This is a genomic window from Sporosarcina cyprini (assembly GCF_022048975.1).
Classification (GTDB): domain Bacteria; phylum Bacillota; class Bacilli; order Bacillales_A; family Planococcaceae; genus Sporosarcina; species Sporosarcina cyprini.
In genome coordinates this window covers 1-57,395 of record NZ_JAKMHX010000021.1, presented here as the reverse complement: position 1 = coordinate 57,395, position 57,395 = coordinate 1, and the positions used below count along the sequence as shown (strand labels likewise).

General features: G+C 44.3%; 62 protein-coding genes (1 of these 62 running past the window's edge). 38 read left to right on the top strand and 24 right to left on the bottom strand.

Going from position 1 to position 57,395, the window contains the following annotated elements; genetic code table 11:
- From L7D49_RS07595 to rlmN, 10 genes are all read left to right on the top strand, one after another.
- A protein-coding gene (locus L7D49_RS07595) for an ATP phosphoribosyltransferase regulatory subunit (RefSeq protein WP_238080247.1) crosses the window boundary here: on the top strand, window positions 1–1,005 show its 3' portion. It extends 198 nt beyond the left edge of the window; 1,005 of the gene's 1,203 nt are visible here — the last part of the coding sequence; its start codon lies beyond the left edge, outside the window; the stop codon is at window positions 1,003–1,005.
- A 4-nt stretch (window positions 1,006–1,009) separates the two neighbouring features.
- Entirely contained in the window at window positions 1,010–1,645 is a 636-nt protein-coding gene (gene hisG, locus L7D49_RS07590) for an ATP phosphoribosyltransferase (protein ID WP_238080246.1), read from the top strand.
- Window positions 1,642–2,940 carry a histidinol dehydrogenase gene (gene hisD, locus L7D49_RS07585; protein ID WP_238080245.1) on the top strand — a complete coding sequence of 433 codons (1,299 nt, stop codon included), beginning with the start codon at window positions 1,642–1,644 and terminating at the stop codon, window positions 2,938–2,940. The genes hisG and hisD overlap by 4 nt, the downstream gene beginning before the upstream one ends.
- Complete coding sequence (gene hisB, locus L7D49_RS07580; protein ID WP_238080244.1) at window positions 2,918–3,502, top strand: imidazoleglycerol-phosphate dehydratase HisB; 585 nt, start codon at window positions 2,918–2,920, stop codon at window positions 3,500–3,502. The genes hisD and hisB overlap by 23 nt, the downstream gene beginning before the upstream one ends.
- Window positions 3,503–3,513: 11 nt before the next feature.
- Entirely contained in the window at window positions 3,514–4,230 is a 717-nt protein-coding gene (hisA, locus tag L7D49_RS07575) for a 1-(5-phosphoribosyl)-5-[(5-phosphoribosylamino)methylideneamino]imidazole-4-carboxamide isomerase (RefSeq protein WP_238080243.1), read from the top strand.
- Window positions 4,227–5,000 (top strand): imidazole glycerol phosphate synthase subunit HisF, encoded by a 774-nt coding sequence (gene hisF, locus L7D49_RS07570; RefSeq protein ID WP_238080242.1) that lies wholly within the window; start codon window positions 4,227–4,229, stop codon window positions 4,998–5,000. Before hisA ends, hisF begins: the two co-directional genes overlap by 4 nt.
- Window positions 4,990–5,628 carry a bifunctional phosphoribosyl-AMP cyclohydrolase/phosphoribosyl-ATP diphosphatase HisIE gene (hisIE, locus tag L7D49_RS07565; protein ID WP_418895860.1) on the top strand — a complete coding sequence of 213 codons (639 nt, stop codon included), beginning with the start codon at window positions 4,990–4,992 and terminating at the stop codon, window positions 5,626–5,628. The genes hisF and hisIE overlap by 11 nt, the downstream gene beginning before the upstream one ends.
- Window positions 5,621–6,700, top strand: a complete 1,080-nt coding sequence (gene hisC, locus L7D49_RS07560; protein ID WP_238080240.1) for a histidinol-phosphate transaminase — start codon at window positions 5,621–5,623, stop codon at window positions 6,698–6,700. Before hisIE ends, hisC begins: the two co-directional genes overlap by 8 nt.
- Window positions 6,701–6,748: 48 nt before the next feature.
- Window positions 6,749–6,931 carry a hypothetical protein gene (locus L7D49_RS07555; RefSeq protein WP_238080239.1) on the top strand — a complete coding sequence of 61 codons (183 nt, stop codon included), beginning with the start codon at window positions 6,749–6,751 and terminating at the stop codon, window positions 6,929–6,931.
- 96 nt (window positions 6,932–7,027) lie between these two features.
- Window positions 7,028–8,095, top strand: a complete 1,068-nt coding sequence (rlmN, locus tag L7D49_RS07550; protein ID WP_238080238.1) for a dual-specificity RNA methyltransferase RlmN — start codon at window positions 7,028–7,030, stop codon at window positions 8,093–8,095.
- Window positions 8,096–8,175: 80 nt separating this feature from the next.
- Here the strand turns inward: rlmN and L7D49_RS07545 are convergent, their stop codons facing one another.
- From L7D49_RS07545 to L7D49_RS07515, 7 genes are all read right to left on the bottom strand, one after another.
- Entirely contained in the window at window positions 8,176–9,576 is a 1,401-nt protein-coding gene (locus tag L7D49_RS07545) for a tyrosine phenol-lyase (RefSeq protein ID WP_238080237.1), read from the bottom strand.
- 844 nt (window positions 9,577–10,420) lie between these two features.
- A complete protein-coding gene (locus L7D49_RS07540) occupies window positions 10,421–10,807 on the bottom strand; it encodes a hypothetical protein (protein ID WP_238080236.1) in 387 nt (128 codons plus the stop codon).
- A gap of 98 nt (window positions 10,808–10,905) precedes the next feature.
- Window positions 10,906–11,226, bottom strand: coding sequence for a YflT domain-containing protein (locus L7D49_RS07535; RefSeq protein ID WP_238080235.1), 321 nt, complete (start codon window positions 11,224–11,226; stop codon window positions 10,906–10,908).
- 81 nt (window positions 11,227–11,307) lie between these two features.
- Window positions 11,308–11,619 (bottom strand): hypothetical protein, encoded by a 312-nt coding sequence (locus tag L7D49_RS07530; RefSeq protein WP_238080234.1) that lies wholly within the window; start codon window positions 11,617–11,619, stop codon window positions 11,308–11,310.
- A 79-nt stretch (window positions 11,620–11,698) separates the two neighbouring features.
- A complete protein-coding gene (locus tag L7D49_RS07525; protein WP_238080233.1) occupies window positions 11,699–12,259 on the bottom strand; it encodes an SCO family protein in 561 nt (186 codons plus the stop codon).
- Window positions 12,252–13,673 (bottom strand): sensor histidine kinase, encoded by a 1,422-nt coding sequence (locus tag L7D49_RS07520; protein WP_238080232.1) that lies wholly within the window; start codon window positions 13,671–13,673, stop codon window positions 12,252–12,254. The genes L7D49_RS07525 and L7D49_RS07520 overlap by 8 nt, the downstream gene beginning before the upstream one ends.
- 1 nt (window position 13,674) lies before the next feature.
- Entirely contained in the window at window positions 13,675–14,352 is a 678-nt protein-coding gene (locus L7D49_RS07515; RefSeq protein WP_238080231.1) for a response regulator transcription factor, read from the bottom strand.
- Window positions 14,353–14,515: 163 nt separating this feature from the next.
- Between L7D49_RS07515 and L7D49_RS07510 the strand changes: the two genes are divergently transcribed.
- The gene (locus L7D49_RS07510) at window positions 14,516–15,277 is read left to right on the top strand and encodes a FixH family protein (RefSeq protein ID WP_238080230.1); all 762 of its coding nucleotides are present in this window, start codon (window positions 14,516–14,518) and stop codon (window positions 15,275–15,277) included.
- Between the two features lie 81 nt (window positions 15,278–15,358).
- On the opposite strand, the gene L7D49_RS07505 is transcribed toward L7D49_RS07510, so the two are convergent.
- Entirely contained in the window at window positions 15,359–15,904 is a 546-nt protein-coding gene (locus L7D49_RS07505) for a manganese efflux pump MntP (protein ID WP_238080229.1), read from the bottom strand.
- A 140-nt stretch (window positions 15,905–16,044) separates the two neighbouring features.
- Between L7D49_RS07505 and L7D49_RS07500 the strand changes: the two genes are divergently transcribed.
- From L7D49_RS07500 to L7D49_RS07485, 4 genes are all read left to right on the top strand, one after another.
- A complete protein-coding gene (locus tag L7D49_RS07500) occupies window positions 16,045–16,485 on the top strand; it encodes an OsmC family protein (protein WP_238080228.1) in 441 nt (146 codons plus the stop codon).
- Between the two features lie 165 nt (window positions 16,486–16,650).
- Window positions 16,651–16,983 (top strand): ASCH domain-containing protein, encoded by a 333-nt coding sequence (locus tag L7D49_RS07495; RefSeq protein WP_238080227.1) that lies wholly within the window; start codon window positions 16,651–16,653, stop codon window positions 16,981–16,983.
- Between the two features lie 13 nt (window positions 16,984–16,996).
- Entirely contained in the window at window positions 16,997–17,437 is a 441-nt protein-coding gene (locus tag L7D49_RS07490; protein ID WP_238080226.1) for a DUF2269 family protein, read from the top strand.
- 202 nt (window positions 17,438–17,639) lie between these two features.
- Complete coding sequence (locus L7D49_RS07485) at window positions 17,640–18,485, top strand: GNAT family N-acetyltransferase (RefSeq protein WP_238080225.1); 846 nt, start codon at window positions 17,640–17,642, stop codon at window positions 18,483–18,485.
- A 65-nt stretch (window positions 18,486–18,550) separates the two neighbouring features.
- On the opposite strand, the gene L7D49_RS07480 is transcribed toward L7D49_RS07485, so the two are convergent.
- From L7D49_RS07480 to L7D49_RS07465, 4 genes are all read right to left on the bottom strand, one after another.
- The gene (locus L7D49_RS07480; RefSeq protein WP_238080224.1) at window positions 18,551–19,729 is read right to left on the bottom strand and encodes a pyridoxal phosphate-dependent aminotransferase; all 1,179 of its coding nucleotides are present in this window, start codon (window positions 19,727–19,729) and stop codon (window positions 18,551–18,553) included.
- Between the two features lie 1,272 nt (window positions 19,730–21,001).
- Window positions 21,002–21,739: a hypothetical protein gene (locus L7D49_RS07475; RefSeq protein ID WP_238080223.1), complete on the bottom strand. Its 738-nt coding sequence runs from the start codon at window positions 21,737–21,739 to the stop codon at window positions 21,002–21,004.
- Between the two features lie 152 nt (window positions 21,740–21,891).
- Window positions 21,892–23,709 (bottom strand): oligoendopeptidase F, encoded by a 1,818-nt coding sequence (gene pepF / locus L7D49_RS07470; RefSeq protein WP_238080222.1) that lies wholly within the window; start codon window positions 23,707–23,709, stop codon window positions 21,892–21,894.
- A 139-nt stretch (window positions 23,710–23,848) separates the two neighbouring features.
- Entirely contained in the window at window positions 23,849–24,145 is a 297-nt protein-coding gene (locus L7D49_RS07465) for a hypothetical protein (RefSeq protein WP_238080221.1), read from the bottom strand.
- Window positions 24,146–24,212: 67 nt separating this feature from the next.
- On the opposite strand from L7D49_RS07465, the gene L7D49_RS07460 reads away from it, so the two are divergent.
- From L7D49_RS07460 to L7D49_RS07445, 4 genes are read left to right on the top strand one after another with little or no spacing between them, the layout of a single operon-like run.
- Window positions 24,213–24,629 (top strand): NUDIX hydrolase, encoded by a 417-nt coding sequence (locus L7D49_RS07460; protein ID WP_238080220.1) that lies wholly within the window; start codon window positions 24,213–24,215, stop codon window positions 24,627–24,629.
- Window positions 24,626–25,090 carry an NUDIX hydrolase gene (locus L7D49_RS07455; RefSeq protein WP_238080219.1) on the top strand — a complete coding sequence of 155 codons (465 nt, stop codon included), beginning with the start codon at window positions 24,626–24,628 and terminating at the stop codon, window positions 25,088–25,090. The genes L7D49_RS07460 and L7D49_RS07455 overlap by 4 nt, the downstream gene beginning before the upstream one ends.
- Entirely contained in the window at window positions 25,075–25,893 is an 819-nt protein-coding gene (locus L7D49_RS07450; protein WP_238080218.1) for a class I SAM-dependent methyltransferase, read from the top strand. The genes L7D49_RS07455 and L7D49_RS07450 overlap by 16 nt, the downstream gene beginning before the upstream one ends.
- 1 nt (window position 25,894) lies before the next feature.
- Window positions 25,895–26,353 (top strand): NUDIX hydrolase, encoded by a 459-nt coding sequence (locus L7D49_RS07445; RefSeq protein ID WP_238080217.1) that lies wholly within the window; start codon window positions 25,895–25,897, stop codon window positions 26,351–26,353.
- 61 nt (window positions 26,354–26,414) lie between these two features.
- Here L7D49_RS07445 and L7D49_RS07440 read toward each other — a convergent pair whose 3' ends face one another.
- Window positions 26,415–26,858 carry a hypothetical protein gene (locus L7D49_RS07440; RefSeq protein WP_238080216.1) on the bottom strand — a complete coding sequence of 148 codons (444 nt, stop codon included), beginning with the start codon at window positions 26,856–26,858 and terminating at the stop codon, window positions 26,415–26,417.
- Window positions 26,859–27,095: 237 nt separating this feature from the next.
- Here L7D49_RS07440 and L7D49_RS07435 point away from each other — a divergent pair, with 237 nt between their 5' ends.
- From L7D49_RS07435 to L7D49_RS07410, 6 genes are all read left to right on the top strand, one after another.
- The gene (locus tag L7D49_RS07435) at window positions 27,096–27,581 is read left to right on the top strand and encodes a PaaI family thioesterase (protein WP_238080215.1); all 486 of its coding nucleotides are present in this window, start codon (window positions 27,096–27,098) and stop codon (window positions 27,579–27,581) included.
- A 152-nt stretch (window positions 27,582–27,733) separates the two neighbouring features.
- A complete protein-coding gene (locus tag L7D49_RS07430) occupies window positions 27,734–27,970 on the top strand; it encodes a hypothetical protein (protein ID WP_238080214.1) in 237 nt (78 codons plus the stop codon).
- Between the two features lie 14 nt (window positions 27,971–27,984).
- Window positions 27,985–28,374, top strand: coding sequence for a DnaJ family domain-containing protein (locus L7D49_RS07425; RefSeq protein ID WP_238080213.1), 390 nt, complete (start codon window positions 27,985–27,987; stop codon window positions 28,372–28,374).
- A gap of 3 nt (window positions 28,375–28,377) precedes the next feature.
- Complete coding sequence (gene nagZ, locus L7D49_RS07420) at window positions 28,378–29,619, top strand: beta-N-acetylhexosaminidase (RefSeq protein ID WP_238080212.1); 1,242 nt, start codon at window positions 28,378–28,380, stop codon at window positions 29,617–29,619.
- A gap of 67 nt (window positions 29,620–29,686) precedes the next feature.
- Entirely contained in the window at window positions 29,687–29,992 is a 306-nt protein-coding gene (locus tag L7D49_RS07415) for a DUF4870 domain-containing protein (RefSeq protein ID WP_238080211.1), read from the top strand.
- A gap of 157 nt (window positions 29,993–30,149) precedes the next feature.
- Window positions 30,150–31,361: a dicarboxylate/amino acid:cation symporter gene (locus tag L7D49_RS07410; protein WP_418895861.1), complete on the top strand. Its 1,212-nt coding sequence runs from the start codon at window positions 30,150–30,152 to the stop codon at window positions 31,359–31,361.
- A 101-nt stretch (window positions 31,362–31,462) separates the two neighbouring features.
- Here the strand turns inward: L7D49_RS07410 and L7D49_RS07405 are convergent, their stop codons facing one another.
- A complete protein-coding gene (locus L7D49_RS07405) occupies window positions 31,463–31,696 on the bottom strand; it encodes a YkuS family protein (RefSeq protein WP_238080209.1) in 234 nt (77 codons plus the stop codon).
- Between the two features lie 262 nt (window positions 31,697–31,958).
- Here L7D49_RS07405 and L7D49_RS07400 point away from each other — a divergent pair, with 262 nt between their 5' ends.
- Entirely contained in the window at window positions 31,959–32,543 is a 585-nt protein-coding gene (locus L7D49_RS07400; protein WP_238080208.1) for a YitT family protein, read from the top strand.
- Between the two features lie 3 nt (window positions 32,544–32,546).
- Here L7D49_RS07400 and L7D49_RS07395 read toward each other — a convergent pair whose 3' ends face one another.
- Complete coding sequence (locus L7D49_RS07395; RefSeq protein ID WP_238080207.1) at window positions 32,547–32,912, bottom strand: hypothetical protein; 366 nt, start codon at window positions 32,910–32,912, stop codon at window positions 32,547–32,549.
- Between the two features lie 144 nt (window positions 32,913–33,056).
- Here L7D49_RS07395 and L7D49_RS07390 point away from each other — a divergent pair, with 144 nt between their 5' ends.
- On the top strand, window positions 33,057–34,280 hold the full coding sequence (locus L7D49_RS07390; RefSeq protein ID WP_238080206.1) for an MFS transporter: 1,224 nt from the start codon (window positions 33,057–33,059) through the stop codon (window positions 34,278–34,280).
- Between the two features lie 111 nt (window positions 34,281–34,391).
- Window positions 34,392–35,972, top strand: a complete 1,581-nt coding sequence (locus L7D49_RS07385) for a BCCT family transporter (protein WP_238080205.1) — start codon at window positions 34,392–34,394, stop codon at window positions 35,970–35,972.
- A 50-nt stretch (window positions 35,973–36,022) separates the two neighbouring features.
- Here L7D49_RS07385 and L7D49_RS07380 read toward each other — a convergent pair whose 3' ends face one another.
- Complete coding sequence (locus L7D49_RS07380) at window positions 36,023–36,754, bottom strand: metallophosphoesterase family protein (RefSeq protein ID WP_238080204.1); 732 nt, start codon at window positions 36,752–36,754, stop codon at window positions 36,023–36,025.
- Between the two features lie 189 nt (window positions 36,755–36,943).
- On the opposite strand from L7D49_RS07380, the gene L7D49_RS07375 reads away from it, so the two are divergent.
- A complete protein-coding gene (locus tag L7D49_RS07375; RefSeq protein ID WP_238080203.1) occupies window positions 36,944–37,165 on the top strand; it encodes a hypothetical protein in 222 nt (73 codons plus the stop codon).
- A 260-nt stretch (window positions 37,166–37,425) separates the two neighbouring features.
- On the opposite strand, the gene L7D49_RS07370 is transcribed toward L7D49_RS07375, so the two are convergent.
- The 3 genes from L7D49_RS07370 to L7D49_RS07360 form a co-directional block, all read right to left on the bottom strand.
- Window positions 37,426–37,986, bottom strand: coding sequence for a SurA N-terminal domain-containing protein (locus tag L7D49_RS07370; protein ID WP_238080202.1), 561 nt, complete (start codon window positions 37,984–37,986; stop codon window positions 37,426–37,428).
- A 240-nt stretch (window positions 37,987–38,226) separates the two neighbouring features.
- Entirely contained in the window at window positions 38,227–39,381 is a 1,155-nt protein-coding gene (locus L7D49_RS07365) for a M20 metallopeptidase family protein (RefSeq protein ID WP_238080201.1), read from the bottom strand.
- An 83-nt stretch (window positions 39,382–39,464) separates the two neighbouring features.
- Window positions 39,465–40,889 carry a YfcC family protein gene (locus L7D49_RS07360; RefSeq protein ID WP_238080200.1) on the bottom strand — a complete coding sequence of 475 codons (1,425 nt, stop codon included), beginning with the start codon at window positions 40,887–40,889 and terminating at the stop codon, window positions 39,465–39,467.
- A 261-nt stretch (window positions 40,890–41,150) separates the two neighbouring features.
- Between L7D49_RS07360 and L7D49_RS07355 the strand changes: the two genes are divergently transcribed.
- Together L7D49_RS07355 and L7D49_RS07350 are read left to right on the top strand one after the other, a co-directional pair.
- Window positions 41,151–41,873, top strand: a complete 723-nt coding sequence (locus L7D49_RS07355; RefSeq protein WP_238080199.1) for an NAD-dependent deacylase — start codon at window positions 41,151–41,153, stop codon at window positions 41,871–41,873.
- A gap of 61 nt (window positions 41,874–41,934) precedes the next feature.
- A complete protein-coding gene (locus L7D49_RS07350; protein ID WP_238080198.1) occupies window positions 41,935–42,486 on the top strand; it encodes a hypothetical protein in 552 nt (183 codons plus the stop codon).
- 62 nt (window positions 42,487–42,548) lie between these two features.
- Here L7D49_RS07350 and L7D49_RS07345 read toward each other — a convergent pair whose 3' ends face one another.
- The gene (locus L7D49_RS07345; protein ID WP_238080197.1) at window positions 42,549–43,163 is read right to left on the bottom strand and encodes a DUF3298 and DUF4163 domain-containing protein; all 615 of its coding nucleotides are present in this window, start codon (window positions 43,161–43,163) and stop codon (window positions 42,549–42,551) included.
- 153 nt (window positions 43,164–43,316) lie between these two features.
- Window positions 43,317–46,427 (bottom strand): efflux RND transporter permease subunit, encoded by a 3,111-nt coding sequence (locus tag L7D49_RS07340; RefSeq protein WP_238080196.1) that lies wholly within the window; start codon window positions 46,425–46,427, stop codon window positions 43,317–43,319.
- 118 nt (window positions 46,428–46,545) lie between these two features.
- On the opposite strand from L7D49_RS07340, the gene L7D49_RS07335 reads away from it, so the two are divergent.
- Together L7D49_RS07335 and L7D49_RS07330 are read left to right on the top strand one after the other, a co-directional pair.
- The gene (locus L7D49_RS07335; RefSeq protein WP_238080195.1) at window positions 46,546–47,382 is read left to right on the top strand and encodes a TetR/AcrR family transcriptional regulator; all 837 of its coding nucleotides are present in this window, start codon (window positions 46,546–46,548) and stop codon (window positions 47,380–47,382) included.
- Window positions 47,383–47,452: 70 nt separating this feature from the next.
- Window positions 47,453–47,818 carry a nucleotide excision repair endonuclease gene (locus L7D49_RS07330; RefSeq protein ID WP_238080194.1) on the top strand — a complete coding sequence of 122 codons (366 nt, stop codon included), beginning with the start codon at window positions 47,453–47,455 and terminating at the stop codon, window positions 47,816–47,818.
- Window positions 47,819–47,870: 52 nt separating this feature from the next.
- Here the strand turns inward: L7D49_RS07330 and L7D49_RS07325 are convergent, their stop codons facing one another.
- Genes L7D49_RS07325 through L7D49_RS07315 form a run of 3 tightly spaced genes read right to left on the bottom strand, consistent with a single transcriptional unit; the run spans window position 47,871 to window position 50,436 of the window.
- A complete protein-coding gene (locus tag L7D49_RS07325) occupies window positions 47,871–48,809 on the bottom strand; it encodes a metal ABC transporter solute-binding protein, Zn/Mn family (RefSeq protein ID WP_238080193.1) in 939 nt (312 codons plus the stop codon).
- 29 nt (window positions 48,810–48,838) lie between these two features.
- Window positions 48,839–49,693: a metal ABC transporter permease gene (locus L7D49_RS07320; RefSeq protein ID WP_238080255.1), complete on the bottom strand. Its 855-nt coding sequence runs from the start codon at window positions 49,691–49,693 to the stop codon at window positions 48,839–48,841.
- Entirely contained in the window at window positions 49,693–50,436 is a 744-nt protein-coding gene (locus L7D49_RS07315; protein WP_238080192.1) for a metal ABC transporter ATP-binding protein, read from the bottom strand. Before L7D49_RS07315 ends, L7D49_RS07320 begins: the two co-directional genes overlap by 1 nt.
- Window positions 50,437–50,731: 295 nt before the next feature.
- On the opposite strand from L7D49_RS07315, the gene L7D49_RS07310 reads away from it, so the two are divergent.
- From L7D49_RS07310 to L7D49_RS07290, 5 genes are all read left to right on the top strand, one after another.
- Window positions 50,732–51,877, top strand: a complete 1,146-nt coding sequence (locus L7D49_RS07310) for an exonuclease SbcCD subunit D (RefSeq protein WP_238080191.1) — start codon at window positions 50,732–50,734, stop codon at window positions 51,875–51,877.
- A gap of 1 nt (window position 51,878) precedes the next feature.
- Window positions 51,879–54,956, top strand: a complete 3,078-nt coding sequence (locus L7D49_RS07305; RefSeq protein WP_238080190.1) for an AAA family ATPase — start codon at window positions 51,879–51,881, stop codon at window positions 54,954–54,956.
- 209 nt (window positions 54,957–55,165) lie between these two features.
- Window positions 55,166–56,512 (top strand): branched-chain amino acid transport system II carrier protein, encoded by a 1,347-nt coding sequence (brnQ, locus tag L7D49_RS07300; RefSeq protein ID WP_238080189.1) that lies wholly within the window; start codon window positions 55,166–55,168, stop codon window positions 56,510–56,512.
- Window positions 56,513–56,783: 271 nt separating this feature from the next.
- Entirely contained in the window at window positions 56,784–57,074 is a 291-nt protein-coding gene (locus tag L7D49_RS07295) for a helix-turn-helix domain-containing protein (RefSeq protein WP_238080188.1), read from the top strand.
- 11 nt (window positions 57,075–57,085) lie between these two features.
- Window positions 57,086–57,395 (top strand): IS3 family transposase (locus tag L7D49_RS07290; protein WP_238080187.1); only part of this gene is annotated, 310 nt, incomplete at its 3' end.

Here is a 57,395-nt window from a genome sequence, read left to right as displayed (position 1 = left end):
CCGGACGTGACGATACCGATTACTAAGGAATTGTCTCATGTGTACGGACGGCTGACAAGCGAGCGGCGTTATTATTACATACAAGAAGTGTTTCGCCAGACAGGTACCGATTTGAGCCCGATCGAGCATACGCAAGCAGGCATCGAATTCTTTGGTTGCCGTTCACCTGAGGCAGATGCAGAGACGATTGCCTTAGCAGTCCGGACGCTGAAAGATCTTCAATTCGAGGAAATCAAAATTGAAATAGGGTATCCCGCCTTGCTCGATAGCATGATTCAGCAGATGAACATGGATAAGCGGCAAAACATGCAGCTACGGCAACTGATCCTTTCAAAGAATTTAGCAGAGCTGCAAGGGCTGCTCCGTGAAGCAAAGATTGATAGACAGTTGGCGGCGGCTGTAGAAACGATCACGCAAGTATACGGAAGACCGGATCTGGTAGCTGCTGAGATGGCTAGCTTAGGAGTAAACTCCTTCATGGACGGCATTGTAGAGTATATCCTAGAAGTTTGCCGTCTGTTGGAGATTTACGACTGCAAGGAGGAAATCATCCTGGATTTCAGCTTGCTGAACAACATGGATTATTATTCGGGCCTCATTTTTCAAGGTTATGTAGAAGGACTTGGAAGGCCGGTCGTGATGGGCGGCCGGTATGACAAGCTTAGTGAAGCATTTGCAGCTGATCTTCCCGCAATCGGTTTCGCGATTGAAATCGAGCCAATTGTCGAGTCAATAGCAAGCACGATGACTGCCGTCCCGGACAGTCGAAGTATTTGTATATTTTACAGCGATGCCGAGTTAGAAGAGGCGATCGTCCTAGCTGAACAATTCAGGGAGCAGCATTACCGGGTTGTGACCAGCCCGCTGCAAAATCAAGAAAAGAATGACTCTTACGCTTACACAGTACTATTGCAACAAGAGGGAAATGTGATTCTTACAAATGAAGAGAGTCATCGATATCTTACAGTTGCAGAAGTCGGAATGTTCTTTGAAAGGGAGGCGTGATCGTTTGGAAACAGTAACAATCGCCATGGCGAAAGGAAGAACGACCAAGCGAGCATTGAGGATTTTAGAGCAGATGGGCATCCGGTTCTCCATCCAGCCAGAAGATAGCAGAAAACTTGTGTTTACCGATGATACAGAGACGATTAAGCTGCTGCAAGTCAAAGCGGTGGATGTGCCGACATATGTGGAGAAAGGTGCTGCCGATATTGGAATCGTCGGCAAGGACATTATTATGGAGGACGCTCCGAATGTCTATGAATTGGCTGATCTAGATATCGGAAAATGCAAAATTGTTGTGGCAGGATTTCCGCAGACGGTATTGCGAAATAATTCCACTTTGACAGTAGCTACAAAGTATCCGAATGTGGCAAAAACCTATTTTGATCAAAAGGGTTTTCGTACAGACATCATTAAACTGAATGGATCAATTGAATTGGCCCCGTTGATCGGCTTGGCAGATGTCATTGTCGATATTGTGGAAACTGGCACGACGCTCAAGGAGAATGGACTGGTCATCTTGGAGGAAATCTCCGACATTAGTGCCCGGCTGATTGTGAATAAAGCGAGTTATGCCATTAAAACGGCTAGCATACGGCAATTTATCGATTCTATGAATGCCGAGGTGAGATTACAATCATGAGGATTATAGAGGAACAACGGTTTTGGAAGGAACGCGAACAGCGGCAGACATTGAACTTGAACAGCTCTATTGACGAGACGGTCCTCGGAATCATCCAAGATGTCAGGCGCAGAGGGGATGATGCACTCCGTGAGATGACAAAAAAGTTCGATGGGGCTGAGATTCAAGAGTTGGTCGTGACTCCGGAGGAATTCGAGGAGGCGAGGACTCTTATCCCTCAAGAAGTGTACACCAGTTTAGAAAAGGCAAAACAGCGAATCGAGGCATTTCACGCCGAGCAAAAAGAACGTTCTTGGTTCATCCAGCAGCAGGACGGTGTGCTGCTTGGCCAGATGGTGACACCGATTGAACGGGTCGGAATCTATATACCGGGTGGAAAAGCCGCGTATCCATCCACAGTTTTAATGAATACAATTCCTGCAAAGCTGGCGGGGGTCCAGCATCTGGCGATGGCGACGCCTCCGCGGCAGGATGGCAAAGTAGAACCGGCAGTTCTGGCAGCAGCCGAGATTGCCGGAGTCGATAAAGTTTATAAAGTGGGAGGAGCCCAAGCAATCGCCGCATTCGCTTATGGGACAGAAACAGTACAGAAGGTATCCAAAATTACTGGACCTGGTAACAGCTATGTCGCCCGTGCTAAGAAATGGGTGTTCGGTGATGTCGCGATCGACATGATAGCCGGGCCGAGCGAATTATGCATCGTGGCGGATGAAGCTGCCAATCCGGTTTTTGCAGCTTCCGATCTGCTCGCCCAGGCGGAGCATGATGAACAGGCAGCAGTTGTTTGTGTGACGACTAGCCGTTCTTTTGCCGAACAGTTATCCGTGCAAGTGACGGAACTGCTTGGCCAGATGGAGAGAGGCGAAATCGCCCAAAAGTCTATCGAGGGGCAGGGGCGGATTATTGTCGTGGATACGCTGACGGCCGCCTGGGAGATCGTCAACCATATAGCGCCGGAACATTTACAGCTGTTGGTGGAACACCCGATGGAGCAACTTCCCAATATCCGGAATGCTGGAGCGGTTTTCATCGGTCCATATTCGCCAGAAGCGCTTGGCGATTATATGGCGGGCCCGAATCATACATTGCCGACGAACGGCACCGCAGCCTTTTCATCGCCGCTTGGTGTGTATGATTTTATGAAGAAATCAAGTCTCATCCAATATACAGAGAAAGCGTTGGACGCTGTGGCGGAGGATATCATCCGATTGGCAGAAGTCGAGGGATTGACTGGCCACGCCAAATCGATACGAGTACGGGAGGGATCAACAAATGCGATTGGAACGATTGACTAGACGAACGACAGAGACAGCTGTAGAGCTGGAATTCAACTTGGATGGCACCGGGCAAACTGAAATTCGAACGGGTGTCGGTTTCCTCGATCATATGCTCACATTATTCACAAAGCATGGCCGTTTTGATCTAAAGGTGGAATGTAATGGCGATTTGGAAGTCGACCAGCACCATTCGGCTGAGGATGTCGGCATAGTGCTTGGGCAGGCGTTTGCAAAGTGTATTGGAACAAAGGAAGGCATTGAACGGTATGCCACTGTGTCGACGCCGATGGACGAAGCCTTGTCGACTGTCTCAATCGATATTAGCGGGCGTTCCTTCCTCGTGTATCGCGTGGAAGGATTGAAAGACAAGGTAGGCAATTTTGATACCGAACTGGTGGAGGAGTTTTTCCTCGCATTTACCCGGCATGCCGGTATTACGTTGCATATCCAGTTGGATTACGGAAAAAACAGTCACCATATAATCGAGTCTATTTTCAAAAGCTTTGGCAGGGCGCTTCGCATGGCAAGTGCTGTTAATCCAGATATTAGTGGGGTGCCTTCTACAAAAGGCGCATTATGAGGGGGATTTCCATGATTTTATTTCCGGCAATTGATATCCGCGGGGGCAACTGTGTTCGTTTACTACAAGGAAATTATGAGGACGAAGTGATTTATCATCATTCGCCTGTTGAGATGGCGAAGGCATTTGAAAAGCAAGGCGCTGAATTTATTCATATTGTTGATTTGGATGGGGCCAGGTCAGGGGAAACCATCAACCGGCAAGTGATTCAAGATATTGCAGCTGCTGTGCGTGTCCCTGTACAGGTAGGAGGCGGCATCAGATCGCTCGAAGTAGTGGAATCCTATTTGAATGGTGGCGTTAACCGAGTCATTATCGGAACCGCCGCCATAGAGAACCGGACATTTTTGCGGGAGGCAGCCGCTTTGTATAAAGGTAGGATTGCCGTTTCAATTGACGCCCGCAATGGATTCGTTGCAACGGATGGTTGGACGGAAACGAGCGGAGTGAAGGCTGTGGATTTACTTGAGGAGCTTCAGCAGGCTGGTGTGTCCACTGTTGTTTACACAGATATTTTAAAAGATGGCATGCTGCAAGGGCCGAATTTTGAGGAACTGGAACAAGTCAATCAAATGGCCGCTTTGGATATCATCGCATCAGGCGGTGTCTCAACAGAAGAAGATGTTCGAAAATTAGCAGACATGGGGTTATACGGGGCAATCGTTGGAAAAGCGTTATACGAAGGCAAGGTATCCATGAACTCATTACAGGAGGCGATTATCAGATGAAGCCGAAACGAATCATACCTTGTATGGACATTGATAATAGAAAAGTCGTGAAGGGACGAAAGTTTCTCGATGTGCAAGAGGTGGCAGACCCTTTAGAACGCGCAAAAAAATATGTGGCGGACGGAGCAGATGAACTCGTATTTTATGATATTTCCGCGTCTGTCGACGGACGGGAAATGTTCTTGGATTTAATTCAGGAAATTGCGGCTGTCGTGCCGATTCCTTTCATTGTAGGTGGCGGCATAAAATCGTTAAAGGATATCGAAAATGTGCTGGCAGCGGGCGGCGATAAAGTTTCCATTAACAGCGCGGCATTAACGAATCCGGATTTAATACCGGAAGCAGTGAAGCGCTTTGGCTCGGAACGGATCATGCTATCGATGGATGTGAAACGGGCGGGCGAAGGCAAATGGAAAGTATTTGCTAAAGCGGGAAAAGAAGAGAGCGACATTGATGCCATCGAATGGGCAAAGACAGGCGAGCGTTGGGGAGCAGGCGAGCTCGTCGTAAACAGTATTGACGAGGATGGGGTAAAAGCCGGCTACGATATTGAATTATACAAGGCGCTGGATGAAGCCGTTAGCATTCCGGTTGTGGCGAGTGGTGGAGCAGGGACAAAAGAGGATTTCTTAGAAGTCTTGACAACCGGCCGCACAGAATCGGCCCTCGCTGCATCGGTATTCCACTATGACGAAATCGGTATCAAGGAAATAAAACAATTTCTGCTAGAACGCGGCGTTGACGTAAAGGATGATTGCTATGCTGAGTAAGTTGGAAGGATTGCGATTCAATGAAGAAGGTTTGATTCCTGCGATTGTACAGGATCAAAAGACAGGCGACGTGTTAATGCTTGCTTATATGAACGAGGAATCGATCCGGCAAACAGTGGAGACGGGGGAAACATGGTTTTATAGCCGATCGCGGCAGGAATTATGGAATAAAGGAGCTACTTCGGGCAATAAGCAGCTTGTGAAGAACCTTTCCGTCGACTGCGATAAAGATACCGTTCTTATCCAAGTCGATGCATTGGGTCCTGCTTGCCATACAGGTGAAGAAACATGTTTTTTCACCCCTGTATCCGGGGAACCAAAGGCTCGGAATATCTTGCTTGAGCTGTCGGAAGAGATTCAAGGCAGACGCAACAATCCGATAGAAGGTTCTTATACTTCTTATCTTTTCCGAGAAGGGATCGATAAAGTTTGCAAAAAGATTGGGGAAGAAGCGACGGAAGTCGTCATCGCTGCTAAAAATGAGGATCCAACAGAGCTGAAAAACGAACTGGCTGATTTGGTTTACCATGCACTGGTCCTAATGGAACTAGCGGAAGTATCAACGGACGATGTAATTGGCGTTTTGCGCGAGCGCCGTTTGAAAAAGGAAGTGCCTGCCAATGACTGAACTGTGGAGTTCTATGGTGCGGCGCACGGATCCTTACATACCAGGTGAACAGCTGGAGCTGGAAGGTCTGATTAAGCTGAATACGAATGAAAATCCGTATCCCCCAAGTCCAGCCGTCATTCAAGCGATCCAGGAGGAAATGCAACGGAATTTGCAGCGCTACCCTTCGCCCAGTGCGGATGAATTGCGGGATACGATTGCCGAGTCGTTTGGCTTTTCGAAAAAAAATATTTTCGTCGGCAATGGCTCCGATGAAGTGCTTGCTTTCTCATTTATGGCCTTTTTCGAACCAGGCAAACCGATTCTTTTTCCGGATGTAACATATAGTTTCTATCCGGTTTATGCCAAACTCTTTGATATTTCCTATGAACAAATTAGCTTGAAAGATGATTTTACACTGCCGGCGGAACAGTTTTTTCAATCAGCAGGAGGCGTGATTTTGCCGAACCCGAATGCACCTACCGGTTTATATAAGGAACTGGATGAGATCGAACGGATTGTGAAGGAGAATGAAGGGCGAGTCGTCATCATCGACGAGGCGTATATTGACTTTGCCCCGAAATCTGCTGCCCGGCTTGTTCAAACCTATGATAACTTGCTCGTCGTTCAAACGATGTCAAAATCAAGATCTCTTGCAGGTCTGCGGGTCGGTTATGCGATCGGGAACGAAAAGTTGATTGAAGGATTGATTCGCATCAAAGATTCGTTTAACTCCTATCCGATCGACCGATTGGCACTGGCAGGAGCGAAGGCGGCTATGGAAGACGTGGAGTATTTCCGGAAGACGACAGCGGCAATTCTTAGAACGCGCGAGCGAGTGATTAAGCAACTACAAAAAATGAATTTTAAAGTGCTTCCGTCTGCCGCTAACTTCGTTTTTATCCAGCATGATGAATGGGAAGGCCATGCCATTTACGAACAATTAAAGGCTTGTGGCATCCTTGTCCGGCATTTCAATGCCGAAAGAATTTCCGATTTTATTCGCATCACGATCGGGACTGATGAACAGATGGATTTATTTTTGAATGAATTGTCTTCCATATTGGCATCCGCGTCACCCGTCCATCCGTAAAGCTGTTATACTAGACCCTAAGAGATAAAAGAAGGGGAGGGGATGACAATGATGACACCCAAATACATTGATGTTGCACTAATCATTTTTCTAACCTATTTCACAATCGATCGCTTTATGAAAGGGCATACGTGGATCGGCGTAATGCTTACTGTATTGACGCTCATGAATGTGCTCGTACTATTCATGAAAATTAAACAGGATAAAGTTCAAAGAAAAGACGCAAAATAACCGTAAAATGAGGATGTTTTTCAACGGCTGTGAGTTAACTTCCTGTCAGATTTGTGGTATACTGACTGAATGCAAAACGAGAAGCGAGGAATTGCAATGAAAAAATCAATTTACGGTTTGACTTTGGAGCAGCTGACAGATTGGTTAGTGGAACAGGGACAAAAGAAATTCCGTGCCGCACAGGTTTGGGATTGGCTCTATAAAAAACGAGTAGTCCGCTTTGAGGACATGAAGAATATAAATAAAGAATGCCTTCAATTGTTGGAGGATAACTTCCAAATCCAAACATTGGAACAGGAAGTCAAACAAGTTTCGGCAGACGGCACGATCAAGTTTTTATTCAAAATGCAGGACGGCAATTTGATTGAAACGGTATTGATGAAGTTTCCTTACGGCCAATCGGTCTGCGTAACGACTCAAGTCGGCTGCAACATCGGCTGTAGTTTCTGCGCCAGCGGCTTGCTGCGGAAAAATCGAGATTTGGATGCAGGAGAAATTGTCGGTCAGATCATGAAGGTCCAACAGCATTTGGACGAGCTTGGGGAAGAGGAACGGGTCAGCCATATCGTCGTCATGGGAATTGGTGAGCCGTTCGACAATTATACCAATTTGATGAATTTCCTTCGTGTCGTAAACGACCAAAAAGGGTTATCGATTGGAGCTCGTCATATTACTGTATCGACAAGTGGATTGACGCCGAAGATCCGCGAATTCGCGGAAGAGAATATCCAAATTAATCTAGCAGTGTCGCTTCACGCACCGAACAATGAACTGCGCACGCAAATTATGAAAATTAACAAAGCGTATCCAATCGAGAAATTGATGGAAGCGATCGATTACTACTTGGAAACGACCAATCGCCGGATTACGTTTGAATATATCTTGCTCAACGATGTCAACGATCATGCTGCGGAAGCGGAACAACTGGCGAAGTTGCTTTATAATAAGCGGCACTTATCGTATGTCAACCTGATTCCATACAATCCGGTTGATGAACATAGCCAGTACCAGCGCAGTGAACCGGCATCCATTAAGACGTTTTATGAGACGCTGAAAAAGCGCGGAATTAATTGCGGCGTCCGTTTGGAGCATGGAACGGATATTGACGCGGCATGCGGTCAGCTTCGCAGTAAACAAATTAAGAAAAATAAAGTGAATGCGTAAGAGCACTCCACCAAAATAAAAGACTGCCATCTGCCCGAACTGATTCGGCTGGATGGCAGTCTATTTTATTTCAAGGGAATTCAGTTCCCGCTCATCAGATCGCCGCTTTCAGCCAGCGGGGAAAAACGAGCAGTGAAAAATCGTAAAGTCGGCGGTTCATAATCCATGCGAAGGCCGCAAATCGAATCCCGTTTGTTATATAGCTCAATAATGGAATCTGCCACGACATCCATATGGTTATTCGTGTAAACGCGACGCGGGATCGTCAATCGCACCAGCTCTAGCTTTGGCGTATTATGTTCGCCATGCTGGTTCCTGCCGGCAGACACAATGCCCCGCTCCATGCTGCGAACACCCGAATCCAAATAGAGGGCTGCGGCGAGTGCCTGGGCAGGAAACGCTTCTTGCGGGAGGTGAGACAAGAATGAGCGGGCATCCAAAAACACGGCATGGCCGCCAATTGGCTGGACGACCGGAATGCCTGCCGCAATCAACTGTTCTCCGAGGTGTCGCACTTGTCCGATTCGATGTTCGATATAGTGATCGTCGACAGCTTCCCTGATGCCGACAGCCATCGCTTCCATATACCGGCCAGACATCCCTCCATACGACGGCATCCCTTCATACACCACAACCAACTCCCGCGAACGTGTATACAACTCCTCGTCGTTCATTGCCAGAAAGCCGCCCATATTGACGAGGCAATCCTTTTTCCCGCTCATTGTACAGCCATCCGAGTAGGAGAGCATTTCCTTTAAAATCTCGGCAACAGACCGGTGACTGTGTCCCTCTTCGCGTTCTTTAATAAAATACGCATTTTCCACGCAGCGTGTCGCATCGAACATCACATCGATTCCATGGGAATGACAAAGTGCGTAGACATCCTTCAGATTTTGCATGCTGACAGGCTGTCCGCCCGCGAGATTGACTGTCACAGCCACGCATACATATGGAATGCGGTCAGCTCCGACCTCTTCGATCAGATTCTCTAGCTTTTGAAGATCAACATTTCCTTTAAAAGAATGCTCGAATAGCGGATCATGTGCCTCGTCAATAATAATGTCAACAAAGGTCGCACCATTCAATTCCTGGTGAGCTCTCGTCGTCGTGAAGTACATATTCCCTGGAACGTAATCGCCTGGATTAATCTTCAATTGAGAGAGGATATTTTCCGCACCGCGGCCTTGGTGTGTAGGCAATACATACTGATAACCATAGACATCCCGCACGGCTTGTTCTAGCCGTTTCCAGCTTTTGCTTCCAGCATACGCCTCATCGCCTGTCATGAGCGCGCCCCATTGCGCATCACTCATCGCGGTTGTCCCACTGTCAGTAAGCAAGTCGATGTACACATCTGCGGAATCGATCAGAAACGTATTATATCCGGCTCGTTCCAGCGCTTTTTTTCGTTCGTCATACGTCAGCATCGCAAGCGTTTCAACGCTTTTGATTTTGTAAGGTTCAGCCGTTCTTCTAGTCAATGCATCCAGCCCCTTTGTAAATATAGATCCATCTTTACAACCGTGCTTCTACTATATTTCAAGGCGAGTGTAAATATCCCGATTACAACTAAAAAGTGGCGGGGGTTCAAGTTTTGGAGTGAGGAACGAAAGTCCACCTGAGTAGTGTACAGAATTGGAGTATTGGAGATTGATTACTATTTATGTAAGGCGCAAAAAAACCTCAAAGCGTGTTTGAGGTTGTAAATCTATCATTTATTATTCAATCCTTTTTTTATGGCAACGATTGCAGAATCTAGATCTTCATAAGAGACGATTGTGTTTTTCTGCAAATTCAATAACTGGTAGCGATTTTCTTGATAACTTATGGATAACCGAGGCACTTGTTTTTCGTCATTGAAGGTTAATGATATATCGGTCGATGGATATTCCGTTAAGATATCAAATAATGATTTTGTTAAGTTAATAGAAATTCGTTTTCACTTCCTTCCTCTTTTAGGAAGGTGACTAAGAGAAGTCTAGTAGTTCCCGTATACTACGTCCTTATCATATCACAAATCATGTACTTTATATAGGAATAAACATTTTTTTACAGGATTATCGTGGTAAATAACTAAAGAACAAGTTATCAAAACAGCAGAAAAAACACCACGACACTAGACGTTTCTTATGCAGAAGCTGTCTAGGTTGAAGACGTTGTTGTCACATACGAGCCAGCATCTGGTTTGCTTTATATCCATGATTTCCTAACTTGGAAAAGCTGTCAGCACAACCGACTGCCTAGGAAATAGCAGCACTTGCGTCTCCATCTCCATTTTCAGGTACATAAAAAGACTAGAAACGAATTGTTCTAGCCCTTGTCCATTCAAGATGAGCGGTTTGACCGGTTGGATGAGGAAAGTAACATTTTGATCGCCTGGACGATCAACGTAATGCCAAACCCAAAAGATGTAATGATAAAGAGAGATAGAATTCCCGCGATATCTCCCCAGCCATTCTTGTCCATAATAAAGCTTCGGAACATTTCTGCGAAGCCGATTACTAAAGAGGCCATGAAAATCCAAAAGCCAGCCTTCATTTTGTAAAATCGCAAGAGAGTCGCCAGCATGCCGACCGTCAGGCCAAAAACGGCGAATGTCAAATAGTTTTTAACCTCTAGTTGGTTTCCTAAAATTGTTCGTGTACCCAGTATTAGAAGGACGAACGATGTCAAAGCCGTAAAGAACCCAAGCTTCCAAAGTTTCGAATCCATAATCGCACCTGCTTTCCATCTACATCATACATGAAAATGAAAGTGGGGGAAAGCAAAGAAAGACCCTATCCGCTGACGGATAGAGTCTAGACTTACGTTTATTTTTTTGCAATTAATACTAGTTTGCCGTGGTCCAATTCGCGCTCTGCATCTGCAGCTTCTTCTGCAGTCAGGCCAGCAGCCTCCATCTTGTTACGCAGCTCATCTCCACGGGAAGTGAACATATTTTTCATGCTGTCGAGGAAGCCTTGCTCCGCCATGCCGACTTTTTCTGTATCGAGCGCTTCTGTAATATCGTCCGAACGTTTTTTATCATGTGCGAAAATGTAAATATCATCATTTGTATAGCCTTGAGCTGTCAACTCTTCGATTTCTTTTTTGGCTTGTACTGCATTTTCAACAATTTTTTTCAATGTCATAAATAATCCCTCCAAAACGTATTTGTCTATCTATACCTCGAATGCAAAGAATTAAACAAATACAGTAGGGGGAATTCCATTTCACATCGGATAAAAATCTCCTCGCAACTTGCGGTACGACGTCATGAAATCGGTAGGATCCGTTTTTACTTCGAAAGTGAAGAGACCTTGATTTGTATGCAAATAGAAGAGTCCGTCGCCGTTTGAAAAAGGCCGGTACGATACATCATGGACATGCGTCAGTTCAAAGGTATGACTGGGCGTGCAAATTTTTTCGACGTACAAGTGAATCGCATGAGCCGATTGCTGCTGTTTCTGTTCAAACCACTCAACCGACCGTTCCACTTTGAAAAAGGGAAGGCTGGATATGACTTCTTTCATCGGTTCACTCACTGTAAAACCTCCCGATGCGAGTTTTGTTTATGTTCATCCTATCAGTTTTAGGACCATGAAAACAAACGAAAGAATAATCTCATTTTAGCTTCTTAATATCACGGATCATTTGTTTTATATACTGATCATCGACATAATTGTATTCATCCACTATATATCCTTCCCGGTCGATCAGATAAAAATTCGTGCCATGAATGACTTGGCTCGAGGTTTTCGGTTTTTGGACAATGGTCTGAAACTCCGAGACCGCCATTTCCTCAATATCCTCTTGTGAATAGCCCGTCAACATATGCCAGTTGGATTCATCGTCAGTGAACTGTCCTATATATTGTTTTAAAATTTCCGGGGAATCAACAGTCGGATCCACAGTGAACGAAACAAATTCAACATCCAAGCCTTCTTCACGCATTATCTTCTGTAAATCAGCCATTTCACTTGTCATCGGTGAACAAACGGTTTCACATTTTGTGAAAATGAAGCTGGCGATCCATATTTTATCGCGTAGTTGTTCCGTTCCAAATTCATGACCGTCCTGATCTGTAAATGCAAAAGGGGGAATACTTGGCCCTGAATGGTTTTTCGCGCCGCATCCTGTCAATAAAACAAGCAGCATGAGAACACTTATCCATTTTTTATTCATGAGATTCATCCCTTCTGCCAGTAGATAAGGTAGGCAACCCGATCGTTACAGTTGTCCCGTTTGTTTCATCACTCTCCATAGTAAACGTGCCACCGTGCATCCTGACAATTTCTTTAACAATCGATAGGCCGAGACCTGTACCACCCGTTGTTCGGTTCCTCGCTTTATCCGTTCTGAAAAAGCGTTCACCGATGCGGGCAAGATCCTCTTCGGGTATGGAGATGCCTGAATTGGTCAGTCTGTAGGAAACCTGTCCATCCATTTTTCTCAGCTGTAGTCGTAGTATGCTGTTAGGATCGGCGTATTTGATTGCGTTATCAATTGTATTGTAAAAAACTTGCTGGATTCGTTGTGGATCTCCTTCTACAATGATGTCTTCCTCCAGTTCCATTTGTATTTCCACATTTTTTTCGGTCAAACGGAATTGAAATAGCTCAAGTGTGTCGAGCAACAATTGTGCGATGGCAATCGGCTGTCGCTCCATTTTATACATGCCATCTTGCAGATGGTTAAGTTCAGCAAGATCATTAATTAATTTATTTAAACGCTTTGTTTCTTTCTCAATGGTAGACAAATACGATTCTGCTTCTTCTGGTGAAGAATAGATCTTCTCCTGCAAGACATGAACATACCCGCTAATATACGTAAGAGGCGTCCGCAATTCATGGACGATGTTGGAGGTGAATTCTTTTTTTTGCTCCTCCTGTTTCTCCAAAGAATGGCTCATCGAATTGAACGCATCAGCCAGTTGTCCTATTTCATCATTGCGATTTGTATGCATCCGTTTCGTATAATTTCCCTTTGATATTTCTCCGGACAGGTGCTGCAAATCTTGCAACGGTTTAAAAATCGATTGCCATGCCCGGTTCACGACGAGGAACAAGATGAAGAAGAACAAAGTTCCGACCGCGATGAGGATTGGTATGCTCTCACGGAAAACATCCTGAATGTCTGCAAGAGGAACGTAGATATAGATGAAACCGATCAGGCCGTCGTTTCCTTTGATTGGAAAGATAGCACCGAGCACTTCTCGTCCCAATTCCTCCACATATCCTTTTTTGACGACATAGGCTCCTTTTTCAAGGGAGGCATAATCATTCTTGTCCACCAGATTTTTATAATCAAGCTTGTATGGAAAATACGTTGTCAATTCATCAAGCTGATCCACTACAATAATTTCATATTCGGATACAATATTATACCACTGGATTTTTTCAATAATTTCATCACTCAGTTCCCCGTAGTGATAGTGAGAGGCTGTGCGTTTTCCTTGGTATACAATGGACTCTTCCATGCTGTCCAAGTAAAGCTTGGAATACAGGAAATGGATGAAAAAGAATGAAAACAAGATAGTGAACGCAATACTTGAAAGGAGAACAGCAAGAAGTTTCCTGCTCAAGGTTAAGTTTTTCATGTCACACCTCGAACTTATAGCCAATGCCCCAGACAGTTTCAATCAACTTCCCTGAATCCCCCAGTTTAAGCCGGAGTGTTTTAATATGCGTATCGACTGTCCGATCTGTGCTTTGGTGATCTTGTCCCCAAACAAGGTGGAGAAGCTGCTCTCTCGTAAACACCCGTCCTTTGTGTTTCATCAGCACTTGCAACACGCCAAATTCCTTTAATGTTAAGCTGATCGGTTTTCCGTCTAACGAGACCGTATGGGCATCGGTATCGATGACGAGTGGACCGACACTCAGGATTTCCGCTTTTTCGGTTCGGCCATATGTGCGGCGAAGTACGGATTCAATACGCGCCAGCAATTCGCTAGGCAAAAATGGTTTGACAATGTAATCATCTCCGCCGATTTTCAGGCCTTGCACTTTATCCCATTCTTCTCCGCGCGCAGAGAGAAAGATAAGGGGAATATCCGAAATCTGTTTAAGTTCAGTTGCAAAAGTAAATCCATCCATATAGGGCATCATGACATCCACGATGCATAGATCGGGCTTGACCTCTCCAAGCCGGCTCAAGGCATGAAGCCCGTCCGTCGCCTCTTCGACAAGATAGCCATCCTTCTCTAAAAATGTTCTGATCAGTCTTCTCATTTGAGGCTCGTCGTCTATGATTAATATGGTGAGTGGTTTTTTCATACTCTTACCTCTTTTCAATAAAACATAATTACTTACAGTCTGCTTGGATAATGTGAAATTAAAATGAAGTTCACTACTTCACACGAATTTCTCAATCAGTTTATATAATCATACTGAACTTTATTGTAAACGTTAAGCATGTAGTGTGAGAGGAGCAAATCGAATGAAGAAGATAAGTTGGCTAATTAGCGCGGGCATGGTAATGATGCTGGCAGCCTGTGGAACAAGCAAAGAAAATGCAGCTCCAGATTCCTCGGAGAGCGAAGAAATCCTCCCCATTTCCGTGGAATTAACCGTTCCTGAAAATGCGGAGGTCAATGAAACCATCGTAATGGAAACGGTAGTTACCCAAGGCGAAGAGCAAGTGGATGATGCGAATGAAGTGGTTTATGAGATATGGGAGGAAGGAAAGAAAGAGGAATCTTACAAGGTCGAAACATCCAATGAAGGAAAAGGCCTTTATAAAGCGGAAACCTCCTTTGAACATGACGGCCAGTTCCATATCCAAGTTCATGTGACAGCGCGTGATATGCACACCATGCCAGAGAAAGTTGTGACGGTCGGCAATGGGGGAAATTATACTGTTGAGGAAGGCCATGAGCATGGCGGTGACCATGAACACGGGCATAGCGAAGGATTTTCCATGCATTTCATGGAACCCGAAGCACCAGCTGCTGGCAAGTCGACAGATTTAGTGACACATTTACAAATGAACAACGAACCTTTGGAAAAAGCAGAGGTCCGTTACGAAATTTGGAAAGATGGACAAGAAAAACACGATTGGGTAGATGCTGAGGAGGCTACGAAGGGCGAATATCAGTCCTCCTTTACATTCCAGGAAGCCGGGGAATACACAGTCAAAATCCACGTAAAAGATGACAACGGCTTGCATGAACACGAAGAAAAAACAGTGGAAGTAAAATAAGCAAAAGACCGCGTGCAGAAAATGCGACGAAAAGGAAAGCTGTCCTGATCGAAGTAGCACGTGGTCTTTTTATTGCTGGCATCAAATGAAAATTTCATATAAGCCGATTAGAACAAGAAGTACTCCCGCGATTCGGTCGGACTGCTGGCCGAACCATGTATAGCCGATCCGATGACCAAGCTTTACTCCAATTCCGATGGAGATGAACGAAAACACCCCGATGGAAAGGGAAGCCAGGAAGGGGGGAACTCCTGTAAATCCGGCTCCAAACCCTATAGTCAGGCAATTGATCGCCAGAATAAAACCAAGCACGATCGACTCCTTCCAATGGATGGTCGTGATCCGTTGCGGATTGCCCGTCGACTGGCTGACGGGCTTTAAAATGAACCAGCACCCTAGACCAATGAGAACGAGGCCGCCCAGGATGTTTGCGACATTCATCGGAATATATCCGGATATCCAGCTGCCTGCCAGGATGGAGAAGTAGGCAAAAAGCATGGAAATAAAAGAGATGACCACATTATACACGATCGGTATACGATGATAACGTAATCCGTAAGACAGACTGATGCCCAAATTGTCCAAGTTTGCAGCTATTCCAATAAGAATGATGGTGAGCAATTGCATTTTCATCCCTCCGCAATTGACGGTTCGTTTTGTATTTATATGATTGGGTCATCAGGAGAGAGTGGGCGTGGAGTCAGCATCCAAGGTAGGATGCGGTAATCATGATATGATGGAAGGACATGAAGGAGGGCCAAAATACTATGGCGGAACATCAATTTCATTTGAAGGCGGACTGGCCAGGACTCCGCAATGACGTGGGGACGATTGAAGCGCTCCATTTAAAGACTGAGGTTTCGATTCCGATTGAGATGGAAGGTCCCGGAATTGGAACAAATCCGGATGAGATGCTGCTTGGAGCAGCTGCGACATGCTATATCATCACATTGGCTGCGATGATGGAGAGAAGCCATATCGCGAAGCGGAGTTTAACGATGGAATCCGTGGGCATTGTGGATGTGACGAACGGAGTCATTACATACAAGAAAATTATCCATAAGCCGACCATTACTTTGATGGAAAATGCCTCTGAGGCAGAGCGAGAAATGACAAGGAAATTAACGGAAAAGGCCGAAGCTTCATGTATGATCAGCAGGGCGCTCAGAGGAAATGTCGAGGTAGTAGTGAAGGAAATCATTCGGTAATGCCAAGTTCCCAGGCAAAAAATGTTCACGAAATATGCCTGATTTTCCTTTGTGCTGCTGGAGGATTTTGAAACAATCATGGTAAAATGGCGTTATCGGGCTTTGATCCGGGTGCGTACTGGAAAGTTAATAAAGTATTTTTGAATGATGAAGGAGAGAATAAAAATGACAGATTATCCGAAAAAAACATGTTCCGTGGAACGCCTTGTTACCGTTCCTGCGGATGTTAAAAAAGTATTGGAAGGCAAGAAGACCGCGACTCGACGAAACGGAGTATATGCATATCCGGGAGAAATTATGGTGCTGGAAGGCAAGGAGTTCAAGGTGGACAAGCTATATGCTCAAACACTTGGCGAATTGACGGAAGAGAATGCAAAACAGGAAGGCTTTGATAATCTCGAAGACTATAAGCAATCCATACTGTCCTTACACCCTAAAATGCCATGGCTTCCAACGATGAGCGTGTGGGTGCATGAATTCAGCGCTGTAGAGAATTAATATAGGTCGTTTCATGAATGTTACGGTCTATGACATTATTCTGTATTTCCATATCGTAAGTGCTGTCCTGGCAATTGGTCCATTGTTTGTCCTGCTTCTTGTCATCAAGCAATTAAATGGTGTGCAACAGGAGATTGAGCGGTCCTATGTGTCCCTCATCTCCGTTGCCGTCCGATTTATTATGCATGCAGGGCATGCTTTAGTAGTGACAGGCGCTCTCCTCATTCTGTTTGGGCCCTGGCCTTGGCATACATCTTGGGTGATCATGACACTCGGTGTCATGCTGCTATCCGCTTTTTTTCTGGCGAGCGGTTTTACAAGGGTGCTTAGGCGCTTCGATCAAGCAGAGGATAAACGCCTCATATTGCGAAAGCTATGGAATACGACATGGATTTACATACTGCTTATGTTAGTCATGCTATGGCTGATGGTGCAAAAGCCGATACTTTGGTAAGCGTTCCGCTGTACATATCGTGGCATCCAAAGAATCTCAAGTAGGTGCTAAGTGCAAATAAAGGCTGAGATAGTATATCTCAAAGCCTTTTTTTGTTGGACTGCTTTGCAGGAAAGATGAAAAGATTAGGTGATTAATTAAAAATTGGATGACAAGTAAGAGAGGGAACGGTATAATCTTCAAAACAGAATGGGGTGGGGTCATGAGATTTGTACAATTTGAAGATGCAGATCGTTTCGCACGGGCAGCAGAACCGGTTTTAGAGCAGGGAGAAGATGTGAACAGTCTGTTTTATGGTGTCTTGCAGGCAATTCGAGCTGGAAAATATGCAGATCCTTTTATGGGAATTGTCGAGGAGGAAGACGATTTATTAGGGTTGTTCCAAATGACGCCTCCCCATGCATTGAACATTATTGTTGCAGCAGAGGATCGGATTGAGGAAATATTTCAGGAAGCAATACGATATATTCTCGAACATTCCATTCCAGTGCAATCGATCATCAGTCAAAAACCTTGGGCAGAGAAATTTTCAGCAGAGTGGGAAAAGCAAACGGGCCAGACTTCAGTTGTTTTAATGGACCAAGGTCTGTATCGGCTTGATGCTCCAGATGAATCACTCGTACACAGTCTGGGAAATTGGCGAAAAGCGAACGAAGGGGACAGTGCATTAATTGAAGAATGGTACAATGCCTTCGAATCGGATACCCATCTGCCAGTAACGGATTTACATGTGGTAAAAGAAAAGGTCGCCAAATTCATCGAGGACCGGGAAGTCTTCGTATGGGAACATGAGGGTGAGGTTGTTTCCATGATGAAGAAATCAAGACCGACGAAAAATAGCATCACCGTGTCACTGGTGTTTACGCCGTCTGATCAGAGAAGGAAGGGATATGCCCGTTCATTAGTGGCACATGTCTCGAAAGAACTCCTGCAAGAGTATGCATTTTGTGTCCTCTATACAGACATGCTGAACCCGACGTCCAATAAAATTTATAAGGAAATCGGCTATCAGCATATCGCAGATTCAGTTCATATCGGCTTTATATAAAAGAAATCAGGTGGAGAAAACTAGACGTTTTCTCCACCTGATTCATTTTATTGGAACGAAAAGCCTTATACTCCGCTTGGTGAAAAGATGCCGAGGGTTGCAATTCTTCCTACCGCTTCACGAATACGTTCCTCGCTGGCCAACAGTCCGACTCGGACATAACCTTCACCGTGCGTGCCAAATCCTATGCCCGGTGTGACAACAACGCCTGCTTGCTGGAGGAGAATGTCGGCAAATGCTTCACTTGTATAGCCAGGTGGCACTTTCAACCACGCAAAAAAGGATGCTTTAGGAGCTGTGACATCCCAGCCAATCCGCCTGCATTCGGATATGAGAACATCCCGTCGCCGCTCATACAACTCCGTCAGTTCTTTCACGCATTGTTGGTTTTCAGAAAGTGCAGCAATGGCGGCCTGCTGGACTGCCGGGAAAATACTGATGAACAAATAATCCTGCAATCGTCTCAATGCATCAATCATTTGTTGATTCCCAACTGCAAATGCAACACGCCAGCCCGCCATATTATACGTCTTTGAAAGCGTATACATTTCTATGCCGATATCTTTGGCACCTTCCGCCTGAAGGAAGCTGACTGGCTTTTCACCTTCAAACCCAATACCTCCATATGCCATATCATGCAAAATGAAAATGTTATGATCTTTACCAAATTGAATCGCTTCCTCGAAGAAAGCACGGGATGCTGTGGCGCTCGTCGGGTTGTTCGGGTAATTCAAATACATCAGTTTCGCCTGTTCCTTCTGCTCCTTCGTTAATAAGGAGAAATCGGGAAGGAACTGATTAGTTTCTAATAAAGGCATCGTCGCATATTGGATATCTGCAAGACTGACGCCTGATAAATAATCAGGATACCCAGGATCCGGCAATAGCAGAAGATCGCCCGGATTCATCATGGCAAGTGGCAACTCGACTAGACCGATTTTGGAACCGCCGATGATCGCCACTTCGGTATCCGGATCCACATCGACATCGTATTCACGTTTATAAAAGGCGGCCACTGCCTGTCTCAACTCAGCTGTTCCATTAAATGGTGAATACCCGTGAGTTTCTGGCTTCTCTGCCGCTTCTTGCAGCGCCTTAATAATGTGGGGAGGCGTCGGCTGGTCCGGGTTCCCCCTGCCTAAATTGATAATATCCTTACCGGCTGCCCGCGCGGCATCCACCTTCTTCACCAGAGACGAAAAGAAATGGGGCGGCATTTGTTGCAAACGATTTGAAATCAGCATTCAACAACCTCGTTCCTTGATATTAGATTAGTCTGACTAGTAACTCCTTTCATCGTACTATATCGTATTGAAGAAATCTATCTTATATTCTGATAGTTTTTATGAATTTTTTTGATGGTGTGGATTTACTGAGTTAGAGAACTCAGTATGAATAATGAGGTTAAGGAGCTTAGTAGTAAGCAGTCAAGGAGGGAACGGTTACGGGGTAGATTGAATGCTTTATGTTTATCGGTCAGTTAGTGTCCGTTAACGGTCAGTTTTACAGATATATCGGTCACTTCATCGCCAGCACTCTATGGCATATACGAGCGGTTGCAGAACATATACGAGCTGTTGGAGATTAGATACGAGTGGTTACAGACAGATACGAGCGGTTCCAAAGAAATACGAGCGGTTAGGAAACTGATACGAGAGGTTCGCGAGGATATACGAGCGGTTCAAGGTAAGATACGAGCGGTCTGCCGAACTTGTTAGCACTCCCGCCGTGACTCTTCCAGCATTTACGAACTTGCCAAGGTATTTTCGAGCACTTTTCGGTAAATACAAGCATTTCGCTACGGATTTATCGGTTAGTTATCCAAGTTTGATGTTATTCTTTAAACCACTCAAAAATGAAAAGGGCAGAAAATCAGATTGATTTCCGCCCCTTTTTCTTACGCTCTGAACAAACATTTTTATATGTAAGTTTGAGACTATAAATATACTTTATATACTATTAATAGAATGGTAAATCCAAGATATAAGAAAATTATAGTGGAAATAAGCTTATTTGGTTCCTGAAATTTTCCGAATAACTTTTTCTCTATTAGTGATCCAAATAAGATTAAAGGAAGTGTAATAATCAAAAGAATAACATGATCTAAAATTCCAAAGATCAAGCAAATAGTTATAAGTATACTAGCTAATAATAAAGTCCACATTTGACCTCCAAGATGAAAAGTATTTCTCCATTCCGCTTAAGAGACATTATATTTAAATTGGAAATAATTGTCGAGTCATAGCCGGGAAAATATTATTAGAATGGACTCTTAATTTATACTTGCTTTTGAACTTTTAAATTGATAATTTGCATAGCGCTATCAATTATTCCATCAGTGTTCAATTGACGTAAGTACTTTATATCTATCTCAGGTTTAATCAGGGGTATCGTTCAATCATTGAGGTTAATCGATCACTTCATTTTTATCCACATTTAACGACTTTTTCGCAAAGTGTCTATGCCCCCAAAAAACAAAAACCAGGCGGTGTGAAATACTCCGCCTGGTCTATTTCTCATTTGCCGTTTTCCATAATAAAGGCTAATAGAGAAGTCCAATGATCCATCTCTTTTTTGATCGCAATATATTTGGCTGATTGTTTATTTAAACGCTTGTCCAGGTTTGAATAGAACCGAATAACACGAACAGGTTTTTCTTCATCGTCTACTACGAGTTTCATTTCTAATGTGGCGACTTTCCGGTAAATGATTTTCTTGGCCACCGGCAGCTTGGAATTCGTTTCTTCTTTCCATTCTTGGCCAAGCACAGCCAATCTTTCGTCTGTCCGTTCAGCGGGATTTTTATATCGCTCTTTACGAAGTCCGTTTTCAAACACTTCTACCGCCAGCAGATCTTTGTAACCATATTCTAATACTTCATAAGGCATGGAAGCATAGGCTTTGTTTACATACTTTCCGTCCCGCAGAGGAGGCACCCATAGATATAATTTACGGTGCTTCTCATCGATCGCTATTTTAGCTAGCAAATCATAGGAAACAAAAGCATGGGATTCGGTATAAGATGGTTTTGCCGGTTGGAAGGTCTCCAAAAATGCTTGTTGTTTCTGTTTGGCTTTTCCTTCCGCTCTCCCGGAAAGATAGAGGAAGAGGATGGCGAAGCCGAAAAACAATGCGAAAAATAGAAAGGCTGCCAAAATGGAGTCTTGTCGTATCAATACAAATAACGCGATGGTTCCAATGATTGGTGATAAACATCCTAAGCGGATAAACCAATTGGATTCTGTTGAACGCATGGATTTCACTCGTTTCTCAAATAAACTAGTCTCTCTTTATGATACCGAAAGATTACATGATTGACAATTGCATGACGAATGGAAGGGTAATTTGGCGACGTGTGGAATGAAAAAAGCGAAGGAAACGGGATGCATTTCCTTCGCTCACTCTATTATGCTTTTGCGGCTTCGATTTCGTCTGTCAATTCGACGAGTTGATCGATCAGCTCACCAATATAAGCGATTGTATCCAATAAAGGCTGTTCCGTCGTAATGTCGACACCTGCCATTTTTGCAAGCTCTGCAGGCGATTTTGTACCGCCAGCTTGCAATACTTTCAACCAATCTTCAACAGCAGGCTGCCCTTCGGAAAGAATCCGCTTGGAAACTTGTGTGGAAATTGTCAATCCGGCACTGTACGTATACGGATACAAGCCCATGTAGTAGTGAGGCTGGCGCATCCATGTCAGTTCTGCCCCTTCATTGATTTCCACATCGCTACCCCAGAATTCTTCCAATACGCCACGTTTCAAGCTGTTCAATACGTTGGCGTTCACGCTGCCGCCTTCATCAATGCGGTCATAAACTTTTCGTTGATAAGCCGCCTCCAGCAAGTGCGTAACGAAGTTGTGATAATACGTACGAGCCACGATGGAAGAAATAACCCAGCGCTTGAATTTCGGATCATCCGAATTCGAGAGCAAGTGGTTCGCCATCAACATTTCATTCATCGTGGAAGGTGCTTCGATGAAGTAAAGGGATGGACGTGAATTGAAGATGTTCTGATGCTTATGAGCATTGTAGAAATGTCCTGCATGTCCTAGTTCATGGGCCAAGACAAAGACATCTTCCATGCTTCCAGTCCAGGAGATTAGAATATACGGATGGACTCCGTACGGGCTCGAACAGAAAGCACCTGTCGATTTTCCGACGTTCTGAGCGAAATCCGTCCAACGTTCTTTATAAGAACGGTCCACCATGTCAATATAATCTTCACCCATGATCGCAAGTGCATCATCAATATATTTCTTTGATTCTTCGATTGTGATTTTCGGCTCATAGTTTGGATCGAGCGGAATTTTCAAATCTGAGAAAGTCATTTCGTCCAGTCCATGAACTTTTTGAAGAAGCTTTGCATATTTGCGCATATGCGGCGCCAATTCTTTCATGATCAAGTCGATCTGGCGGTCGTACATGGAACGGTCTACTTCTTGATTAAATAATAAATAATCGAAAACTGTTTCATATCCGCGCAGGTCGGACATCGTCTTTTCTTCTTGTAAGTGCATATCGTATGTTTTGGCTGTCGTATGCTGGTACTCTCGTAACTTCGCATGGAAAGCATCGTATGCAGCTCTGCGTTTCTTTGTATCCGGCTCAGTTTCCCAGCCGCCTTCAAAAGACGTGTAGCTGAGCGGATACTTCTCTCCATCCACTTCGAATTCGCCAAAGTTGATATCGACAAGTTTCGTCGTGTTGTAAAGGCCATAAGGCGCGTTTAACACAGAAGAAAGTGCAGCCAATGTCTTTTCGACTTCAGGGTGAAGGCGATATGGTTTTTCGCGCAGAATTTCTTTCAGATAGAGATTAAATTCCTCGGATTGCTCCGCAGCGGATTGCAATAATTCAGCAGGGAGCTCAGAAAGCTCGCTTGTGACGAATGACAATTGACTGCCTAGCTTAGCAGAGATCGAGCCAAATTTACTGGAGCGCATTTGTGCTTCGTCATTCGTTTGGTCTTCACTCATCGCTAGGCTTGTATACGTACCGATCGGCACCAATTTTTCATAGATGGCAGCATAGCCTTTTAATGCTTCAATGATGGACGTTTCGTCGGCAATCTTTCCTTTGAACATGTCCGCATAAGCGGCAACCTCTTGTTCAAGTTCTTCAATCGCCGTGTTGTAATCGCTTTCGGATTTGAATAAATCATCCAAGTTCCATGTTTCTTCGATCTTGACTTCGGAACGTTTCGGCAAGCTTTTTACCATTCTCATCTCTCCCTTTTATTACGGTAGTCGAACTAATCATAGTATATAGTAGATTGATTGAAAAGTAAAAATGAATAGAAAGATTCTGCCGCATTTTCTTAACGGTCATAGTCCAGAATTTTTTACAGCCGTTCAGACTCTATTTCCGCAGTTTTTCAATTTCCTCTGCCACGACAAAAGCTAGATCGTCATTGCCGAAAAGCTGCAATAAATCAAGCATCGTACCATCTTCTACCACGATATCATCATACGTTTCCTCGGAAGCCAGCAGTTGATTCAGAATTTCGTTGTCTCTCTGAGTGGGGTAGGCAGTTCTGTAAAGAACATGAGGGTCCAGTTCATTCCTCCGGCACCACTGGATAAAAAGTCGAATCATCACCATTTCGTCTTCTTGATAAAGTTCAATAATTTTCTTCTGAATGGTTTCTTTGTCCATGATTGTCTAAGTTCCTTTCCTCCATTATGATTCAAAGTATACTGCAAAATAGAGGGAGTTGCTGGGAATGAGAAGAGTGGATGTTGTATACACATTAATCGCAAAAGAGGAAAAAGTAGTTTTAGTGAAGAATAGGAAATATGACAACTGGACACTGCCTGGGGGATCGGTGGAAGATGGCGAGACGCTGGAAGAAGCCGCTGTGAGAGAAGTGTGGGAGGAGACAGGTCTTACTGTCCAAGTGAAGAAACTGCTCGCTGTGAATGAAGCGTTTAGAGAAAAAGAAGGCAACCACGTTCACTTTTTCACTTTTTTAGCACATCAGGTGGACGGGGAGTTGGCTGTTCAGGACAGGGAAGGAATTATGGAAGTGGATTGGAAGGACATTGAATTTGCCGATCTCCAGATGCCCTATTACGAAGGCGGAGTCCGGGGATTGCTTAGCGAATCCATTCCTTACTCGTTTCAAGGAGTGCAGAATTGAATCGTCTCATATCGCTCCCAAGGGTGAAAACGTTAGGCTGTTTATGGTCGGAAAAGCGTTTGCTTGTAGAAGAATGCAGAGGTCCCCATTCTAGCGGAGAAGGCATTTATTATCGGCCGCTTGGAGGAACGGTTGCGTTTGGCGAACGTTCGGATGATGCGCTGAAACGGGAGTTTCTCGAGGAAATTGGTGAGCGAGTTGAGATTGTTTCCTATATTGGTTGTTTGGAAAATATTTTTACGATCCAGTCCGAAATGGGACACGAAGTGATTCAACTGTATGACGTCCGATTTGTGAAGGAAAGTAATTATTTGCGTGATCGGTTTAGGGTGCATGAAGGGGAAAAACAAGCTTGGGCAAAGTGGATAGGAATTTCTGAATTTATTGAAGGGAAAGCAATTCTCTATCCTGAAAAGCTTACATCCCTTTTGGAAAGGGGAGCGAGATGGAACAAAAACTGATGAGTAAAAGAAATCAAGTCGGATGGAACCAATACGCTTATGAAGCCTGGGTGAGGAGACATGGCAATCCGAGCGACTATGCAAAAGAGCTGAAAGCCGCCCCAGCCGATAAAGTTATGTATTACCTTAAAGAAATGGGAGAAGTCAAAGGAAAAAGGATCTTGAATCCGCTGGGCTCCAAAGGTAATAAAGCGGTATGCTTCGCTTTGCTTGGAGCAGAGGTGACAGTTGTAGATTTATCAGAGGGCAATCGGCAATATGCAATGGAGCTCGCTGAAGCAGCTGGAGTGTCTCTTACCTATATCGTAGGGGATCTGCTGGACACGCCGCTTCATGACATAGGAAAGTTCGATTTTGTGCTTCTTGAAATGGGCGTCCTGCATTATTTTGCTGAATTGCCTACGTTATTTAAGAAGATCGCCAGTTTGTTAGCTACGGACGGTGTCTTCCTTATTCGGGAATATCATCCGTATGTCGCCAAGGTGATGCGCAATAAGGATGGCGAGGCCGTCTTTGATGGGAATTATTTTGATGAATCATATATAGAGGAAGATGTAGCATATGCATCTTTACTACCGGAAAGCATCCGTCCGCAGCTTGAAAAGAATTTGATCAGGAGATGGACGATAGCCGAGGTAATCAATGCGTTAGTCGTGTCCGGTTTCCACATTGTTAAAATGAATGAAGATCCGGGAGTGCGCTGGGCCTTTCCAGAAGGCGCACCATCTGGCATTGAAAACCGGCTTCCGGGAACATATGCGTTGGTCGTCATGCCTCATCACGTAAGCCAAAGGGGAGTGTAATGTGGGATATATTGAAGATTTGCGGGCTGAGGTCGGCAACCGTCCGCTGCTGCTGACGGGTGTCGGCGTCGGCGTTCTGAACGACAAAGGAGAAATCTTGCTTCAAAAGAAGGTGGATGGGCGCTGGGGCATTCCGGGCGGCTTTATGGAACTCGGTGAAACGGCAGAAGAAGCTGGAAGAAGAGAAGTTTTGGAGGAGACCGGCATTGAGATTGGGAAGATGCAGCTCGTCAGCGTATTTTCGGGCCCCCAGACACATACAGTCTTACAAAATGGAGACGAGTATTATTCCGTGACCTTGATTTACGCAACAAACGAAGTGTTGGGGGGAGAACTGAAAGCAGATGGAGTGGAGACGGCAGAGGCCGGTTTCTTTCCAATCCGCCAATTGCCCGAGCAATTAAGTCCTGCCGTTCAATCTATGATAAAAAGCTATGCCGCACAGATGGGGATATACTAATCTTTAAAATGGAAAAAGATGTCTTCTTAGGCTTATTTCAGAAGACATCTTCTCTCTATCCTTAAGACCGATTGGAGGCGATGAAGCGGACAATCCAATCACCATCTAGCGGTCCATCCACAATTCTGTAATACAGCATGGAGTTCTGGATAATTAGATTTTCGTTCACAACGATGGTAATTGTATTTCCATTGCCATCTTTCAGAATGATATTGAACTCCTCTATGTCATCCTGCAATGTGATTTCTTCAGGTTTTAGCTTTTGGACACGATAATCCTGCAAGAATTGAAGCAGCTGGTCTACTTCATACTCATCGTCGATGACCCAAGTTTTAGCGGGTGCACCGAAAACGGGTGGAGTAGTGAAAACCAATGACTGGAACTCCGCATCCATTGACTGAAGCAAATCCTCGAAACGTCTTTCATTATACGCATTGATTTCATCGAACATTGCATACGCCCCTGCGATTACAAGTGCGAGTAACAGTACAGCTCTTGTCTTCATAACCATTTCCTCCTGGAGTCGTTTGTTTAGTATACGCATGCCGCAATACTTTGGAATAGTACATATGCTATGTAGCAGAGGGGCAAAACATTAATGGCCAGGTGCAAATGCGGAGAATGCAGAAATTTTTTTAGAAAACTAATAAATGAAATACCGATGCCATAAAATCGTTGCAAAGTAATCGGTAGAGTAGTGTTATAATTAAAAGAAATTAGACGACTAAAGGGAGGAATGATCATGAATACTGAGATGAATAAGGCAATCCAGGATGAATATCCAGATGATTTTGCCTGGTGCTTTGGCTGTGGACGATTAAATAAGGATGGCTATCATTTCAGGACCGGTTGGGATGGGGAACAAACGGTCACATATTATCATCCAGAAGAGAAGCATATTGCGATACCCGGTTTTGTCTACGGCGGGTTGATCGCTTCCTTGATTGACTGTCATGGAACCGGTTCTTGTGCGCTTGCGCTGCATCGGAAAAATGGACATAAACCAGGAGATGGTGCGGAAGTCCCTCGCTTTGTAACTGCATCCTTGCAGGTGAACTATCGCAAGCCGACGCCGCAGCATGTTCAATTAAAGGCAGTTGGAACAGTGGAAGAAATCCATCCGAAGAAGTTTAAGGTGGATGTACAAGTATTTGCTGGAGAGGAACTATGTGCGACGGGTGAAGTAGTTGGTGTCGTGATGCCGGCTTCCTTTACAGCGAAGTCATAAGCATTCCCTAAACATTGTGATGAAACTTTTGTCCTGGTTGCACCGTATAGGAAGTACTACTGCCCGCATGGCAGGAAATCCTAATCGATAAACAGACAGGATACACGGAAATGAACGGCGGAATAAAAGTTAAGGAATAGGAGAATGGCATAATGTTATATGTTTTAGGAATTGTAGCGATTGTAATGTGTGTACCCATCACAGCCATCATCACAGATCACAAACAAAAAGCAATTAAATTCAAAGCGGATATCGTTCGCCAGGAAATTGAACTGGAGAAATTAAAGCAGCAGAACTTCATTATTGAAACGGAAAAAATGAAGTTGGAGCTGGAGCAAATGAAACTGGACTATTCAAGCGGAGCAAAGGAGCTCATTAAAATCGACTAAGGGAGGCCGTGAAGATGGCAGATGATTATGTAACCCCAAAGTACAACGATTTAATCGGAGATATACTAAAGAAGCATACGGATGAAGGTGGAATGGAAAATTTGAAAGGGCAAGGCAAGCCGTTGTCTAAGGAATACTTTTCAGGAGATACATTCCAGCACTTTCAGAAAATCGCAAAGGATGCAGGATATAAACCGCATTGGCTGAAGTTGCAGCACGAAATCCGCGATGAATTAAACGATATTTCTCTTCAAATGAAGCAAGATGCTTCACTCGATATGCAGGAGAGGATCCAAACGGTCAATGACAAGATCGCCGAACATAATAAACACTGTCCTCCTCCTTTTGTTAAAGGAAAAGTGAGTGTGCAATCGGTCGAGACAGCCAAAGAGTTCTGGAACTGATATATGAGAAAATGGCTGTTATTATTTCCGGCGGCTGTCCTGCTTCTTTCAGGTTGTTCTATAGGAAAGGATGATGCGACATCATCCAGCAGAACAGAAACGGTATTTCTTGAGGAACGTACGATGCCAAGCGATTTCACTATCCCTGATGTCGATGCGATTGAAAGTTTATTAGAACAAATGACAGTCGAAGAGAAACTGGGCCAATTATTTATTTTTGGATTTGAAGGCAAAAGTTTTTCGCCTCAGTTGAAAGAAATGATTCAACAACATCATATCGGCGGTCTTATTTTGTTAGGCAGGAACGTGTCGACGGCTGATCATATTGTTGCAATATTAAATGAGGCGAAAGCTGCTAATCAAGTGAATCAAATCCCTTTATTCCTTTCAGTTGACGAAGAGGGAGGCCGTGTATCCAGATTGCCGAAAGGGATCCGGAAACTGCCATCTGCACAAAAGGTTGGGCAGCAGCACGACGGAACGTACAATTATCGGACAGGCGAATATTTGGCAGAGCTGCTCCATTCGTTCGGCTACAATATGAACTATGCGCCAGTGCTGGATGTGCACAGTAACCCGTCTAACCCGGTCATCGGTGACCGCGCCTATTCGAGTAGCGCACAACAGGTCGCTGATTTAGGCATCGAGACGATGAACGGCATGAAAGACCATGGCGTAATTCCTGTCATTAAGCACTTTCCAGGGCACGGGGATACGTCGGTTGATTCGCATCACTCGCTGCCAGTTGTCGATAAGGGTCTTGATGAATTAATTCAAACTGAATTGCTGCCATTCCAACAAGCCATTGACGCGGGTGCAGAGGTTGTCATGGTGGCGCATGTCGTATATCCTGCGTTAGATCCCAAATGGCCGGCCTCCATGTCCAGCAGCATCATCAGCGATTTGCTGCGAGAACAAATGAATTTTCAAGGTGTAATTATTACGGATGATCTGACAATGGGTGCGATAACCAATGACCATCCGGTTCCCGAAGCAGCTTTGCAATCCTTTTTAGCAGGAAGTGATCTGCTTCTTATTGCAGGCGATGAGGAGAACCAATTGAAAACAATTCAGTTGTTCAACCAGTCCGTTGCTTCAGGTGCCATTTCTGAGGAGCGTTTGAATGAGAGTGTACGAAGGATTTTGAAATTAAAAGAGGCCTATGGATTGGAAGACGATCCGGTTCCTTCGTTCGATGTGGCCGACCTCAACAATAAGTATAAAAAAATGGTGGAAAATCAATAGAGTGGTGAAACTTTTATTTTCTTTAGCCGTATAAAAGAAGAAAGTAAAAGTTAATGGAGGTGCTACTGTGGAAAACACAGGTCTAAAAGTATTAGTTCACGCCAGCGCATTTTTTGCACCTTTTTTAGTTCCATTCATCCTCTATCTCGTTGTTGATGATCATGAAATAAAGAGGTTGTCCATTCAAGCGTTGTTGTTCCAGGTTATGATGGGGTTTGCAATAACCGTTTCAGTCATATTAAGCATTGTTTTGATTGGAATTCCGATGCTCATCGCTTTTGGATTGGTAACGATCATTGTTCCGGTTCTTGGCATTATCAAGGCGTTGAATGGTGAAACATACAATTATCCGATTGTCGGTAGGTTTTTCTAAACAATAAATAAGGGTCGCAGAGGACATCGCTTAGGAGCGGGTTCCTGCGATCTTTTTTATTTGAAGCGGCAAAATCTCAAGGTCTGGATTCATGAAGGCGGTTGGACTTGTATAAGATGTAGTAATCTGAAATTTTCGAAAGGGGATGGGAATGAAGATCAAGTTTACGCTCATGACACAAATATTCATCGCATTTGTCCTGGCAGTTCTACTCGGCAGTCTGTTCGGAGAGAATATCAATTTTTTAAAGCCGTTCGGGGATTTATTTCTACGCTTAATTAAATTCATCATTGCTCCTCTCATTTTATCGACTCTCGTTGTAGGAGTTGCAAGTTCATCTGATCCGAAACAGCTTGGACGGATTGGACTCAAGACAATGGTGTATTACTTGGCAACAACAGCAATTGCTATTATGATCGGCCTGCTTATCGCATTTATGATTTCTCCTGGAAAAGGTGTGTCGCTTGATTCGGATGGGCTTGTCGCGCCGGAAGCGGCCACACAGGAACCGCAGAGCGCCATTACGACATTACTAAATATTGTGCCAGATAATCCGTTTTCCGCTCTCGCCTCAGGGAATATTCTACAGATCATCTTTTTTGCACTATTCATCGGACTGGCGATTACGCTCGTAGGGGAAAAGGCACAGCCGGTCTATCGATTCTTTGAAGGATTCTCCGAAGTGATGTACAAAATAACAGGGATTGTCATGAAGGTGGCGCCAATCGGGATTCTTGGCCTTCTTGCTCCAGTTGTCGGTCAATACGGATTGTCTGTTCTGCTTCCCTTGCTCAAGGTAATTGTGGCGGTTTATCTCGCCTGTATTTTGCACGCATTGATCGTCTATTCCACAGCAGTGAAGACGTTTGCGAAAATGAGCCCGCTCACTTTCTTCAAGGGAATATCGCCAGCAGCACTTGTCGCTTTCAGTACGGCGAGCAGTGCTGGCACTTTGCCAATGACAATCAAGAATACGAATGAAAACTTAGGCGTTCCGAAAAAAATCTCCAGTTTTGTACTGCCTCTTGGAGCGACTATTAATATGGATGGAACAGCTATTTATCAAGGTGTCGCAGTCATTTTTATCGCTCAATTTTTCCAATTGGAACTCTCCTTTGTCCAGCTGCTGACCGTTGTTCTCATTACCATCCTCGCATCGATTGGAACAGCAGGAGTACCTGGAGCGGGAATGATCATGCTTGCCATGGTACTAAGTTCAGTGAATATGCCGCTGGAAGGGATCGCTTTAATTGCCGGAATCGATCGTGTTCTCGATATGATGAGAACATCTGTCAATATTATTGGGGATGCCTCTGCTGCGGTTGTCGTGGCAGGCACAGAAAAGGAAGAGGACAGCGCCGTTTCATAGATATACGAAAAACGTGAAAAAGCGGCGGAAACTATACGGTTTCGCCGCTTTTTCATGTCCGGTATATGATGATCATTTTCATATCTAGAGAAACAGACGAATTATCGATTCAACCGTTCTTCCACACTGTCAACGATATCCTGGACTGAACGACCTTCCACGCTGACGACAGGGAAGTCAAATTGGTCGACATTGACATCTCCTAATGCGCGGACCACACCAATATCGCATCCGTTGACGTTCTCGTCGCTTTCAAACATTTCTACTTGGTAGCCTTTTTCCTCCAAAGCTTGTTTAACATCAGTAAATGGGTTTTCTACAGCCACTTTTGCCATGTGAAGCACCTCCATGTTGTAATGTTCTCTCCACACATCTCTTCCCGCTGACGAATTGGTTAAACATGGGCAGCGCGCCATAAACCAAAGATGAATGATTACGGAAGAGGTATAAGTGGCTGCTGAAAATTTTTCGAACGTGAGAAAACAGCATGGATTCTAGGTGGAATTGAATGAGAATAAGCGAATTTTGCAGGAAAGTTTGATACTTTCGGCATGACTATCATATACATCTAACAGACGAAAGTTAGGTGGGGAAATAGTGGAATTCATAGGGAAAGCAACAGCCGTTGGAATCGGATGTCTTTTTATCTCAATTGGAATCAATCTGTTTCTCGTTCCCTTCGGGTTTTTGGAAGGCGGCGCTTTGGGCATTAGTTTAATCCTTCACTACATACTGGACGTCAAGGTTGGATTAACGTTTTTACTCATCAGTATTCCCATTTTTATTGCAGCATGGTTTTTGTACAGGCCATTTTTCTATAATGGGATTCACGGCCTGTTATGTTCCTCTATCGTAATCGATATGCTAATGCCCCTGAGGGAAGCCGGCCTGAGCGAGAAGATGAATCCATGGCTGGGTGCGGTCACGGCGGGTATCTGGATTGGGATGGGAGCAGGTCTCATGTTGAGAAAGGATATTAGTATCGGCGGGACAGACCTTTTGGCACAAATGGCAGCTAAAAAGTTATCCATCAATCCAGCTCTCATGATTCTTTGTTTTGATGTGATCATCGTGTCAATTGGTACCATGCTTCTCAGCCATGCACGGCTTGGGTTATCTTTGGCCACCGTCACAACGATCGGAATAACAGCCAGCTGCATTGTGGCCTATCAAAAAAAGTGATCATCATATCGATGGATCACTTTTTTCGTGTTTACGGAACCCCGCAAATGCATCGATAGCAGTTGTTACAATCGTTGCGAGACCAATGCCTATAATTATCCATCGGACTTGTCCGTATATATCCTCTGGTGCTTTTTGAAAGATGGTGGCGAAAAAGGAAGCGACGGCATGTTGGATGATCGCAGGATTTAAGACGAATATCGAAATGAGGCAAATCCATAGCAAGTTGATGATGAAATTGCCAATGGCCAGCGTCTTTGTCCATTCAGAGGAAAACGCTTTATAGCTTGCAATTACAATTTCAATGGTGATCAATAGCATGGCGGCAGGCATCAGGGAGGCGAGAGACGCGCTACTGATAAATCCCAATGGTTTCATCCTTTCTACCTGAGTTTACAGGTAGTGTACCCAGTAAACTGTCCAATTTAAACGAGCGATCTCGTCTCCAAATGCAGGAACAAGTCATGTATACTGAAAAGTACATTCATTAAAAAAGGAGGTTGATTTCAATTTATGACGACTAAGGAAGCAAACAGCCATTTACCCATATATCCAATCATGTTTGCGATTGGCGGCTGTCATTTATTGAACGATACGTTGCAGTCCGTTATTCCGGCCATGTTCCCTGTGCTGGAGCAGGAACGGGGGCTTAGTTTTACACAGCTCGGCTTCATTTTTTTCTGTTTGAATATGGTCGCTTCCGTGTTACAGCCGGTTGTGGGTTATTTCAGTGATCGAAAACCAATGCCTTATGCACTTCCGATTGGCATGACCTTTTCAATGGTTGGCATGGCCGGTTTGGCCTTTGCTCCGAGTTACGCTCTCATTTTACTTTCTGTCATTGTGCTCGGATTAGGATCAGCGGTTTTCCATCCAGAAGGATCTCGGGTTTCTTTTTTGGCCGCAGGCAATAAACGGGGATTGTCCCAATCGATTTACCAGGTGGGCGGGAATTCCGGGCAGGCGTTAGCTCCTTTAATTAGTGCTTTTGTTCTTGTTCCGCTTGGACAAATCGGAGCGGCGGTTTTTATTTTGGTTGCTGCATTAGGCATTTACATATTAACGAGAATATCGAAATGGTATAAAGAACAGCTGGATCAGGAGAAAAATGCAAAGCGTAAAAAAGTGGTGCTGAGCACTATCGGAAATTTGACAGGCAAACAAGTAGGAACTGCACTGACGCTATTGTTCATCATCATTTTCGCCCGTTCCTTTTATGTGACGACCATTACGAGTTTTTATGTATTCCACTTGATTGATCACTATAATTTGAAAATCGAATCGGGCCAGCTATACATATTCCTATTCATGGCATTAGGAGCGGCAGGAACATTTTTCGGAGGTCCGATGGCAGACCGCATGGGCCGAAAGAATGTAATTGTTCTTTCTTTGCTTGCTCCGCTTCCGCTATGCTTATTACTGCCCTACGCTCCGCTTTGGGCCGTGTCTCTGCTTCTCATTGGAATCGGTTTCTTTATTATGCTGAGTTTCTCAGTCACTGTCATCTACGCGCAAGAACTCGTGCCAAGCAAGATCGGGACGATGGCGGGTTTGACAGTCGGTTTGTCATTTGGCATGGGAGCTCTCGGCGCGGTTGGAATTGGTATGCTGATGGATACGATCGGTGTTTATCAAACAATGATTCTTGCATCGTTTCTTCCTTTTATCGGCTTGGTGGGGCTCGGTTTGCCGAAGGATCAAAAAGTCGGTACCGCAGTTTCAGCCTCTTCTAAATAAGGAATCTGCCATTCATTTTCGGATGAATGGTATTTTTATTGAATTTTTACGTTAGTCGGCGTGGATTGAGGGTATAGGAAAGACAATCAATCTATAGGAGTCGATTTAGTTTTGGACAGAAGATTTTTGAAGAACCCGGTGTTTTCCATTTCGGCAGTCGTCATTTTGGTGCTGGTCGTCTTGGGGGCAATCATGCCCGAGCAATTTGGTAATGTGGCCAATGTGCTGTACGGTTTCACAACAGCAAAGTTTGGCTGGTTTTATTTGTTGGCTGTGTTTATTGTCATTCTATTTTTGGCGGGTCTGGCAATAAGCAAATATGGAGCGATTCGTCTTGGCGGTGATGAAGAACGGCCGGAATATCCTTTTTTCACTTGGATCGGTATGTTGTTCTCGGCGGGATTTGGGGTAGGCCTCGTTTTCTGGGGTGTCGCCGAACCGATGAGCCATTATTTCACCTCTCCATTAACTGGCGTGGAGTCGAAGACAGTGGATTCAGCCCGTGTGGCCATGGGGTATTCGTTTTTTCATTGGGGGATCTCTCAATGGGCCATTTTTGGCATAGTAGGGCTCGTCATCGGATTTCTGCAGTTCCGCAAGAAGAAAGATGGTTTAATTTCGACTGCAATGGAGCCGCTCGTTGGATCAAATAAAATTGTGAAGACGGGGATTGATTCCTTCGCGGTAATCGCGACCGTTATGGGCATTGCGACATCTGTCGGGATGGGTGTGCTGCAAATGGGCGGCGGGTTGGAATATGTCTTTCCGGTCGATAATACATTTCTCATTCAATTGCTCATTATTTTTGTTGTATTTGTAGCTTATATGCTCTCGGCATCTACAGGTTTGAGTAAAGGGATTGCCTATTTAGGAAACTTTAATCTAGGAATGGCGCTTGTCCTGCTTGCGTTCTTCTTCATTGTCGGACCGAAAGTGTTTATCCTGGAGAGCTTCACATTGGCGATCGGGGATTATATTAATAATTTCATTCGTTATAGTTTGCGTCTCCAGCCCTATCAGGGAGGGACATGGGTTCAAGAGTGGACCATTTTCTACTGGGCTTGGACAATCGCCTGGTCTCCATTTGTCGGCGCGTTTGTTGCCCGCGTATCCAAAGGCCGGACGATCCGCGAATTCATTGCTGGCGTCATGGTCATCCCACCAGTGTTTGCATGTATGTGGATTGCAACGCTAGGGGGGACTGCACTCTATAATGATTTGAACAACGGCACGCATATTGCGGAAGCTGTAGATGCCGAGGTCACATCAGCTGTATTTGAAACATTTAAGCATATGCCATTCACAAACGTGCTTTCTGTGCTGGCGATTATCTTGATCTTCACATTTCTCGTTACTTCCGCGGATTCCGCGACTTACATTTTAGCGAGTATGACAACGAAGGGAAATCTGTTTCCTCCATTGATTGTCAAAGTCGTTTGGGGCTTTTTGATGTCAGCGATTGCAGCCGTGCTGCTGTATGCTGGCGGCTTGGAGGCACTGCAGACCGCGTCGCTCGTTTCGGCGTTGCCATTCACACTCTTCTTGCTGATGCTTGTTTTCTCAATGATAAAATTGCTGAAAAAGGAACCGATCACCGTTCGCCCGACCGACATTCGGAGGTTTGAACATATCGAAAAAGCTGTGAAGAAGAAAGCGAAAAAGAAATCTAAGAGAGAAGCGAAAGTGGAATAAACGAAAACCGGTGCTTTCAATGGCACCGGTTTTTCTATGTAAGTCGATCTTCATTCTGAAGAGCTTTCAGGTTTTATTTTCACGGAATGCGGATGGAGACCGGGCAGTTCCAGACAATTCAACTGGCCGCCATATACAGCCCCGCCATCGATTCCAATAATATTATTATCCCCAAAAAAGATGGAGTGGTTCGTATCCTCTTTATATAAATACTTGGTCGGAGTGTGTCCGAACACTACCTTTTTTTCACCACAATAGCCATTATGGAAAGGATCGCGAATCCAGAGAAAATCCCGTTCCTCCGTCTCATGGATAGGCGTTTCAGGATGAACGCCTGCATGCACAAAGATGAAATCGTTTTGTTCTTTATAGATGTCTAAAGAGCAAATGAACTCAAGATGCTTCTCTAGTGCTTCCGAAGAAAGTTGAGGCCGCTCAAACGGTAGATCTGGAGAAACAGTATACTCCTCTTCGCGAAAGCCGTAGCTCCGTAATGTTTCACTTCCTCCATTCCGATCCACCCAATGACGCCATAGCCTTTCTTCTTCACTCGTTAATGCTTTAATCATCATATCTTCATGGTTTCCCTTGAGGACAATCGCGCCCAGTTCCCGAAGCTCCATCACTTTGTCCAGCACCGCGTTCGAATCTTCTCCGCGATCTACATAATCACCGAGGAGAATGAGCTGGTCAGTACCAGGCTCATAATTGATCTCGGTCAATAATTGATTAAAAGCTGTAATCTCTCCATGAATATCACTTATCACAAATGTCCGTCCCACATACGTCAACTCCTTGTTTATCCATTTCATTCTACCTGAGAGATGAGTGAATCGTAAGAAAGATGCTTGTATTGAAATAAATAGGTGGATGGAGTGGAGCAGTCATTTGGCTAATCAAGCACGATAAAAAAGATATCATCATGACAATAACTGAATCGAGCGGTTCGCAACCAGATACGAGAGGTTTACTTGCATAATCGAGCGGTCACGGAGAAATACGAGCGGTTGACGAAATATACGAGAGGTTTGCGTGATATTCGAGCTTTCTTGACAATATACGAGCAGTTGGCGACGTTATTCGAGCGGTTCAGAACATGGGTGAGTCATGTCGGATTAATCGAGCGGTTCGCAACCAGATACGAGAGGTTTACTTGCATAATCGAGCGGTCACGGAGAAATACGAGCGGTTGACGAGATATACGAGAGGTTCGCCTAGATATACGAGCTTTCGAGAAAATATACGAGCAGTTGGCGACGTTATTCGAGCGGTTCAAAACATGGGTAAGTCATGGCATTTTAATTGAGCACTCAATTTGTTCTATAATTAACCGCATAATCTACATTAAAAAGAACGCACAGAAATGTGCGTTTTTAATGCCATGTATTAACGTTTTAATTCCGATATGACTTACTTAACGAACGCACTCTTTATCCTTATAAGGGATTAGAAGTTACTTGATTAGTATTTTAATTTCCTTTTCATGTTTTTTTACTAATTCATTCAAAAAGTCATTTGCCTTTTTATCAAATTCCTTTGAGTTATCTTCATTATACCCATCAGTACCAACCATTTCTTGTATGTAGGCATTTACATACGAATCTTGTTCGCTCCGGATTTCAGCATACTTCTTGTAATATTCTTCTTTTTCCATTCCGAGCTTCTCTGCTTGGGATTTGATAAACTCTTGCATTCTTATATCCCCCTCTCCATCTTCAAGAGGAAGAGATAGCATTATTTCTTTCCGAACAGCTATGTCTTCAGAAACGTCCAGATTCATTTTTTTAGCTTCCTGGAGCATTAATTCGAACTTTACAATACCTTCAATGTTATTTAAGACATCATCATCTGAATACAGAAATCGTAAGTCACCTATTGTAATTTCTTTGTCTCCTACAATTGCTGCCACATCACTGTTTTTGTAATCTTTCATGCTACCTTGTACATTAGAACTACATCCCATTAGGGAGATAATTAAAGACAGTGAAATTATTAAAAAAGGAATTCTTCTCAAAAAAACACCTCCATAAAATAAATCTTATTATTAAGTAATACGTTCCGAAATACAAAAAGTTCCAAATGCTTATGGGGTAATATGCTCGTTTTGCTAAAAGACTTTAAACTCTGCTATATCAACAAAAAAGAGGACACCAATTCATATGCGAATTGTGTCCTCAATTGATCTGTTATTTATTGTTTTCTTCCCATCAGCCGAAGGCGTTACAAAAAAAGGGGCATTGTTCCACCAATCTACTTATCCATGAAGTGCCAGTTGGATCATCAATTCGATGCCTGCCGGGATGGCTGCTTCGTCGATATCGAACTTCGGGTGATGGTGTGGGTATTGGCTTTTTTCACTTTGCATGCCGACATTAATGAAAGCGCCGACTTTGTTTTTCAAGTAATAGGCATAGTCTTCTGCGCCAAGGACAGGCTCGTACTCTACAAATGTATCCTCGCCAAATGTTTTCTCGATTATATCCTTCGCCACTTCACATGCATCGGGGTGGTTATACAGAGGGGGTGTTCCCTCGATGAATTGATAATGTCCAACGGCGCCGAAGCTTTCGCAGATGGATTTCGTTAATTGCTCCGTTTTTTGATGCATGAGCGTGGCGCCTTCGAACGTTAAGGCGCGGATGGTTCCTTTCAGTAAAACCTTATCCGGTATGACGTTATAGGAATTGCCTGCTTGCAAACCGCCAATGGAAATGACGCCGGCATGCAATGGATTTAGATTCCGGCTGACGATTGATTGGAATGCCTGTATTACATGTGTCGCGATATAGATTGGATCCACCGTTTCGTGCGGGCTGCCCCCGTGACCGCCTTTGCCTTCTATGACGATGTCAAAATCATCACAGGAAGCCATAGCGGGGCCGGTGGCAAAACCGATTTTCCCAAGAGGCATATTGGACATATAATGGATGCCGTAAATGACATCAACACCGTCTAATATTCCTTCTTCGACAAGCTGTTTTGCACCGCTCGGAGAGGCTTCTTCGGAACTTTGAAAGATGAACAGTATATTATGGCGAACGTGCGCCGCATTCTCGCTCACCCACTTAGCGACTGCCAGCAACGTGGCAGTATGCCCGTCATGGCCGCAACCGTGCATGACGCCAGGGACTTTGGAGATGTACGGTTTATCTCCTTCCTCCTCAAGTGGAAGGGCATCCATATCCGCTCGAAGGGCAATCGTTTTATTTCCTTCTGTTCCTTTGAAAAAAGCAATGACATTCGGTTCTGAATAGCCATCGACTAATGGAATTCCGATTTCTGCTAATCTCTCTTTGACATAAGCCGCTGTTTGAACTTCTTGTCCCGACAACTCAGGATGCATATGGAAATGTCTGCGATGTTCGATTGTCCAGTCGATCAGCGCTTGGTCAAGTGATATTTTGTTCATGTTAAAGCTCCTCATCTAATCTGTTAACTTGGCTTGAATGGTTGTTTTCTTTCATTGTACTTCATTATACTTCATATAACGGATTAAAAAGGTCCGTAGTGAATCAGTTGTGCTGCGATGAGAAAGAGAATCGCAATCACAATTTGGATGCAAATGAGGGGAAATACCCATTTGATCCACCGTGTAAAAGGAATTCCAGCAACAGCAAGGCCTGCCAGCAGGACGCCGGATGTTGGAAAGAGAGCGTTGGAAATGCCATCGCCCAGCTGGAAAGCAAGAACAGCGGTTTGTCTTGTCACGCCTACTAGGTCTGAAAGCGGTGCTAATATCGGCATGGTGAGAGCAGCTTGGCCGCTTCCGGATGGCACGAGAAAGTTGAGGAACAGCTGGACCACAAACATTCCGATAGCGTTCAATATAGGGGACAGCTCACCCAGCACGGAAGATGCATAATACAATATTGTGTCAATCAACTTTCCATCTTGAATGACCACAAGAATCGCTTGAGCAAAACCAATAATTAAAGCACCGCCAATGAGTTCTTTTGCTCCGTCAATAAAGCTGTCCGCCATCTTATTCGGCCCCAGTTTGCCAATTAAACCGATCACAACGCCAAATAGCAAAAATAGTGCAGCGATTTCTGTAATATACCAGCCTAATTTAATAACACCAAAAATAAGAATGATAAAGTTGAATAAGAACAGGGAAAGTATCCATTTATGACGGTTCGTCAGTTTCGTCATGTTCTCGGCGTTTTCGTGAGTATCCTTTTGGAGTTGTCCAATAAATTTCAATTCAGGGTTGGTCTTCACTTTCTTGGCATAACGAAATACATAAAGCACGCCAGCACTGTATAAAGTGAAGAATAACACGATACGAAGACCAATTCCGGAGAATGTCGGCAGATCGGCTATACTTTGAGCGACACCTATATTGAAGGGATTTAAAACCGCGCTCATGAAGCCAATATTGGCACCGACTGATACAATAGCGAAACCGACAATTGCGTCAAATCCGAGTGCAATGGCAAGCGGCGTGACGATCGCGATATAGACAATCGTTTCTTCCGCCATGCCCATTAAGGTACCGCCGGCTCCAAAAAAGAGCATCAAGACGGGAATAAGTAATAATTCGCGTTTGCCAAGTTTTCTAGTTAAGCTTACAATCAAGGCGTCCAACGCACCGGTTGCTTTTAGAATACCAAAAGACCCGCCGATAATGAGGACGAAGAAAATAATGCCTGCTGCATTGACCATCCCTTCATGAAAGCTTGTAAAAGCATGGAAGAAACCGACGGGAGATGATTCGGCCCAGTGAAATGAATCCGGTACGACAAGAGTCCGTCCGTCCTTTTCTACCCGATCGTATTCACCAGCCGGCATGATGTATGTCAAAACGGCAGATAGGAGAACGACAAAGAATAATAAGACGAATGCATTAATATGGAGAGGTTTCTTTTTAGATTGAGCTGCGTTTGGATGACTGTACTCGGATGTCTGTTTCTGCATGTTACATACTCCTCTTTATTCATTTTGTTGTATTTTTATTCAATTGATTGTAAAAGGAATTCAAGTATAATGCAAGGTCATAATTTGGAAATTCGCTGCTTTGAAAAGTTATAAATCAAATTTTACTAGTAGTAGCAAGGTGAAATTGAATAAATGTGTTTATTTTCATTTCGATTTAAAATGGTTTAATAATTTCCTGGGAAATAGAACAGCTAAATACATTCCATTTATTGTTAAAATATAAAAGGAGGATGAATAATAATGCTTGCAAGTTTAATCCGTAATTCAAAACATACAATTGTTTTTACTGGCGCCGGTATGTCTACAGAAAGTGGGTTGCCTGATTTTCGTTCAGCAAATTCTGGCTTATGGGAACAGGAGGATCCAAGCAGAGTCGCCAGCACAGAGGCCTTGAATCAAAATGTGGAGCAGTTTTTCCGCTTTTATCGGCATCGTGTATTGGGCGTCCAAGATTGCAAACCGCATGCAGGTCATTTCATCTTAGCGGATTGGGAAAGGAAAGGGCTGATTCAAGGAGTCATTACGCAAAATGTGGATGGATTTCATACTGATGCGGGAACTGTAAATAGCATGGAACTGCACGGAACTCTTCAAAAAGTGCATTGTCAAACATGCGGCAAGGTTTATGGGAATGATCGGTATTCAGAAGAGCAATATTATTGCCCGTGCGGAGGCACACTGCGGCCGTCCGTTGTTTTGTTCGGCGAAATGTTGCCAGAAAATACTTTTGCCAAAGCTCTACACGAAGCGGAGAAGTGTGAACTGTTTATTGTTCTTGGATCATCCTTAACTGTTACGCCTGCCAACCAGTTCCCATTACTGGCAAAAGAACAAGGAGCCAAGCTGGTCATTGTGAATAGGGAACCAACTTTATTCGATCATTACGCAGACTTGGTCATTCACGACACAGATATTGGAGTCGTGCTCGCTCAGGCCGATCAAGAGCTGAGAGAGGATTTGTAAATTTCCCCGTAACATTATAAGTTCCCGGCCGTCTACTTGGATAAATGGGGAAGTGGTAGATATGAAAAGGATTGGGATGTTATTGTTACTTCTGTTTTTCCTTGTATGGAGTAAACCAGAAGAGGTATCCGCTTGCTCCTGCGTCATGCCTCCGCCTGTTGATCAAGCTTTGGAGGAAGCCAAGGCGGTGTTTAGCGGTAAGGTAGTGGGGATAACAGAGAGTACGAAAAGCTGGAATCGAGGAAAAACGGTTACGTTTCAAGTGAATGAAATATGGAAAGGCGAAGAAACGGGCAAGATCGAAATTAGAACAGGTTTGGATGATGGGGATTGTGGCTTTCCGTTCGTAGAGGGGGAATCCTATCTTGTCTTTGCGACAGTCAATGAAATGTACGGGAAGAATACGTTGGCGACAGGCATCTGCCACAGGACAGCTAGCCTTGCCGATGCGTCCGAGGAGCTGTCGGAATTAGGGAGCGGAAAGATTATTGAGCAATCTAATGAAACGACATCTGTTGGTAACAAAACAATGGATGCAGGATGGAAAGTGGCCATTTCTTGTGTACTTTTAATCCTAATTGTGATCACCATCTATTCTCGGAAAAAGAAATAGGAAACACTAATGTAAAAGCTGTCAATCCACTCGGTGTTTTACGAGTCGGATGACAGCTTTATTTACGTGAAAGTTATTAATTTGGCTAATGGACCATCCGGGGCTATCACTTTCTCCAAATCTTTGAGTGGTATCGGGAAGTATGGGAAGCCCTGCGCGTAAGGCGAAATTTCATAGAGCTGAAAGTAGATGACGATCGACGTGTCTGCCAGGTAGTAATCCTGATTCGGCCGAATCTTCTTAAAGGGCGGATCAAGTATCGTAATGTCCCAGTCATCAATCCGTTGACGTATGATATCGGAAATAACCTCTACATAATTGCTGCCGCTTTTGAACAAATCCTGTAATTTATAAAGCTCTCCTGTTTTAGTAGCAAACGTTAATGATTTTACAATGGTTATTCCATGTGCGCCCCCCGTGTACGAATAGACAATTAAATTAAGGCTCAGAATGCCTCGTTCATTAGTCTTCACTTCAAAATATCCAATCAGTTCGACTAAATCTTCATTATAAAAATTTTGTTCGATGAGTAAATCATTATAGACAGAAATAATGGCGAAATTAATTTTCCGTTGAATGACGGCATCTTCCATTTGGATAATGACTGGATACGCAATCATGATTTTATCTGAATCCAAATCCATCTTTCTGGATATGACCGTTACAGGTTGGTCCACTCCGAGGCTCAGCTCCCTTCTCACTCTAACCGAGTCATACAGTATATGAAAAGGGCCGGAATGAATGACACTGGCTAAGAGGCTCGGGGTTCCTGTGCCATCATGACAAAAACCGCCTGTCGTCGTTGACGGCAGGCGGTTCATTCAATGGATTCAGTTTCTAACCTTTTTTCTGCGGAACTTGCCAACAAACTCAAAGACGACTGGTACAAAAATGAGTGTGAGCAGTGTGGAGCTTGTTAATCCACCAATAACTGTGATGCCGAGTCCTTTTGAAATGAGACCGCTTCCCTCGGCGCCAATAGCAAGTGGGATTAATGCGCCGATTGTAGCTAAGGCGGTCATTAAGATTGGACGCAGTCTTGTAGCTCCTGCTTCAAGAAGTGCCTCCCGGGTAGGCAACCCTTCTTTTTCTTTGTTAATCACTCTGTCAATTAACACAATGGCATTCGTTACAACGATACCAATCAGCATGAGCATTCCAATCATTGCGGAAACACTGATCGTTTCTCCTCCAATCAATAATCCGACCAAGGCGCCAATCACTGTAAACGGTAAGGAGAAGAGAATAGCGAATGGTGCTAATCCGCCTCCGAATGTAATAACAAGGATGAGGTACACGATTGCAATCGCAGCTAGCATAGCCAGCCCAAGCTGCGTGAAGGCTTCCGTAATATCCTCTGTGACGCCGGCTGTCTTGATTTTGACAGTCGAAGGCATTTCTAACTTATCGACTTTTTCACTTACACTTTTGGATACTTTGGATACATCCTTCGTGACGATTTCTGCTGATACGCTGGCGAATAATTTGCCGTCTCGGCGGGAAACGGTATCCGAAGTGGTTCCTTCCTTCAATTCAACGACGTCCGAAATAGGAATTTCCATTCCAAATGGCGTCTGAATTTTTTCATCGAGCAGTTCTTGGATTGTTTTATGTTCTTTCTTGGCATCATCGACGAGAACATTGATCGACTTTCTGCCGTCTTCCAATTTCGTAATAACTTGCTGTTGTTTATTCGGATATAAAATCATACCGATCTGAGCTGTCGTCAATCCATATTGGGTCAGTTTTTCCTGATCAGCGACCAATGTGTATTCCTTATAGGTGCGAGACATGCTTGTTTTCGTATTTTTCAAGTCTTTAGTTGAGGAAAGAATCGATTCGATGTCGTTGACAACAGGTTCAATTTCATCAAGTCGATCTCCGTATACATAGTAGCTCAATTGATTGCTGGAGCCGCTTACTCCGAAGTCCTGTGATTTCCATTCGCCTTTCACAGAAAGCTTATTCAGCTCATTCATTGTTTTCTCTTTTACTTTGTCGAAATCCGGTGTGTCTGAATTAAAATTCACGAACATAAGCGCACCATTTGAGGCGCCGGGTGCCATCGGGTTTTCGCCGCCAACGGAAACTTGCACGCTTTCCACGTTCTTCAATCCTAACAGGTAATTCTCCGCTTGGACGGTATTGTCATTGACAGTCTCCAATGGTTCACCTGGTTCAGGCGTATACGTAATGTACATCATTTTCTGTTCCTCATCCGGCAACATACTGACCCCGACATGCGGGACTAAAAATAGACTGCCACCTAGAAGAGCCAAGGAGAGGATAACCGTGATCAATTTATGATCCAAAGTCCAGTTCAGGATTTTCCGGTACCCATTCGCCATTTTCCCATGTTGTTCTTTATGGACACCTGCATTGCCATGCAATTGCTTGCTGAATAAAGTATGAGCGAGCATTGGCACAATGGTGATCGCAACGAGAAGTGACGCTAATAATGAAAATACAATGGTAAGCGCAAACGGCAAGAACAATTCTCCCACCATGCCTCCGACTAGACCGAGCGGCAGGAATACTGCTACGGTGACAAGTGTGGAGGATGCAATCGGCTTAAACATTTCTTTTGTAGCTTCTCGAATCAAATCACGGCCTTGCAGTTTTTCAGTTGAAAGATGCATACGCCGATAAATATTTTCAACTACTACGATGGAGTCATCAATGACTCGGCCAATGGCGACCGTCATCGCACCAAGTGTCATCATATTTAATGTAATATCAAGTTCTTTCAATAAAAGCACTGCAATCAGCAAAGACATTGGAATTGAGATGATTGAAATAATGGTAGATCGGAAATTGCGCAAGAACAGCATAATAATGATGACTGCGAAAAGCGCTCCGAACAATGCTTTGCTTAGCATTGTTTCTACGGATTGTTCGATCGGTTCCCCCTGATCTAATGAGACAGAGATGGAGAGTCCGTCATGTTCCTCTTCGAAGGAAGCCGTCATATCTTTCACTGCATTGACGACAGTTACTGTATTGGCATCCTGTGATTTGACAACTTGAATGGCAATGGCTTCTTTCCCGTTCATGCGGGAAATCGATTCCGCTTTGCCGACATGCTTAATTGTTGCGATGTCTCCAAGCTTCACTGTCGGGATGCCAGCCGACGCGGCAGGTGGCATTCCTTGTGCGCCGCTTTGACCGGCAGGGGACTGCGCAGCACCCGTTGCTTTCGGAATTGCAGGAATCAAGAGATTCTCCAATTCGGATAAGGTTGTCAGCTTTCCATCGACAACGACGGATTGCTCTTCACCGTTAAAATTGAACAGACCGAGCGGCATTTTCAAGTCTGATCCTTTAATCAGTTGTTTTACTGTTTCTTCATCCAGATTATTTTCTGCTAGCTTTTCCTTGTCAAAGGTCAAAACGACTTCTTCGATTTGCTGTCCAGATACGGCCACGCTGGAAACGCCATCAATGCCTTCCAAATCAGGCACAAGGGAATCTTCGACTAAGGCAGTCAGGTCCTCAAGCGTTTTGTTTTTGTCCGACACACTCAAAGCGACTACTGGAAAAGCATTAATGCTAATTCTGCCAACAGATGGTTCTTGCGCAGAATCAGGCAGCTGATAGTTGGCGATAACTTCTTTGACCTCTTCTTCAGCAGCCTTCATATCCGTTCCGAAACTATACTCGATTTGCATGGAAGAGGCATTTTGGTAGGAAGTGGAGCTTACGGATTTCACGCCTTTTAAATTTTTCACCGTTTTTTCAAGAGGCTCCGAAATTTCATTCATCACTTGTTCAGGTGTCGCGCCAGGATAGATGGTTGTTACGCTGACCACTGGAACCGTTATGTCGGGAATCGTCTCTAGCTTCATTTTCATTCCCGAATAAATTCCCGCAACGGTTATAATGATAGTAAGAAGCCAAACGGCCAATTTGTTTCGCATGACAAAATTGATGATTGAATTCATAAGATCCTCCATTTCTAGTTTTGACGAGTTGACGCTAATACTTTATCATGATAACTGACCGGTCAGTCAGACGTCAATTGAAATGGCGAGATTACGGGATTCATAGGGAGGAATTCATATGGATAAACGAACAATGATAATTGAAAAGGCTTCCGAGCTCTTTGCGAAGAAAGGCTTTGATACGACATCGGTGCAAGAAATCACGGATGCTTGCGGCATATCCAAAGGCTCCTTCTATCTAACATTTAAATCAAAAGAAAGTCTGCTGTTCGCTATTTTTGAATATTTTACATCCAAGCTGGTAGAGCGGATCAGTACTGTTTTCCATAAAGAAATCACTTCCCGTGAGAGACTTAGTGAATACTTAGTCATCCAATTTGAAGAGATTCAGAAATATAAAGATTTTATCTTAATGCAAGTGAGAGAACAGACCAATCTTGGCAATGAAGAGATGATGAGACTGCTCAGCCGGCTGCGCCGGAAAGCCTTCGAATTACAGGAAGCTTTATTTGTGGAACGCTATGGTCAGGCAATCAGCGCTCATCTTCCCGATCTTTTTGTCATCGTCAGCGGCATGACGAAAGGATATATTGAAATTATCATTATGACGAGAGTGGAACTTGATTATAAAAAGCTTGCCGATTATCTGGTGGCGCGGATCGATTCGGTCGTGGCCGGCCTTAAGGAGCCACTATTGGACAAAGAGTCGATTTTTGGTTTTCAAACGGGTTGTTCCTCCGCAACTGTCACGCAGACAGATCTCGCAAGCTGGTTGCATAAATTAAAACGAGACAGTGCAAATGCCGATATGACAATCAGTCTCGAGGTGATTGAGGAAGAGTTGATGAAGGAAGCAATCAGAAAGCCTGTCATTATTGGTATGCTATCGAATTTAGAACCATTCGAAGAAGCGGCTGAGTTTAGCCGGGCCATGAGGAGTTTCTTAGAACAATAAGGTGAAAAAACGTCCGGATGGGGCATGATATGGTAAGATAGATGTTTAGAAAAGGATAGGAAGTGGACAAATGATTTCCATAACAATACCGAAACCTGATGTAACCATCGTACAACGGAAGCAGGACTCTGGTGAAGCAACAATTAAACCGATTTGCGGTTTTATTGATTTACATGAAATTCCCCGAGATAAAGGGGGAATCGTTCTTTTTTATAACCGGGAGGACGAATTGCTTTTTGCAGGAAAGGCACGAAAACTGCGTCAACGAGTGAAAAAACACTTGGAGGATAACGTTTCTCCAATTAAAGATCATCGGAGTGAAGTGAATAAAATCTCCGTCATCCTTGTGGAAGATCCGATGGAACGCGAGATTTATGAAACTTATATTATTAATACTCTCCGTGCGAAGTACAATACGGAAAAAGTATTTTTTTGAGAACAAACAATACCCGCATACGCGCCCATGAGGTGGTATGCGGGTATTGTTGTTATTTGCTCAGTTCATCATGAATAAGGTTAATATTATAGTTCAAATATTTTACGTACGTGTCCACTTCATCGCCAGGCTGGCCGATTTCATCGGAATAGATTCGTTTTTCCGCAATGCGCACCCCTGTTTCACCGGCGACGGTTTCCATCGGCCGCGGATCTACATTGGATTCAATGAAAAGTACTGGGACTTGATGTTCATGTATAAAATTCACCAGTGATTTGATTTGGGCAGGGGAACCGTTTTCCTCGGTGTCGATCTCCCAAATATACGCTTCCTTCAAGCCGTAATGAGACGTCATATATTGGAACGCGCGCTCGCTTGTAACGAGGGTTCTTTTTTCTTCGGGAATGTCCTGAATCCGTTCTTCATATTCCTTATCAATTTCTTTCAAGCGTGCCACGTATTCATCGCCGCGTTTTTGGATTTCTTCGCTTTTTGCAGGATGTTTTTTAACGAGCGCATCTCGGAGATCTTCTGCCATTTTAATGCCTACTGCCGGATCGATGAAAGCATGCGGATTAATTTCTTCCTCTCTTCCATCTTCATTCGTCAGATACATTGGTTCTACACGCTCTGTGAGACTGATAACGTTTTCTTCCTTTTGTTGTACCGTGTCGATCATTTTGAAAAACCAACCCTTTTTGCCGCCCTCCAGGTTCAGACCATTGTAAAATAACACGTCTGCATCTGTAGCTGCCTTGATATCATTAGGCAAGGGTTCATATTCATGCGGATCTGTGCCAGTTGGAACTAAGTTATGGACTTCTACGAGATCGCCGCCGATTTCACGTGCCATATCGGCGATGATGGTGAAGGATGTAACAACTTTCAAAGGTGCATTGGGATCCTTTGCTTTTTCCTTCTCACTTCCACATGCGGAAAGTAATATAGCAGCAACTAAAGTTAAACTGATCCATTGTATCAATCGTTTCATTTGTAATCTCCTTCCTTATGTCATGAATATTATGCATATCTTTTTCTGTTCGCGGACTTCAGTTTTCGGACTAGTAACCCCTGCTTCGGTGAAAAAAGGAAAGCCAGAACAAACAGGGCAGTTGTTACGAGCGCAATAACAGGTCCCGACGGCATGTTGTAAAGAAAACTGAAATACAGGCCGATTACGGCAGACAGGGCACCGAAAATGGCTGACAGGACGACCATGACAGAGAGTCGGTTCGTCAATAGATAAGCCGTGGATGCTGGTGTGATGAGCAGCGATACGACCAAAATGACACCGACTGTCTGCAAGGACGCGACAGTTACTAACGTCAGCAGGAACATGATGGCGTAATGGATGAAGCGTGTCGGTAATCCATATGCCGCCGCCATCGTCTCGTCAAAACTGGAAATGAGCAATTCCTTATAGAAAATGATGACGACCAGCAAGACGAGGCCGCCAATTGCCAAAGTGAGCCACATATCCGAGGTGCGGACGGCAAGTACATTGCCGAAAAGGATTTGCGTCAGATCGGTAGCGCTTTTCGCCCGGTTAATTAGGATGATTCCCAGGGCAAAAAAAGCAGAAAAGACAAGTCCGATCGATGAATCACTTTTAATCCGGCTGTTTTGCGTGATGGCGCCGATTCCAAACGCTGTCAAAACGCCTGTCAGGACGGCGCCATAAAAATAGTTAATGCCGAGCATATAGGAAATGGCCACTCCAGGCAGGATGGCATGTGAAATCGCATCACCCATCAACGCCATGCCCCGCAGGACGATGAAGCTCCCGATGACGCCGCAGATGACGCCGACCATAATCGATGTCGTAAAGGCTTTTTGTAAAAACGCATACGTTTGCAAATCATGTATGAAATCGATCATAAAGGCACCTCCGATCCTTCAACCATTGAAAATGGACGCTGATAGGCTCTCGTCATGTTTTCTGTCGTAAAAATTTCTTGTACCGGTCCGGCAGCAATCAAATTTTTATTGATCAAGACAAGCTCGTCAAAGTAATGTTTCACTTTCGTCAAGTCGTGATGAACGACAAACACGAGTTTCCCCTCATCGCGAAGCAGTTTTAATATGCCAATGATTACTTCTTCACTTGAAACGTCAATGCCGACAAACGGTTCATCGAGGAAGAAAATGTCTGCTTGTTGTGCAAGCGCCCGTGCCAGGAAAACACGCTGCTGCTGTCCTCCAGAAAGTTCCCCGATTTGCTGATTCGCAAAATCCGCCATGCCCACCTGCTCCAGGCATTGCATAGCCCATTCCTTATGCTCTTTTTTCGGTCTGTGGAAAAGACCAAGCTTGGGATACGTCCCTAAAAGTACAGTATCCTTCACAGTGATCGGAAAGTTCCAGTCGATATTGGATCTTTGCGGAACATAAGCAATTTGCTTACGGACTTCTTTAATCGGTTTTCCGTTAATTTCGACTGAACCCTTATCATTTGGTATTAAACCGAGCATTGCTTTCATCAATGTCGACTTGCCGGCGCCGTTTGGGCCCAATATGCCGATAAGATTCCCTGATGTGAATGTGAAGGACACATCCACCAACACGGGATTTCCATAATAGGATACTGATACGTCATGGACGCGTATTTGGTCTTTCATGCTTTTCACTCCAATCATCCAACTTTCCCTTGTGCAACTTTTAGGTTAAAAAAAGTAGTTCAATATGTGGTCGACTATATGCTTTACGAGGTGATGTATGAACACTACTATCAAAGTTTCCCTTGAGCAACTTATGTCAGTATAGTATATCTTAGTTTCAGAGTAAAGTCTTTTTTCTTGGATAGTTTGATATTGTTCCATAACTTTTTCAATTCCTTTCGTTTTGGATTGCTATGGCTATCACAAGAAAGTACTGTAAAATAAAAGGAGAACTAGAATCGGGGGGAGAGGCAGAATGAAGTTTTTCCATACAGCGGATTGGCATCTTGGCAAACTTGTTCAAGGTGTCTATATGACAGACGGACAGCGTTTTGTATTACGACAATTCATAGATGCGATAAAAGAAGAAAAGCCTGATGCCGTCATTATCGCGGGCGATTTATATGACCGGGCCGTTCCGCCGACAGAAGCGGTGAATCTATTAGATGAAGTGTTGCAGGAAATCGTGATGGAGCTGCATACGCCAGTCATTGCGGTTGCAGGCAATCATGACAGCCCAAGCCGTCTTCATTTTGGAAGCGACCTGCTGCGGAAAAATGGTCTCTACATAGTTGGGCGTCTGGCGAAGCAGACGACGCCGTTCGTATTGGAAGATGCAGATGGAGAGGTGCATTTTCATCCCGTGCCTTTCGCGGATCCTTCTGTGTGCAGACATTTTTATGAAGACGATACGATACGGGACTTCAATAGTGCCATGAAGCGCATTATCGAGGAGATCCACCTTGCGCCAGATGCGCGCCATGTATTGATTGGACATGCGTTTGTCACGCCAGGTGGGGAAGAAGCGGAGAATACAAGTGATTCGGAGAGGCCCCTCTCCATAGGCGGGGCTGAATATGTTTCTGCAGAACTGTTTAAGCCATTTCACTACACGGCGCTTGGCCATTTGCACCAAGCACACTTTGTCGGGCAGGAAAAGATCAGATATGCCGGCTCGCCTATGAAATATTCAATCTCAGAAGAGCATCATGTGAAAGGGTTTTACATCGTCGACATGGACGGAGAGGGCCAAGTGACAGTGGAAAAACGGGAATTGATTCCCGAGAAGGATTTGAGGACAGTCAAAGGAACGATAGATGAAATATTGCGGCATGAACCGAGCGAGGATTTTGTCTTCATTCAGTTGCAGGATGAAACGCCTGTCTTGTATCCGATGGAAAAGGTCCGCTCTGTCTATCCGAATGCCATGCATATAGAGAGAGCGTTACCGAAAATGGCAGCCACTATTGAAAACAGATCTGCGGAAATGCATTCGAAACCGAGTGATTTGGATCTTTTCCGTGTGTTCTATACTGAGATGAAAGAGGCGGAGGCAGATGAGGAAACGCTCTCCATCCTGGCTAACCTACTGCATGATGTAATGAATAAGGAGGAAGCGTAAGATGAGGCCGATAAAATTGAGCATGACCGCATTCGGTCCATATAAAGCGACGGAAGTTATCGATTTTACGGAGTTGGACAGCCATCGTCTATTTGTCATATCAGGAGCGACCGGTGCGGGCAAGACGACGATTTTTGACGGGATATGCTATGCCTTGTATGGACTGGCTAGCGGTGAAGACAGGACAGACAGCCGGGCGATGCGCAGTGATTTCGCTGATGATTCGGTCCAAACGGGGGTAGAGCTCTTATTTGAAGTGCGCGGTCGCCGGTATCGTGTTCTCCGCCAAATTCCGTATACGAAAGCAGGAAACAGGTCGGAAACACCCGGCAGATGTGAGTTAGTGGAAGTATCGAACAATGGAGAGATTCCGGCTGTTGACAGACAAATCGTTTCAGAAATCAATCAAAAGATTGAAGGTCTCATTGGTTTTACGTATGCGCAATTCAGTCAGATCATCATGCTGCCGCAAGGAGAATTTCGAAAGTTCCTTACTTCAGATACAGATAATAAGGAAGCCATTCTCCGAAAGATTTTCAAAACAGAGCCGTATCGTCAGCTTGTCGATCGGCTGAAAGTGCAGAGGGATGACTTGAAAGTGGAGTGGGAACGGGAGCGCCAATCATTTGACGGGTTGATCCGAAGAATTCCGTCAGCTGTTCCGCATCGTGACTCCTTATTATTCCGTTCGCTGGAAAATGAACAGCCGAACATTTATCAAATTGTGGAAGGCTTGGATGACGAGCTCGTGTATTATGGAAATAAAATTAAAGAAAACCAAAAAAAATACGAAGATGCTTATGCAAGACATGCCGAAGTGCAAACGAGCTACCATGCAGCCAAAATGATTAATCAGCTTTTCGATGACTTGGAACGGAAGGAAAACCTGGCTAGGCAAATAGCGGAGAAACAGCCGATTCTAGAACAAAAGGAACGGAGTCTGGAACGGGCGGAACAAGCGGCTTCCATCGAAGGCATTGAGCTTCAGTATGCAGAATTGAGAAAAGAATGGCTGGCTCAAAAGGAAGCGGTCGAACGTAGCAAAAAGGAAGCGGTGCAGGCGAGGGAGTTGTTTGCATCTGCTGAATTGGAAAAGGGGAAAATCGAAGAGCGGCAGGACGAAAGGGAACATCTTCAAACGGAGCTGACTTCACTGCGACAGTATGTGCCGGTCGTCATCACATTGAAGGAAAAACAAGCGGAGCTCGATAGTATGAAAAAGAGAGTGGAAATTCTTCATTCCAATATGTCGAACATTAATGACCGTTTGACTGAAAAGCGAAATGAAGTGATTCGGTTAGCGAATGAGGTTGAAAAGATAGAACGCGAAGTGGAAGGTTACGAGCAAGTTGTTGATGAAGTGAATGAACTGAAAACGAAGATTACGTTGATGGCAGACTACGAAAAACTACGCCAGAAGCATGAAACAGCCAAACAAGCAGTAGAGGAAGAGGCGATTCATTTCAATCAATTGCAGCGTGAATTCCTTTTGCTAGAACAGAGATGGTTCGATAATCAGGCTTCCCTTCTGGCGCACACTCTACAAGATGGGAAACCATGCCCTGTATGTGGAAGCACCGATCATCCGACGAAAATGGACGGTCAAGAAGATCTGTCACTATCCAAGGATTTGGTGGAAGCGGAAAGGTTAAAGTTATCGAAGCACGAAACGATGTATCGCAATCAACTCGCTGCCTCTGAAGCGGTTGGTTTGCAGCTGGAAGAGAAAAAGCGCCAGCTGGATGCGCAAAAAATTGAAGACACTTACGATGAGCTTCTTGCTGTACAAAAAGGGCTGGAAGAACGATTAATTCAAATGCGCCAAAAGAGAACCACGCTTACTACATTGAAAAAACAATGGAAAGACGGAGCCGGTGAACAGGACCAGCTCCAAATTGAGAAGGAGACGGCCGAGAGAAAATTGGTCGAAGAACAGGCGACACTGGGGAAATTGCAAGCCCGGTTTGAACAGCTGGTTGAATCGGTTCCTCCGGAATATCGAGATGCCGCTTTCCTGGAAAAACAGATCGCTGCGCTGGAGAAAGCTAAGAGGGAACTCGACGAACTATTTTCTGTGGTGCAAAAGAGATATGAGGAGAGCAAGGAGCGTTTGACCAAAGCGGCTGCCGCCGAACAATTTTCCGTGCAAGCATTAGAGCAACGGCTTCTCCGAAAAGAGAATGCTGAGAAGCAATTCAAGGAAGCACTCCAATTAGCTGGGTTCCTTACGATGGAGGATTATAAAGAAGCGGCCTTGACAGCACAAGAACGAAAAGATCTTCGGAATGCGATCCAAGAATTCAAGCAGAAAGCACATGCCACGAAAGAAATGATCCTTTCATTAAGACAACAAGTTGAAGGAAAGGCGAAGAGCGATATAACGGCAATCGCAGCGATGACGGAGAAATTGAAAAAGGAATATGAAATGGCATTGGGCAATTATCATGCGTCCGTCGCAAGTGAAAAGGCGTTGAGCGAAAGCAAGGACCAGCTGTTGAAGTCTTCAGGCAACCTCGTAGGATTAGAGAAAAAGATCGGCAAAGTGAGTGAACTCTATGATTTGCTGCGCGGACAAAATAGATTAAAACTGTCATTTGAGCGATTCATTCAAATTGATTATTTAGAGCGGATTGTAGCATCAGCCAACAGCCGCCTGCGTGAAATGTCAAATGGACAATATGAATTGATCCGCAGTGACAGGCAGGAAGCCCGTGGCAAGCAAAGCGGGCTTGGCCTTGATATTTACGATGCGTACACGGGCCAAAACAGAGATGTCAAAACACTCTCGGGAGGCGAGAAATTTAATGCCTCGCTCTGTATCGCACTTGGCATGTCCGATGTCATCCAAAGCTTCCAAGGTTCTGTATCGATTGAAACGATGTTTATCGATGAAGGTTTTGGCACGCTAGACTCGGAATCACTTCAAAAGGCCATTGATGCCTTAATTGATCTCCAGCGTTCAGGAAGAATGATTGGTGTCATCTCCCATGTAGATGAACTGAAAGCGGCATTCCCTGCTATATTAGAAGTGACGAAATCGAAGGAAGGATATAGTAAAACAGCTTTTTTTATTAAATGATTCATAGATTTATTTTCTACAGTACTGATCTTTTAATGTTGTGATGCAATAACGTTTCTATTCATTTAAAAATAATGAATAGTATGAAATGAAAATATTATTTTAAAATATAAATATGATTGCTTTTTAGCTGTTCGGACGGTATGATGAGTGACATTGATATATTGCATAACGGTTGCTTACACTTACATTTAGGAGGGAACACCTCATTGCAGCAAAAAATATCATTCTCATCATTTCTGTTAATCGGCGTCATGTTGTTCGCCCTGTTCTTCGGAGCAGGTAATCTTATTTTCCCGGCTTCATTGGGACAAAATGCCGGAGAATCCTTGTGGCCGGCTATTCTAGGCTTTCTCATTACCGGAGTCGGTTTGCCGTTTTTAGGCATCGTGGCGATGGGCTTCTCAGGAAGTAAAAATCTGCAAATGCTAGCGAGTAGAGTGCATCCAATTTATGGGATTATCTTTACGTCTGTCCTTTATTTAACGATTGGACCGTTCTTCGCCGCTCCGCGTACCGGTGCAGTGGCCTATGATATTGGCATCTCGTCGTATATTCCGTCTGGCTATGGAACACTGGCATTGTTCATTTTTACACTCGTCTTTTTCGGGGTGACATTCTGGCTTTCGCTCAATCCAAGTAAAATTGTGGACCGCATCGGAAAGATCATGTCACCTGCTATCATTATTTTATTGTTAGTGTTATTGGTGGTAGCTTTTATTAACCCAATCGGACCAATGGAACCGGCGCATGGCGATTATCAGACCATCCCATTCTTCAAAGGATTCCTGGAAGGGTATAATACGATGGATGTGCTATCTTCTCTTGTGTTTGGGATCATTGTCATTAATTCCATCCGTGCGCTCGGCGTGACGGACAATGTCCAAATCATGAAAGCTACTGCCAAAACTGGTGTAGTAGCTGCAGGGTTTTTAGCAATTATCTATATTGGAATCGCCTACCTGGGAGCTTCCTCTACAGGAACGTTTGGATTGTTTGAAACAGGCGGGCCGGTTTTGAGTAAAGCGTCCTCCTACTATTTTGGAACATTTGGAACAGTTCTGCTGGCGGTCATTATCATCTTGGCTTGCCTGACCACGAGCATCGGTCTTGTAACAGCATGCGGGGAATATTTTAATTCTCTCTTTCCACGCATTAGCTATAAAGCGTATGTAACCATCTTCTCGCTGTTCTGTTTCATCGTCTCCAATTTCGGGTTGGATAACATAATTACCTATTCCATCCCAGTATTATTGTTTTTATATCCACTGGCAGTAGTTCTGATGCTGCTGACATTCCTGTCACCGTTGTTCGATCATTCAAGAATTGTCTATGTCAGTGCAACCGCAGTAGCGTTCTTAATCAGCCTGGTAGATGCCATATCAAGCTTCTATGCATCGCTGGAGGCAACACGGCCGGCTTGGCTTGAAACAATGACTGCATTTTTAGATAAAGCCTTGCCGCTGTACTCCCACGGTCTAGGATGGGTATTGCCAGTCGTCATCGTCATCCTGATTTCAGGATTGCTAGTAAAGGTATTCAGAAGAGCGTATTAACAATAGAGATACAGGCTGTCCAGATAGTCAGTGAAAACTGATTGTCTGTGACAGCCTTTTTTCGTTATCAATTAAATCTTGCCAGGTGTCCCGGTACCTGCCTGTGCAAACGGTCGTGGTACCCGCGCATAAACAGTTGAAAGCCTCACAAACGGTAGCCGCGCATAAGCAGTTGCTACCCGCGCATACGCCCTGAGATAATACCATCTGAAGAGACAATCTATAAAGCGCACACTATACTGAAACTACTTTAGATAGGAGTGCTGCTACTATGGGTAAGAAGAGAAACTACACATTTGAAGAGAAAAAAGAGGTAGTAGAATTGTTTTTTGAAGGCCACAAAGCGAGTGCTCTCACAAAACGGTTCAACATATCAAACCGGAGAAGAATCTATGAGTGGGCTAAAATTGTGCAGGATACCAAATCGTTTGAATCCCTGCGGGATACCCGCGGACAGATGAACAAAGGAAGAATAAAGCAGGAAGATTTGGCGGAAGAGAACGAACGGCTGAAACTAGAGATTCTCTATTTAAAAAAGCTTTTACAATTGAAAAGGGGGTGAACGCAACACAGATGGATTTTGAGTTTATTGAAGCCTACAAGGACCGATATCCGATCAGTCTGCTGACAAGCATCACCAAGCTCAGCCGTTCTTATTACTATAAATTACTGTCAGAAGAAAAGACGGAGACACAAGCGGAACGGGACAAGCCCTTGTTGAATCAGATGTTATCCCTCTATGTTACGCACGGCGGAAACTTGGGGGATGTGAGGTTCAAAAATGAACTCTACAGACAGTACGGTGTTGTGGTGAACATCAAGAGGATTCGCCGAATGCGTAAGATGTACAATCTGCCGCTGAAGACACAACGCAGGAAGCCTC

Excerpts from the sequence above, each read along its gene's own strand:
- hisD (WP_238080245.1), top strand. The coding sequence starts at position 1,642 with ATGAGGATTATAGAGGAACAACGGTTTTGGAAGGAACGCGAACAGCGG.
- hisB (WP_238080244.1), top strand. The coding sequence starts at position 2,918 with ATGCGATTGGAACGATTGACTAGACGAACGACAGAGACAGCTGTAGAG.
- hisA (WP_238080243.1), top strand. The coding sequence starts at position 3,514 with ATGATTTTATTTCCGGCAATTGATATCCGCGGGGGCAACTGTGTTCGT.
- hisF (WP_238080242.1), top strand. The coding sequence starts at position 4,227 with ATGAAGCCGAAACGAATCATACCTTGTATGGACATTGATAATAGAAAA.
- hisIE (WP_418895860.1), top strand. The coding sequence starts at position 4,990 with ATGCTGAGTAAGTTGGAAGGATTGCGATTCAATGAAGAAGGTTTGATT.
- hisC (WP_238080240.1), top strand. The coding sequence starts at position 5,621 with ATGACTGAACTGTGGAGTTCTATGGTGCGGCGCACGGATCCTTACATA.
- L7D49_RS07555 (WP_238080239.1), top strand. The coding sequence starts at position 6,749 with ATGATGACACCCAAATACATTGATGTTGCACTAATCATTTTTCTAACC.
- rlmN (WP_238080238.1), top strand. The coding sequence starts at position 7,028 with ATGAAAAAATCAATTTACGGTTTGACTTTGGAGCAGCTGACAGATTGG.
- L7D49_RS07540 (WP_238080236.1), bottom strand. The coding sequence starts at position 10,807 with ATGGATTCGAAACTTTGGAAGCTTGGGTTCTTTACGGCTTTGACATCG.
- L7D49_RS07535 (WP_238080235.1), bottom strand. The coding sequence starts at position 11,226 with ATGACATTGAAAAAAATTGTTGAAAATGCAGTACAAGCCAAAAAAGAA.
- L7D49_RS07525 (WP_238080233.1), bottom strand. The coding sequence starts at position 12,259 with ATGAATAAAAAATGGATAAGTGTTCTCATGCTGCTTGTTTTATTGACA.
- L7D49_RS07520 (WP_238080232.1), bottom strand. The coding sequence starts at position 13,673 with ATGAAAAACTTAACCTTGAGCAGGAAACTTCTTGCTGTTCTCCTTTCA.
- L7D49_RS07515 (WP_238080231.1), bottom strand. The coding sequence starts at position 14,352 with ATGAAAAAACCACTCACCATATTAATCATAGACGACGAGCCTCAAATG.
- L7D49_RS07510 (WP_238080230.1), top strand. The coding sequence starts at position 14,516 with ATGAAGAAGATAAGTTGGCTAATTAGCGCGGGCATGGTAATGATGCTG.
- L7D49_RS07505 (WP_238080229.1), bottom strand. The coding sequence starts at position 15,904 with ATGCAATTGCTCACCATCATTCTTATTGGAATAGCTGCAAACTTGGAC.
- L7D49_RS07500 (WP_238080228.1), top strand. The coding sequence starts at position 16,045 with ATGGCGGAACATCAATTTCATTTGAAGGCGGACTGGCCAGGACTCCGC.
- L7D49_RS07495 (WP_238080227.1), top strand. The coding sequence starts at position 16,651 with ATGACAGATTATCCGAAAAAAACATGTTCCGTGGAACGCCTTGTTACC.
- L7D49_RS07490 (WP_238080226.1), top strand. The coding sequence starts at position 16,997 with ATGAATGTTACGGTCTATGACATTATTCTGTATTTCCATATCGTAAGT.
- L7D49_RS07485 (WP_238080225.1), top strand. The coding sequence starts at position 17,640 with ATGAGATTTGTACAATTTGAAGATGCAGATCGTTTCGCACGGGCAGCA.
- L7D49_RS07480 (WP_238080224.1), bottom strand. The coding sequence starts at position 19,729 with ATGCTGATTTCAAATCGTTTGCAACAAATGCCGCCCCATTTCTTTTCG.
- L7D49_RS07475 (WP_238080223.1), bottom strand. The coding sequence starts at position 21,739 with ATGCGTTCAACAGAATCCAATTGGTTTATCCGCTTAGGATGTTTATCA.
- pepF (WP_238080222.1), bottom strand. The coding sequence starts at position 23,709 with ATGGTAAAAAGCTTGCCGAAACGTTCCGAAGTCAAGATCGAAGAAACA.
- L7D49_RS07465 (WP_238080221.1), bottom strand. The coding sequence starts at position 24,145 with ATGGACAAAGAAACCATTCAGAAGAAAATTATTGAACTTTATCAAGAA.
- L7D49_RS07460 (WP_238080220.1), top strand. The coding sequence starts at position 24,213 with ATGAGAAGAGTGGATGTTGTATACACATTAATCGCAAAAGAGGAAAAA.
- L7D49_RS07450 (WP_238080218.1), top strand. The coding sequence starts at position 25,075 with ATGGAACAAAAACTGATGAGTAAAAGAAATCAAGTCGGATGGAACCAA.
- L7D49_RS07440 (WP_238080216.1), bottom strand. The coding sequence starts at position 26,858 with ATGAAGACAAGAGCTGTACTGTTACTCGCACTTGTAATCGCAGGGGCG.
- L7D49_RS07435 (WP_238080215.1), top strand. The coding sequence starts at position 27,096 with ATGAATACTGAGATGAATAAGGCAATCCAGGATGAATATCCAGATGAT.
- L7D49_RS07430 (WP_238080214.1), top strand. The coding sequence starts at position 27,734 with ATGTTATATGTTTTAGGAATTGTAGCGATTGTAATGTGTGTACCCATC.
- L7D49_RS07425 (WP_238080213.1), top strand. The coding sequence starts at position 27,985 with ATGGCAGATGATTATGTAACCCCAAAGTACAACGATTTAATCGGAGAT.
- nagZ (WP_238080212.1), top strand. The coding sequence starts at position 28,378 with ATGAGAAAATGGCTGTTATTATTTCCGGCGGCTGTCCTGCTTCTTTCA.
- L7D49_RS07405 (WP_238080209.1), bottom strand. The coding sequence starts at position 31,696 with ATGGCAAAAGTGGCTGTAGAAAACCCATTTACTGATGTTAAACAAGCT.
- L7D49_RS07390 (WP_238080206.1), top strand. The coding sequence starts at position 33,057 with ATGACGACTAAGGAAGCAAACAGCCATTTACCCATATATCCAATCATG.
- L7D49_RS07365 (WP_238080201.1), bottom strand. The coding sequence starts at position 39,381 with ATGAACAAAATATCACTTGACCAAGCGCTGATCGACTGGACAATCGAA.
- L7D49_RS07360 (WP_238080200.1), bottom strand. The coding sequence starts at position 40,889 with ATGCAGAAACAGACATCCGAGTACAGTCATCCAAACGCAGCTCAATCT.
- L7D49_RS07355 (WP_238080199.1), top strand. The coding sequence starts at position 41,151 with ATGCTTGCAAGTTTAATCCGTAATTCAAAACATACAATTGTTTTTACT.
- L7D49_RS07350 (WP_238080198.1), top strand. The coding sequence starts at position 41,935 with ATGAAAAGGATTGGGATGTTATTGTTACTTCTGTTTTTCCTTGTATGG.
- L7D49_RS07340 (WP_238080196.1), bottom strand. The coding sequence starts at position 46,427 with ATGAATTCAATCATCAATTTTGTCATGCGAAACAAATTGGCCGTTTGG.
- L7D49_RS07335 (WP_238080195.1), top strand. The coding sequence starts at position 46,546 with ATGGATAAACGAACAATGATAATTGAAAAGGCTTCCGAGCTCTTTGCG.
- L7D49_RS07330 (WP_238080194.1), top strand. The coding sequence starts at position 47,453 with ATGATTTCCATAACAATACCGAAACCTGATGTAACCATCGTACAACGG.
- L7D49_RS07325 (WP_238080193.1), bottom strand. The coding sequence starts at position 48,809 with ATGAAACGATTGATACAATGGATCAGTTTAACTTTAGTTGCTGCTATA.
- L7D49_RS07315 (WP_238080192.1), bottom strand. The coding sequence starts at position 50,436 with ATGAAAGACCAAATACGCGTCCATGACGTATCAGTATCCTATTATGGA.
- L7D49_RS07310 (WP_238080191.1), top strand. The coding sequence starts at position 50,732 with ATGAAGTTTTTCCATACAGCGGATTGGCATCTTGGCAAACTTGTTCAA.
- L7D49_RS07305 (WP_238080190.1), top strand. The coding sequence starts at position 51,879 with ATGAGGCCGATAAAATTGAGCATGACCGCATTCGGTCCATATAAAGCG.
- L7D49_RS07295 (WP_238080188.1), top strand. The coding sequence starts at position 56,784 with ATGGGTAAGAAGAGAAACTACACATTTGAAGAGAAAAAAGAGGTAGTA.